The following is a 55,110-nucleotide window of genomic DNA, read 5'->3' on the forward strand; positions in this document are numbered from 1 at the left end:
AGAGCCAGTTGTTGGGAGATTAAAAATCTAAGCAGTAAGCCAAATAACTAAGGGAAGCCATAAGAGCCTGAGTTGGCCAATTTAGCTTTGTGCCCTTTAGAATGAATATATGACTAATCTTAACCAGCTCCCTACGGATCTACCCATTCCGCACGATGATGGTTTGGCGAATCATTTGAAGGGAATGAAGCTGCCCCCTGTTTCCTTAAATGCCACCAATGGAAGGGCTATTCATTTTGGGGATATCAAAGGGAGGCTGGTTATCTATTGTTATCCAATGACAGGGCAACCCAATGTTGCTCTGCCAGAGGGCTGGGATCAAATTCCCGGAGCAAGAGGCTGTACTCCCCAGAGTTGTTCATTTCGAGATCACTATCAAGAGCTTCAAGCATTGGGTGCAGAGGTCATAGGCTTGAGTGTTCAGTCTACCGAATATCAAAAAGAAATGGCTGATCGACTTCATTTGCCATTTCCGGTTGTCAGTGATGTGAACTATCAATTTCAAAAAGCATTGAATATGCCCACTTTTGTTGCTGCTGGCATGACTTTGTTAAAACGAGTCACACTCATTTCGAATAATGGCGTGATCGAGGCGGTTCACTATCCCATCTTCCCAAGTGATAGTGATCCAGCCTGGGTGATTGATTATTTAAAGGCGCACCAGGATTAAGTAAGCTACGTATTAGTTTGGCCCACTATGACCCGTTCATTCGTACTTCGATGAGCGGAAATTGAATAATCGGTATATAACCGATAGATCATGAACTAAAGGGGCTCAAATGAACAAATTACTGCCAATCATTATTTTGCTGCTTTCGATGACTGGGCTATCTCAAGCAGCGGATACGGAACCCGCCAAGTCAGATCCCACTTGGCTAACCGAGGCAAGGGCAAGCATTAAGTCTGAAAATTACGATCAAGCTATCAAGCAATTGCAGGCCGCTAACGAAACAAGCTCAGCCGATTGGAATAATTTACTAGGCTATAGTCTGCGCAAAAAACAGCCACCCGACTTAGTGGGTGCTGAAAAATATTATCAAGCTGCTTTGAAGATAGATCCACGGCATCGTGGTGCCCTCGAGTATTACGGAAAGTTAAAGTTATTAAATAATGACTTGCCAGGAGCTGAGGCTTTATTGGCGAGACTAGATAAGGCCTGTACTTTTGGATGCGAGGAATACTCTGACTTAAAAGAGGCCGTACGTAAATACAAGTCTAGAAAACAGAGCTAGGCAGCATGGACTCTAGCTAACGCCGCGATGCATCATTAAGAAACACCAAAACCACCTTCGGGTGGTTTTTCATTTGCTAGACTATATTGGCTGATTCCTAGGAGGTCCATATGTCTGCCGTTCGAAATATCCGAATGCTCACACGCTATAACAAGTGGGCAAATACGATGCTGCTAGATGCGATTGCGAGCTTGCCGCCGGAAGAAGTAAGCAAAAAGCGCGCCGCTGCATTTGGCGGGATGTCATTTGCTTTAGCGCACGTGGCGATTGTGGATCAAATCTGGCAGGCCCACTTGTTAGGAAAGGACCGCGGATTTAAGTCGCGAATTACGGATTCTCCTGATTCCTTGGGCTTGCTTACAGATAAGTGGAATGAGATGGGCGACTGGTACATTCAATATGCCGACACCATGAGTGAGGCGCAGCTCAATGAAAAGATTCGCTTTTCCTTTGTAGATGGTGGTACTGGAGAAATGAGCAGAGGCGACATTTTGATTCATGTTTGTAATCACAAAGCCTTGCATCGCGGGCAAATTGGAGACATGTTTTATCAATCTGGATTTAGGCCGCCATCCATCGATTTGCCTGTGTATATCAGAGATGCATTTAATGAGGCAGAGCTTAGCTAGACCATCCTCTGCCCTGGGCCCCTTTACCCTCTTGTAAGCGCCTCGACAGCTTCTTTGTGAAGGACTGTTGTGCCAAAAGTGTCCAGTAAGGTTTGCCGTTGCCCCATTTCAAACTCCGTAAACGTAAATGCGGGCCCGACTACGCAACTGACTAAGCAAAAAGCATCTGCTCGCACCGGTTTTGCCGCAAACCAAGTGTTCGCCGGGATCGTGACCTGAAATTGCATGGACTCCTGGCCAAGCTGAACCGTTGCGAGCTTATTCTGCGGATCAAAGAAGTGGATGGCGATATCGCAGCCCAAATGAAAGAACCAGGTTTCATCCGATTGAATGCGATGCCATGCCGAAAAATCATGCCCCGCTAAAAGGTAGTAAATGCTGGAATAGGCATTCTTGCTATTGCCATTGGCCTCGCGTATTAAGGCGCTTGCCCGGTGCATTTCCTTGTAAAAGCCCCCTTCTGGATGCGGTTCTAGTTGAAGCGAGTCAATTACAGCCTTGATATCCTGCATAAAAGGGCGCCTTTTGTAAATACACAATTCGATAAAAGTACGATAAACTAGTTTTAAGCAGGAGAGTGAGGCCATGCCTCCACCGAAGGCGCAAACTCCCATGAACGCTCAGGTATCCACCCGGAAGGTACTGCTTATCCTAAATAGCCGTCTGGAGAGTCGCCATTACGTGGCGCACCGAAGGAGCAAATACTAAGCTGGGCTTAGTGTGAATCTCTCAGGTATCAGGGACAGGGGGAGCGGCAAGCATGCAATCAGCCTGGCTGATGCATGGCGCTATTAGGAGCCCCGCAATGACCACTTATTCCAGTTAATTCAGTGCATGTTTTGAGTCTATTGGCCTTTAATCCGGCCGTCACTGCAACCCACTGAATGAAAGAAATTCCCATGTCGAATCAATATGCGCACGAAGCCCCTTACCACCCCGGTTATGAGGATGCCTCATTTAAAAACGAAGTATCCCCACAAATTGCAGAGCTAATGGAGTATCGCAAGATGAATGCCCGGCACCTGCAGTTCTCCAATACGATTGTGCAATTCTGTAAGTCTGATTTAAATCACCATGCACAGCAAAGGCAGGCAAGAGCCTAAGCAAAACATTAGTAGAGGCTAAATTACAAACCACCTGCGGGTGGTTTTTTCATGGCGATGTACTATAGCAATTCATCATCCCTCAGGGCAAAGCATGCTTATCGTCACAACGCTGATCGCTTGCATTTTGGCAGTACTCTTTATTCGCTTATCGTTTGGCGTTATTCGTCTGCGACGACAATATAGGGTAGGTTTGGGCAGTGGTGGCGTTGACGATTTAGAGCGTGCGATTCGTGCCCAAGCGAACTTTGCCGAATACGTACCGATCGCATTAATACTCATGGCCTGCCTTGAGCTCAATGGCGCGCCGCTGTGGCTCATCGCCATTCTCGGCATAGCCTTCGTAGCTGGCCGCTTGATTCATGCCAAAGGAATTAATCAGCCACCGCCACACTTTAGCAATCGCGTTATTGGCATGAAATTCACGATCACGACCTTAATTGTGTTGGTGGTATTCAATCTCGCTTGGTTGCTATTGCAGCTATGGAAATAGGAAAAAATATGCAAATGAAGCGCCGTTACCTTGCCATTGCCTGCTGTCTCGCCCTTCCACTTCTTTATGGGTGCGCCACCACCAACTATGGCGACAATCAGTTTAAGCTCAGCATGGCGAGCTCAGGTAAAGACGTCATGTGGGTGCCAACCAAAGTCGAGATGGCCGATCAAATGCTCTCGCTCGCACAGGTGCGCAAAGGAGATCTGGTCTACGACCTCGGCTCAGGCGATGGCATCATTCCGATTGAGGCCGCAAAAAAATACCAAGTGCGCGCAGTCGGCATTGAGTACAACCCGGATTTAGTCAAGCTATCTCAGCGGAATGCCGAGCGGGCTAAGGTCGAAAGCCTTGTCACATTTAAGCAGGGCGATATTTTTGTTGAGGATTTTTCAAAAGCCACCGTGCTGACCTTATACCTTGGGGAAAACCTCAACACCAGACTCATGCCCACTATTCTAAAGATGCAAGCAGGCACACGCGTGGTCTCCAATACATTTCGGATGGACGGGTGGATAGCAGATCAGGAGGTACGCATTTCCAATGGAGAAATGGCCTACCTTTGGATTGTCCCAGCCAATATTGACGGTAGCTGGCAATGGAATGGCCCATCCGAGCTGAGCAATCTTCGCCTTGTGCTTCGTCAAAAGAAGCAATTCGTAGATGGAACGCTGTATCAGGGCAATAAACGAATAGCGCACTTTGAAGATGGACGTATCCGCGGATCGGATCTCGAGTTTGCCTTTACTTACCAAAATACAAACTATGTATTTAAGGGCAAGATCAATGGATCAAGCATGACGGGCAATCTGAACAATAATCCCGCATTGGCTGTTAGTGCTAGGCGCTAACGGTGGGATTTAGGGATAAGCATTTTTCTCTACCATCACTAACTAAGCATGTTTAACTTCGCTCAATTAGCACTGCCATTGATTCAGGCCCCAATGGCTGGCGGAATTACTACGCCCCAATTGGTGGCGGCAGTTGCTAATCACGGAGGGGTTGGAAGTTTTGGTTTTGCATACAGTACGCCAGAAAAGATTCATGCGGATTTACTTGCGGCGCAGTCACTGACCAGCGGACCCATTAACGCGAATTTTTTTGTGTTCAGTCCAGTTTGCTTGCCAAGCAATCAGATACAAGTTCAAGCCGTGCAGGCTTTGCGGTCACTGGGCGTCGACGGAGTTCGGTCGCTCACGATCCCGGCAGAGCCCTTCTATCCCAGCCTGATGGATCAGCTAGAGCCCATTTGGCAGGCGCGACCAGCAATTCTGAGCTTTCATTTTGGCCTGCCGCCGGAGGGTGTGATTGAAAAAGCCCATGCGCTGGGAATTGCCGTCGGCATCAGTGCGACCAGCCTTACGGAAGCTTTAGTCATTGAATCTGCTTCTGCCGATTTTATTGTTGCCCAGGGAATTGAAGCTGGCGGACACCGTGGGCAATTTGATTTGCAGGCTGAAGATGAGGCGCTGAGCACCTTAGGGCTTACAGCTCTGCTAGCTAAGCATTGCCGCATTCCGATTGTTGCTGCAGGCGGCATCATGAATGGGGCCGATATACATGCGGCACTTGCTAACGGTGCGCAGGCAGCCCAAATGGGAACGGCATTTTTATGTTGTGATGAGTCAGGGACTCCGCCCAGTTATCGCCACTATTTATTGCACAAACAAGACAGGTCAACGACGCTGACGAAGGCCTTTTCAGGGCGGCTTGCACGCGGCATAGAAAATACCTTCACCCGCACTATGCAAGATCAAGTCACCTTACCCTTTCCAATCCAAAATACCCTGACAGGGCCTCTGCGCCAGTGGGCAGTAGAGCAGCAGGACGCCGAGTACCAGAGTCTTTGGGCGGGCACAGCGTATGCACAGATGCGGAGCATGTCGACAAAAGACTTGATGCAGCAATTGCGCAATGAAATTGGGCAGGCATCGTTGACGCGGCGACATGAAAAGCAAAGTAGTAAGCCCTAAATAATTTAGGCGCTTCAAAGTCATGCCCGTACTGGTAAGATCAATTACGTCCAGATATTGCCTTTACCCATTAGAAAGTATTCAAACTCATGCCGCATGACATCGGCTTAATCGCGATCCTTGCCATTGGCTTTGGCCTTGCCCTTGTGCTGGGTATGGCGGTTTCATACCTAAAAATGCCGCCCTTGGTTGGGTATTTATTGGCGGGCGTCATGATCGGCCCAGCAACACCGGGTTTTGTGGCGGACATCAGTCTATCGACACAGCTCGCTGAAATTGGGGTGATGCTATTGATGTTTGGGGTTGGACTGCATTTTTCGATTAATGACCTCTTATCAGTGAAGAAAATTGCAATCCCTGGTGCCCTCTTTCAGATGGCCGTAGCGACCGCCCTTGGCTTTTTTGTGGGTAGCTGGTGGGGCTGGTCATTTTTGGGCTCAATCGTATTTGGCCTCAGCCTCTCGGTAGCCAGTACGGTAGTTCTCTTGCGCGCACTCGAAGCAAAAGGTTTGCTAGAGACGCCCAACGGCAAAATTGCCGTCGGCTGGCTTGTCGTCGAGGACCTGGTAATGGTTCTGGCCCTGGTTCTCTTGCCCGTGATGGCTGATATCTTTCATACGCAGCCAATGGGCGGTGCCGACAAAAATCAAATGGATGTATTGCAGGCAGTTGGTATTACCTTAGCCAAAGTCACGGCATTTATTGTGTTGATGCTCGTGGTGGGTAAGCGCCTTCTACCTAAAATTCTATGGCTGGTGGCAAAAAATGGATCGCGTGAGCTCTTTACGCTCGCCGTTATTGCGTCAGCGATTGGAATTGCATTCTTAGCGGCCTCGCTTTTTGATGTTTCATTTGCCTTGGGCGCTTTCTTTGCCGGAATGATGCTGGGCGAGTCTGAATTAAGTAAACGCGCTGCAGATGAGTCGCTGCCATTACGCGATGCGTTTGCCGTTCTCTTTTTTGTTTCGGTTGGCATGCTTCTGAATCCCGAAATTGTATGGAACGAGCCGCTCAAATTATTGATTGTGATTTTGATCATTACGGTTGGCAAAACACTGGCTGCCGTGGCCTTCGTTTTACTCTTCAAATACCCGCTCAATACAGCAATGACCGTCGGTATTAGCTTGGCGCAGATCGGTGAATTCTCCTTCATCTTGGCGGGCATGGGCTTGGCCATGGACTTAATACCAAATGAGGCATATAGCCTCATTCTGGCGGGGGCGATTATTTCGATTGCGATGAATTCCTTTTTGTTTGGCGGTATTGCTCCTGCAATCGAGTGGGCGCGTAAGCGCTCAGCTCTTGCCCGCAAACTAGATCAGCGGATTGATCCGCTGGCATTATTGCCCACCACAGTCAATCAATCGCTCCTGACTGGTCAGGTTGTGATTGTGGGCCATGGCCGAGTTGGAAGAAGTCTTTTTCAAAAACTGCGGGCAAAGAATATTGCGTGTGTGGTGGCCGAAATGGATCGCGCCCTTGTGCAAGAATTGCGCACGCAAAACATTCCTGCCGTTGTCGGCGATGCAGCTGACCCCTTTGTGTTGATTCAGGCACATATTGCCCAAGCAGCCATCTTGGTGATTGCAACTAAAGATGCAATGGACATTGGCAAGATGGTCGAGACAGCCAAAGCACTCAATCCGAAGATTGCTATTTTTATTCGCGCAGAAGATAGCGACGCGATTGTGATTTATGAAAAAGAAGGTTGGGGCAAATCATTTACCGCAGAGGAAGAATTAGCCAATCGCTTGAGTAATGAAGTAATACAAGAGCTTCAGCGGGCGCACTAGGCAAACACATTATTTTTGCAGTGGAAAAAAATGAAGAACATAATCAGAATACATAGTAATAATCAGGCGCATTGGGTGGGCGATGGGTTCCCGGTGCGAACCTTGTTTTCATATCAGTCGATGGGCGAAGAGCTAAGCCCATTTTTAATGTTGGATTATGCAAGTCCAGCCGCGTTTCCCCCAAGTGCCCAAGCAAAGGGCGTTGGCCCGCATCCGCACCGCGGCTTTGAGACAGTCACGATTGTCTACAAAGGAGAGCTTGCGCACAAAGACTCAGCAGGCAATAGCGGCACAATTGGGCCGGGCGATGTTCAGTGGATGACGGCTGGCGCAGGTATTTTGCACGAAGAGATGCATTCGGCGCAGTTCACGCAGCAAGGCGGTATGTTGAGTATGGCGCAGCTTTGGGTTAATTTGCCCGCAAACCAAAAGATGAGACCGCCTGGCTATCAGGCAATCGAGGCCGAGAGAATCCCCTGCATTCAATTCGAAAATGATCAGGGTACGGCTCGGCTGATTGCGGGCAAGCATACTGGACTTTCCGGGCCTGCCAAAACCCACACAGCCATGCAAGTATGGGATCTACAGATTAAAAAAGGAGCGGTGATTTCCTTACCTGCGCCTAATCATTGGACTGCTGCACTCGCTATATTGCAGGGCCAAGTGAAGACCGATAAGGGGCTTGCAGGAGATGCCAGTCTGATTACGTATAGTCAAGCAGGCAGTGGCATTGAGCTGGTAGCCAGCCAAGATACGCACGCCCTCTTTTTGAGTGGCGAGCCAATTCGGGAACCTATGGTGGGCTATGGCCCTTTTGTCATGAATACCAAAGCAGAAATTGCTCAGGCAATCGATGATTTTAATAGTGGTCAGTTTGGTAGACTCGATTAATCTAGAAGCTCGCAGCTAAACCAATCGACGTACCGCGTACGTTTTGTCCAAATTGATAGCGAAATACAATTCGCACGCGACTAAAGAGCGGCTCCGACTGACTGCGGTCAAACTCAATGCCACCACCGAGCGATGACAGGGAGTTAAAACCCAGTGCACCACGCAGATCACCTAAAAATTCGGTATGTGCTGCTTCCATCACAGCACGAATTGGCATCGAAAAAAAACGCAGTGGTGTTGGTACCCGATTGCGGGCCCACAAGCTGAGGCTTTGGGAGTTGGCTGAGCCCTGAACTGCCTTAGAGGTATCAAACGTGTTCATTTCAATATTGGTATAACGCAATTCAATATCAATTTCACGTTCAAGCTTGTAATTTTCATAGTCCAGCATTAAAGAACCACCAAGACCGTAGGTATTCATGCGCCCATTCTTTAAAAACTGCAGATCAGCGCCCGTTTGATTTTCAATCACGCGAGATGCAATCGATAGATCGCTTTCTAGGTGGCCCAGCATAATGTTAGCAATCGGCCTGATGCGCAGTTCGTTAGTCAGTGGAAAGTCCCAGCCGACACCGCCGGTACCGGTGATGCTATTCCAATGCACGGGAACATCAACGCTAGTATTGCCGACGGTCCCAATAAAACTGGGATTGTATCGATTAACCGCGAGAGTGCCTTCAAGATAAAGTGGCACGTTTCTACTCAGGCGATCTCCGCCGCCCAAGGAAATCATTTGCAAGTTAGGATTATTGCCGCTGCGATCAGTAATGGATAGAGATCCAGTGGTGACATCTGGCGTTAAAGAGTAACCAGTGATTACCATAAAAGCATCTGCCCGTTTTTTTAAAAAGGAATTCAGGGCATCTGTGCCTTGTGCGTGAGCGCTCGCAATCCATACTCCCCACACCGCGATGAGGCAGATCAGTTGGCTTCGAAAAGTGTGTGGCATCGTTTGATGGTCAGCGGGATGGGCGAAGAGGTTATGCGCTTAAACGGGGCGAATAAAGAGCCCACAAGATCCCTGAAATTATAAGGTGGCTAGGCCACATGGCAAGCCGTTATCATAGAGGTGTGAATAACTTTCTTGATCCTGCCATCCTCTTTTTTGTGTTTGGCGCCTTTGCCGGCCTGATTAAGTCTAATTTAGAGATTCCGCAACCCATTGCGCGTTTTCTGTCGCTCTATTTGTTAATGGCCTTAGGGCTAAAAGGCGGCTTTGCACTGCAGAAATCGGGCTTTACTCAAGAGATTGGTTTGGCGCTGGGCCTCGCGATCTTTTTGGCCATCATTATTCCCATCATTGCCTATACAGTGCTGCGAACCCGATTAAACAATTACGACTCTGCCGCCATCGCAGCAACATACGGCTCGGTCAGCGCGGTTACCTTTATTACAGCAACGCAATTTTTGAGTAATCAAGAAATTCCATACGGCGGACATATGGCGGCAGCGATGGCGCTCATGGAATCGCCCGCCATTATTTTGGCCATTGTATTGGCCAATAAGGCCCGTGTGAGCAGCACTAGCAAGGCTCAGTCTATCGGCTTATCGAAGGTATTGCATGAATCATTCACCGATGGCGCGCAGCTTTTATTGCTCGGGTCAATGGCGGTTGGCATGCTCAGCGGTGAAGATGGTCAGCGCATCATGGCGCCATTCTCAATTGATTTATTTAAGGGAATGCTGGCGTTCTTCCTCTTGGATATGGGGCTGATGGCAGCAAAAAATTTCAGCGGCATCAAAGGCAAGCCGCTGATCGTATTGCTGTATGCGCTAGTTGCGCCTTTAGTGCACGCAGGCATTGCTTTGGTCCTTTGCACATTATTGAGGTTGCCATTGGGGGATACGATCCTATTAATGGTGCTCGCGGCCAGTGCCTCATACATTGCCGTGCCGGCGGTATTGCGCCATGCCTTACCGGAAGTCAATCCGGCCCTCTATATGGGCATGTCCTTGGGTATCACCTTCCCCTTCAATATCATTATCGGAATACCACTCTATTCTTTTGCAGCGCAACTGCTGCGGTAACACGTTTTAATACGAGGCCTTCTTGGCTTGGTATAGTGATTGATCTACTAACAAAAGGACGGATATGACCCACCACGAAAAACTCATCGCTGCGTTTGAGGCTTATAAAGAAGAAAATACCAAGTTTCAGGAAAAAGGCGTGAAAGCATCGGCTGCCCGCGCACGGAAAGCGCTTCAGGAAATTGCTGGGTCATGCAAAGAGCGCCGCAAAGAAATTACGGCAGAAAAAGAAATGCTGGAGGGCAAAAAAGGCGAGGGCATGTCACAGGATGCTGCCCGTCATGCCCATATTCGAAAGTAAGCCACAAGAGCACTAGTTTGAATAATGCGGTTAGGGTCAGCAAGACTAAACCGCATTTCCCATTTGTTGGATGCAGTGCTGTGCTAAATACAGGCGAGCCAATGAAAACATTCATTCAAAGAAAAGCCATCCTCTTTTTGAGCTTGGCACCCCTGCTTCTGAGTGTGGCAGGACTTCAGGCAGAATCTGCTCTTGCTGCAGATGACTACGCACAGGGCCTGGCAAAAGATCGGATTTCAGTTAAAACCTTATTGCCCCAGATGCCCTCAAAAACTATTATTGGGCAAGACTACCCATATCCGAATGGCACACCATTGATCGAGAGCTACCTGATAGAGATTCCTCCCGGACAAAAAACAGGCATTCATCTTCATCAAGTTCCCTTATTGGCATACATTATTTCGGGTCGCCTCGAAACTAATTACGGCACTAAGGGGAGCAAGGTAAGCGCCGCAGGCGATGTATTTATAGAGGCAATCGAATGGTGCCATTTTGGGAAAGCGCTCGGAACGGAACCCGTGCAAATATTGGCTATTTATCTCAATTCAGTTGGCGGAACTCAAAAAAAGTCAGCTGACTGCGCTGCCTTGCAATAACGCCGGGATTGACTGCAAGCGCAGGATTAAGCGATCGTCTCAGCTTGGCCGTGCATCACTAACGCACTGAGCTCCCGATAGAGCTTGATTGCTTTGTTTGTTGGTACAAGGTACTTAAGACGACCATCTTTGGGATTACTCTTTGTGGTGATTAACTTTTTGCTGATGAGATACTTAATTCCCTGATGCAAGGTAACCGGAGAGGCAATGTGCCTTAGGGCAATAACATTAGATACAGTAATTGGTTGCTCGTTCACAAAGGCCTGAACAATAACACGTAACAGTGCGCATGACTTTGAGTCAACTCCATAGCCGTGATTAATTTGATCGCGCGTATTGACAAAGTCAAGATACTCAAATTTCGTTGGCATTAAAGTTAAACCCTATGAACATGATTTGATTTTTCTATTATCAAATAAAACCTGCCACATTCCAAGGCTTTAAATTAAGTTGATAAGGAGTGGCGCTAATCGCTAGTTACTAACAATCAACAAACAAAAGAAATTGACAATATACTTATATAAATTAAATTAAGTTTATATAAGATACGGTCGCATTATGTTTAAGTTTTTTGATAGAAATCAAAGCGACTTTGTTGTTAAAGACATTGATCGCAGGCGGCGAGTTGTCGTTGTTGAAGACCCAGCGCTTGGATTGGAATGCGAAGTGCCGTTTGAGAAGGATGACTTGCTAACGGCTGAAATATCGGGCGCCTACACCATCAAGCTAAGCTATATCGATGGTAAGACGGAGATAGTTCGATTTCTCAAATAAAAGTAATTTGCACCTTATCGGTGCTTATTTGGCGGCAAGCCTAATTTAAGATGGGTAATATGAATCCGTAGTCGATTTATTTATTTTTACCCTCCATAAGATTTCTTTGGCCACCCTTTGGGGTGGCCTTTTCTTTGCGGGGTAGCTTATTTCATTGCTGTTGGCGTTGGATTGGCCGAGACTTCCATGGCCAACTTAACAGCGCGCTTAGCCATTTCCTCAAATGAGGCGATCGAGCCCGAGCCAGTTCGGAAGGTTTCACCTTCCAAGGTGATTACGCCGCCGCCAATAAAGTCCTTGGACTGACTGTCGGTAATTTTGCTCTCAATGACCAGCGCAGGTGTTTTGGAGTTGACGCCAGAAGCATAGGCTGCCGCATTGGCTGCAAGCCCAATGGGGGTAAAGTTCCAAGGCTTAAGGCCATCGGCAGAAACTTCAGCGCCCGTAATGCCAACAGATATACGAGCCACTCCAGGGCCAGGTTGCGTGACGATCTTGATGCCGCGACGTCCCTCAACCGCCTCACGCATCGACATTTCAAGAGCACGCTTTGTTTGTGCAACAACTTGCGGAGTAATCTCGCTCGTGAATTGCGATTGATTCAGGTAGATAGGATCCAAAATAACGGCGGTGTAAGTATTGGGATTAACACCAGCGTTGCGATAGCGCCAAATACGCGTTCCATCGGGAGTATTGGCAACGGGCTGCAATAGGCGATAGTTGGGCAAAAAGCCGGACTCTGGCATGGCAGTCGTCGACATTATTTTGGGGCCACCACTACAGGCCACCAAAGCGCTGACTAAGGGCGCAACGACGAGGAGTGCTACTAATTTTCTGCGATTCATGAATGGTTCCTTTTGATGGTCATGCGGCACATGAGGTAAATTCATTCTAAGGCTAAATGGATAACAGCGCCCGCAGCAGAAGCAATCAAATGAAATAAAAAAGAGGAGAACACCATAATGAAGAGTGAGCGATTTGAGAAAGGCATGGTAGTGCGCCGCAAGGTATTGGGCGATGCCTATGTAGACCAAGCAATGCAGAAGGCGGATGATTTTTCAATGCCGCTGCAGGATTTTGTGACTGAAAATGCCTGGGGTACGGTGTGGGTACGAGATGGCTTAACACTCAAGCAGCGTAGCTTAATTACCGTATCGGCCATCATTGCGATGAACCGACCACACGAACTAAAGTTACATATTCGTGGCGCCATCAACAATGGCGTAACAAAGGTAGAGTTACGCGAACTCTTTTTGCACTGCGGCGCCTACTGCGGCGCGCCCGCCGTAGTCGATGCGTTTCGCATTGCGCGCGAAGTATTTGCGGAAGACGCTAAAGCAGCAGGCTAGAACGTACCGGGATACAAAATATCTTTCGTCACATCTTGAATATCACGGTGACCCGTAAAGGCCATCGTGATATCGAGCTCTTTGTGAATAATCTCAAGGCATTTCGTGACGCCGGCCTCACCCATGGCGCCAAGGCCATATAGGAATGGACGGCCGATTAAAGTGCCGCGCGCACCCAATGCCCAGGCTTTTAAAACATCTTGACCAGAGCGAATGCCGCCATCCATCCAAACCTCGATATCCTTACCAACCGCATTGACGATGCCGGGCAAGGCCTGAATACTTGAAATTGCACCGTCTAGTTGACGGCCACCATGGTTCGAGACGATCAGGGCATCTGCACCAGAATCTGCTGCGAGGCGCGCATCACCCTCATCCAAGATTCCCTTAATGATGAGCTTTCCGCCCCAGCGTTTTTTAATCCACTCGACATCACCCCAATTGAGGCCCGGATCGAACTGCTCGGCAGTCCAAGAAGACAAGGACGACATATTGCCCACGCCAGTAGCGTGACCCACAATGTTGCGAAAGGTTCTACGCTGCGTCATGGCCATCCCAAGACACCAGCGGGGTTTGGTCATCATATTAATAATATTCGGAATGGTGAGTTTGGGAGGGGCACTCAAACCATTTTTTAGATCTTTGTGGCGCTGCCCCAGAATTTGCAAATCCAAGGTAAGCACAAGAGCAGAGCATTTGGCAGCGCGCGCACGCTCGATTAAGCGTTCAATGAAGGCGCGGTCTTTCATGACATACAGCTGAAACCAAAATGGTTTTGTGGTGTGCTCGGCAACATCTTCAATCGAGCAAATACTCATCGTCGATAAGCAGAAGGGCACGCCAAACTTTTCTGCCGCCTTGGCTGCCAGAATTTCGCCATCGGCATATTGCATCCCGGTTAGTCCAGTCGGCGCCAAAGCAACGGGCATGGCGACTTCTTCGCCGATCATGGTTGTTTTGGTAGTGCGATTGACCATGTTGACTGCAACGCGCTGGCGCAATTTAATCTTCTGAAAGTCGGATTCATTCGCGCGGTAGGTGGATTCTGTCCACGAGCCTGAATCTGCATAGTCATAAAACATCTTAGGCGTGCGTTTTTGGTGCAGTACGCGCAAGTCTTCAATATTGGTAATAACGGGCATGAATAATCCTTGTTAATTCGACTCTGTATGACGGTATTGTATGGGCTCTAGTCTAGCTGTGAATATTGCTATGAGCAAACCGTAGTTACCCTTGGGGATCAGGCGCTAGGTAGCATGCTGAATAAGGTTAACTGCATAGCCTGATTGCGAATCGGCACTAAGGCCAGGTACTCCGGGCTGGCTGCCCAGCGCTGGGCATCGGTTGCAGTGGGAAACTCAAGTTGTACGTAGGCAGAGAATGGCTTGCATTGCAGCTCATTCCAAAAAATCTCCCCACGTACCCCGCGCTGCGCAATACGCCCGCCATACTGTTCTACCGTGGCGCCAACCTGCGCCCGGTATTTCTCAAACGCTGCCGGGTCCTGTAATTCGATTAAGCCAAGCACGTGCACTGCCATTGAATCGCTCCAGTTCTAGTATTGCTCTGCATGAAAGTGGAATAGGTATAGTACTGAATACACACAAGGGAATCCAGTGAAGAGTGATACCAAGGGCATGTTGATCGGGTTTGGTGGCATAGCCATCTTTAGCTTGACCTTGCCGGTGAGCAAAATAGCTGTTCAAGTCCTTGATCCGTATTTCATAGTGTTTGGTCGGGCTGCCCTTGCAGGATTGGTTGCTCTGGCATACCTATTCGCAATCCGCGCGCCCTTGCCCAGTCGCGCTACGCTGCCTGGATTTGCCTGGATTGCTCTGGGAGCGGTTTTCGGGTTTCCTTTGTTTATTACGATCGCGATGACGCACGGCCCTTCGTCCAATGGCGCGGTGATTTTAGGCATCTTGCCATTGGTAACGACTGTGCTAGGCGCCATGCGCTTTAAAGAGCGTCCGTCGATTGGGTTTTGGCTGAGCTCACTGGTTGGTACGGGCTTAGTCTTGCTCTACGCGTTGATGCAAGGCGCCGGACAGTTTTCGTTTTTCGATGGCCTACTCATGGCAGCTTGTGTTTGCGCTGCCGTCGGCTATGTTGAGGGCGCCAAGCTATCCGCCATCCTGAAACCGAAAATCGTCATCTCCTGGGCGCTGGTTTTTTCACTGCCCATCAGCTTATTTTTCAGCGCCCTCAGCTATCAAACAGACTACGTGTATGCCGACCTTGATATCTGGCTCAGCTTTGCTTATCTGGGCATATTTTCTATGTTTGTGGGCTTCTTTTTCTGGTATGAGGGCCTGCGGATTGGCGGTATTGCTCGCGTCAGCCAAGTTCAGCTACTTCAGCCCTTTTGCACCCTGCTGGCATCCAGCATCCTATTAGGCGAGCCCCTGACCCTGCTTAATTTGGTGTTTGCTGCGCTGGTTGTTTCCACCGTGATGGTCGGAAAACGCATGCTCATTAAGGCGCCCGAACCAACGCCACCGCTGTAAGCGTCTATTTTTAGGGCCATTAATTCGCGGAAGATTTGCCATTTTTATTGGATAATCATGGGCTAAACCTATAAAAAGTGAGAGACACGCTATGTTGAAATTAGATGCACACGCCTCAGGGCGCCATTTTTTACATATTCCTGGACCAAGCCCAGTCCCCTCGCGCGTCCTGCGCGCCATCAGCTATCAAACCATCGATCATCGCGGCCCCGAGTTTGGTCAGCTTGGATTAAAGCTGCTCGAGGACATTAAGCGTATTTTTAAAACCAAACACCCCGTGATTATTTATTCCTCGTCGGGCACGGGAGCATGGGAAGCGGCTTTAGTAAATACCCTTTCGGCCGGCGATCATGTCTTGATGTATGAAACCGGTCAGTTTGCAACCCTGTGGAAAAACATGGCCGATAAGCTCGGCATCCATGCTGAGTTCTTGGGCAAGCCTGGGCTGGAAGGTTGGCGCAGGGGCGTTGATGCAAAGCTAATTGAAGAGCGTCTCAAAAAAGATACCGAGCACAAAATTAAAGCGGTCTGTGTAGTCCATAACGAAACATCCACTGGCGTTACATCCAATATTGCTGCTGTGCGCAAAGCAATCGATGAAGCTAAGCATCCTGCATTGCTGATGGTCGATACCATTTCCGGATTGGCATCGGCAGACTATTGCCACGACGCCTGGGGTGTCGACGTGACGGTCAGCGGATCGCAAAAAGGCTTAATGTTGCCACCTGGCTTGGGCTTTAATGCCTTGTCACCCAAAGCGCTCGAGGCCAATAAAAAGGCAACGCTACCAAAAGCATTTTGGGCCTGGGATGAGATCCTCGTTTCCAATAAAACCGGATACTGGCCAACCACGCCGTCGACGAACTTACTTTATGGCTTGCATGAAGCCATTGCGATGATTGAGTCAGAGGGCATGGATGCGGTATTTGCCCGTCACCAGCGTTTGGCTAAAGCGTGCCGAGCCGCAGTGACTGCGTGGGGCCTCGAAATTCTGTGCCAAGAGCCAGAGGTGTATTCACCAGTTTTGACGGGTGTCATGCTGCCCGAGGGCTTTGATGCAGACGCATTGCGTAAGCTCATTCAGGAGCGCTACAACTTGTCCTTGGGCACTGGCCTTGGCAAGCTGAAAGGCCGCGCATTCCGGATTGGTCACTTGGGCGACTGCAATGAGCTCAGCCTCCTGGCTGCATTAAGCGGCTGCGAAATGGGCATGACTGCATTTGGCATTCCTCTTAAGGGCAGCGGTGTTTTGGCTGCGCAAGAGTTACTGCGCTAGTAGATTAGTTTCCATGTGAAAAAGCCGCCCAATACCAAGGCGGCTTTTTTGTTTCCGGAAGACTGGTCTACAGTCCTAACTACGCCTAAAAGGCCGGGATTATGCGGGCGCAACAACTGGCGCGCGCTTGCTTAGCTCGCGGCGCACTTTATCTTTGATTTTGGGCTTGGTTGCCGATTCCATTAACTTAGTTAGTTGAGCCACATTGAGTGGTCCCAGGCGTGCTTTGCCTGTTTTGGTAAGCATGGGATCGTTCTTGCGATTGCGCTGATTTTGACCTGCGGCCATAGGTAATCCTTATATAGATTCAATGGCGCAAGGGGGGAAGTCATTTCGCCCAGTTAACCCCCCAATTAGGGCACAAAATAGTGATTCGATTCAGAATAACAGCATTTTTTTGCCGAAAAAAAGTATATTTTATGAAATCTGCTATAAATATTTGTAGTATTAACGAAGTAATAGCAGTGCATCACCCGAATTTAGTCTAGAACAACGTAAAGCAAAGGAAGATCATGTCATCACACGAAACCATCATCGCTGCGTATGAAACTTATCTGGCTGAAAATGAAAAGTTCAAAGTAAAGGGAGTTAAAGCATCTGCTGCTCGAGCACGCAAAGCCTTGCAAGACATTGCTACTGCATGCAAAGAGCGCCGCAAAGAAATCTCTGCAGAAAAAGAAGCGCTGGCATAAAGTGCGCGTGCCGCACCCGATGCGAATCTCGGTGTTTAGTATGAGCGCGGTGCGGCGTTTTCTGAATCTTGGAATGGCGTTGCTGATTGGTCTTCAATTATCAGCATGCGCAACCATCTATACCGATGCGTCGGATTCTAACAAGGTGACGTTTCTAAACTCCACCAATGAGTCGCGTGCAGACTTGCAAAGCAAGGCGCAGGCTTACTGCATGCAGTATGGCAAAAAAGCAATTTACCGAGAAACGGATGGCGGTGTAGTCACCGTCTTTGACTGCAGGCCCTAGTTAGCCAGCAAGCTCCGATTGATAGATCAAACCAGCATGCTCACGCAAGGCATGAAACTCAATGCTCTCCCAGCGCTGCTGCGCAACATCGAGTTCTGATTTATGGGTTGCTAAAAATACGGCGGCGCCAACAACGTCTTCCGCCATGCGGTGAATATTTTCTTGTGTAAATTTTTTAAGAGCAACGGGGTCAGTTGAGCTGACCCAGCGCGCTAAGCTATAACGGGCTGGCAATAGCCGTACTTCAGCACCATATTCGCTCTTGAGGCGATGGGCGACTACTTCAAACTGCAATTGACCAAATGCCCCCAGTAGCATGATGCCACCCGCCATGGGCCTAAATACTTGGATCGCACCTTCTTCGCCGAGCTGCATGAGGCCCGTACGCAATTGCTTCGAGCGCAGCGGATCGGCAGACTCAACTAATTTAAAAATCTCTGGCGCAAAAAAAGGCAGGCCAGTGAATTGAAGTTGCTCGCCTTCGGTCAGTGTATCGCCTAAGCGCAGCAAGCCATGATTGGGCAGGCCAATGATGTCACCAGGAAAAGCCTCATCGAGAATGTCGCGCCGCTGCGATAAAAAAGACAGCGCATTGTTGGTTCGAACTTCTTTGCCGTTACGGCAAATCTTCAGGCGCATGCCGCGCTGAAAGTGCCCCGAACAAATCCGCAAGAAGGCAACACGATCACGGTGCGCGGGATCCATATTCGCCTGAATCTTAAAAACCACGGCAGAAAACTTACCCTCGGACGGCAGTACTTCGCGCTGAATAGCTTTGCGAGAGCCGGGTGGCGGCGCAAGTTCAACTAGGGTGTTGAGAATTTCACGTACACCAAAGTTATTAATCGCGGAACCAAAGAATACCGGAGATTGCTTGCCGGCCAAGAATGCCTCTAGATTAAATTCAGGCATGGCATTGCGAATCAAATCAACTTCGGCCAGCGCTTCTTTTAGATCGGAGCCGAGCCGTTCTTGCAGGGCTGGATCATGAATATCAATCAGGGTGTCAGAGCTATCGGAGACGCGATCCTCTCCAGCTTTAAAGAGCCGCATCTTGGATTTGGCAATATCAATTACGCCAGCAAAGGATTTGCCCATGCCCACAGGCCAAGTAAACGGTACCACTTCCATTCCAAGGGCATTCTCGATTTCATCCATCAGCTCAAGCGGCCGTTTGACTTCGCGATCCATCTTATTGATGAAGGTAATCAGCGGCGTATTACGGGCGCGGCAGACCTCTAAGAGCCGTAAGGTCTGTGATTCCACGCCGTTGGCCGCATCAATCACCATGAGTGCTGAGTCCACTGCAGTTAGTACGCGGTAGGTATCTTCAGAAAAGTCTTGGTGCCCTGGCGTATCCAGCAAGTTAATGATGCAATCGCGGTATTCCATTTGCATCACGGAGCTCGCAACCGAGATACCACGTTGTTTTTCGATTTCCATCCAGTCCGAGGTCGCGTGGCGACTGGCCTTGCGGGCCTTGACGCTACCAGCAATTTGGATTGCCCCCGCGTACAACAATAGCTTTTCGGTCAGCGTGGTTTTACCAGCATCAGGATGAGAGATGATGGCAAAGCTACGGCGACGAAGTACTTCTTGGCTTGGGGATGCGGACTGCTGCGGATCGATGGCTGTTCTACTTAAGGTATAAATTCTGATGCAATTATAAGGGGCGGTGTTTGCGGGCTCCGTTAGAAGCGCTCTTCTGGACGTAAAAATCGCCACTGACCAGCGGGCAGGGGGCCCAAGGAAATTCGGCCCATGCGCACGCGTTTTAAGCCTAAGACCCGAAGGCCAACCAGTTCGCACATTCTGCGGATTTGGCGCTTGCGGCCCTCACGCAATACAAAACGCAATTGATCTTCATTCTGCCAGCTGACCTTGGCAGGCTTGAGGGGCTGATCATCGAGAATGAGTCCATGGCGAAGCAAATCCAGATCATCAAACGAGAGCTTGCCTTCAACCCGCACCAAGTACTCTTTTTCAATCGGGCTGTTTTCGCCAATCAAGAGTTTGGCGATGCGCCCATCCTGCGTTAAGACCAGCATGCCAGTGGAGTCGATATCGAGTCGACCTGCCGGCGCTAAACCCTTGGTATTAAAGCGGCCAGTGTGTTTAGAGTCGCCCGCATAAAAGTTTTCGGGGGTGATCAGCGATGCCGCTGGTTGGTACTCTTGATCATCATCCCGGTGGGAAATAAAGCCAACGGGTTTATTGAGGATGACGGTGACGCGGGCAGCTTGCTGTTTCTGGGCGTCTAAGCGCAATTCAATTTTTTGACTGCGGTATGCGCGTGAGCCGAGTTCAGACACAACCTTGCCATCCACCGTAACCAGGCCTTGCTCAATATAGGAGTCCGCCTCGCGCCGTGAGCACAGACCGAGTTCGGAAAGCAGTTTAGAGACGCGAAATTGTTCCATCACGCTATTATGAATTACACAGCGCCTTGCTAAACTGAATTCCGAATGAATGCACCCCAAAAAGAGCCAAAACCGCAGGTAGATGCAATAAAACCGGTCGACGATCGTAAGCCGAGCTTGGATTGGCAGGCGATTATCCTGATAACGGGGTGTTGTTTGATATGGGGATATCAACAGATTGCCATTCAGGCAATAGCAGACGAAGTTCCGCTACTCATGCAATTGACCATTCGCTCGATTATTGCCAGCGCATGCGTGTGGGTCTGGATGATGTTTAAAGGGATTCGGCCATTTCAGTCGGACCGTACACTCATGCCAGGCATGATTGCTGGCCTCCTATTTTTTGCTGAGTTTGTATTGTTGTATTCGGCCCTCGAGCACACCAATACATCACGCGCTATCACCTTCCTGTATTTAGCCCCATTTATTGTGGCTTTAGTGTTGCCCATCTTTATACCGGCAGAGCGCCTGAATTGGATGCAGTCGAGTGGCCTACTCATTGCCTTTGGCGGTTTAGCGTTTGCTTTTCACGATGGATTTTCAAGTAGCGCCGCCCACTTTCTACTGGGTGATATTGCCGTCATTGGCGCTGCTACGGCATGGGCATTTACAACCATTGTGGTGCGCACTACTGCGCTTGGACAAATTCAGCCAGAGCGCACTCTATTCTTCCAGCTGTTTTTCTCCTCCATTGCCTTAATTGCGCTTTGCTTTGTATATAGCGTTCCGCTACCCGAAACGCTTTCGATCAAAGCAATGGCCTCCCTATTTCTGCAATCTGTGATTATTGCGGCTGCTAGTTATTTATTCTGGTTTTGGCTTTTGCGCCACTACCTTGCAACTAAAGTGTCTGCGTTTAGTTTCCTCACGCCGATGTTTGGACTGCTCTTTGGATTTTTTCTCGCAGGTGATCCAATCAACGGCAGCTTGATCGCTGCTTTTATTTCAATTGCACTGGGTATTTATTTAGTCAATCGCCGGCAAGGAAGTTAAATCCATCTTGCGCAAGGCTGGCCTAGTAAGGATTGGCTTGGCCGGCTGGACGATTTTTAAACCGTTTATGCACCCAGTAGTACTCCGCAATATGCTGGCGGATCTCGGCTTCGTAGATTGCATTTAGGCGTGCGGCATCAGCAATAACATCATCGCTTGGAAAGCCATCAATCGGTTTGCTAATGACGCAGCAATAGCGCGAACGGTCTGGCAGCAAAGTGGTAACCATCATGCACACTTCTGCTTGCGCAATAAGCGCTAGGCGAGATACGGCTGTAATGGTGTTGGTTGGAATGTCAAAAAAAGGGACAAACACGGAATCCTTGAGGCCAAGATCTAAATCAGGTGCAATGATGATTAGATTACCTTTGCGAATTTCACGAATCAACGGGAGTAAGTTGCCTTGGCGATCGATGGCGTTTCCGCCAAAGCGATTTCGCCATCGAATGATGCGCTCATTGAAAAAAGAATTCTTCATGCGCTGAAAGAGGCCAGACGTTCGCGGCCAGCCTCGCTTCTCTGCAAGGGCGCTAATCACAATGCTGCCCTCGATGCCCGTGAAATGCATATTGACTAGAATGCGGGGCTTTTTGTCGCGTAAGTCGACTGCAGAGCGAACCTCAATCATGTTGGATACGGCTTGCGCACTACCCAGCCAAATAATCCCCCGCTCTGCAATGCTGCGACCCAATAGCTTCCAATGCTCGTTTGCGATTGCATTGATTTCGGAATCACTTAGTTGTGGAAAGCACAGTTGTAAATTGGTTTTAACAACCCGATTGCGCTTTCCAGGGATGCGCGCCGCTAGCGTACCCAGCCCATACCCAAACAACACCACAAGGCGGTAAGGTAAGACCGATAGGAGCAGCAAAAAGCCTACGCCGACATAATTAAGCGCCGCTTTAATCAAGACTGGCTTTGTTGTACCGAAGCAGGCTTTGGTCAGTGAGTGATTTAATGTCATCGCTTGGCCCAACGGTCATGCCAAGATCATGGAGTCCGCCATCTTCTAGGCGATATACCCAGCCATGAATGGTGAGGTCTTGCCCCCGTGACCAAGCATCTTGGACGATGGTTGTTTCACATACATTCGTAACTTGTTCAATGACATTGAGTTCGCACAGGCGATCTTGGCGTACGTGTTTTGGCAAGGCCTCACCGAGATAGCGCTCATGCTTTTGATGTACATCTTTCACATGCCTGAGCCAATTGTCGGCAAGGCCTACGCGCCTATCGCCGAGAGCGGCATGCACGCCAGAGCAGCCATAGTGACCACAGACAATCACGTGCTTTACCTTGAGAAGATCGATGGCAAATTGCAAAACAGAAAGGCAATTCAGGTCGGTGTGGACAACGACATTGGCGATATTGCGATGAACAAAGAGTTCGCCAGGCAAAAGGCCAACGATGGCATTTGCAGGTACGCGGCTATCGGCACAGCCAATCCACAAAAAATCCGGGGCCTGTTGCGACACTAAGCGTGTAAAAAAATCCGGATCCGCCTCGACCATGGAGCTGGCCCATTCCCGATTCTTTGCAAAAAGGTGTTCCAGCACATTGGCAGAATTGGGTATAGTCATGGTTTGATTTTAAAGTACATTGATGACGCCACACTGGTTAAAACAAACGGATGTCGGAATCGAGCTGAGCATATATTGCCAGCCTGGGGCCAAAGTAAGCAAAATTGTGGGCACGCATGATGGTCATTTAAAGATATCCTTGCAGCAGCCTGCCATGGATAACCGGGCAAATGAAGCCTTGCTGCAGTGGTTATCAAAGCAGCTGCGCATCCCGCAGCGGCAGATTCACCTTATTTCTGGTCAAGCCAGCAAAGTAAAGCGCATTGAGTTGTGGGCACCGATCTCTAAAGAGCACGTATTAGAAAGCCTTAAGCCCTAGGCATTTACCAAAAGAGCAGCCAAAGAATACCCAGAATTAACACCCATTTACCGACGTAATACACACTGCGTTGCTTGGCTTTGAGTTGCTTTGCTTTACTGCGTAAATGGTAAACATACGCAAATAGAACATTCACAAAGCCGACTTGCTCCGAGTCAACGTTTTTCGATGCAGCAGCACTCATCACGTGCTTGCCAAACCAGCGATTAAATGCCTGCACTACCTTGGTGTATACCGGACGTTCGATGTCGCAGAATAGAACGATGCGCTGGTGATCAGTTTTATTGGCAGCGTAATGAATGTAGGTTTCATCAAACATCACCGCTTCACCGTCTTTCCAGTAGTAGCGCTCGCCATCCACATCAATAAAACAGTCTGGACTATTGGGCGTTACTAATCCCAAGTGGTACCGCAGTGAGCCGGCATAGGGATCGCGATGCCGTACTAGGGTTGCTTCAGGCGGCAGTGAGGCAAACATCGCCGCTTTGACCGACGGGATGGACTTGAGTAGGGCCACTGTTTTAGGGCAAGCTGCCTCAGCAGAAGCTAAATCTTTACCGTACCAGTACAGATGAAAGCGTTTCCAGCCAGTGCGAAAAAAAGAGTTAAAGCCAATATCGTTGTAACCGGTGGCGGCCGCGATCGAGCCGCCCTCATTTAAGGCCAAGGCCTCGGCACGAATTACTTCCCAGTTGTCTTGCAGTTTTTTTAATTCAGGGAACTCCGTTACAGGAATGTACGCACCTGCTTTCACTTTGGAAAAGAGATAGAGCAGGGAATTGACTGGGGCTAACAGAACCACATAGTCTGTGAGTGAGCGCATGACGCTAAAGCGAACGCGGCCCCTAAAATACACATAGATGGCAGAACTCACAAAGATCAACAGAATGGCGTGGCGAATTTCCATAACAGCAACAGTTACTTTCAGTAAAAATGGAGTGCCGCTTAAAACAAGGCAAAATCAACTATTCCCCATTTTAAGTGAGCGAACAGCTTTCGTGCAGCATAAATAGCGATCTCAATCGGAGTTTTTATGTCTTTGTATAAAAAATTACAACAAAGGGCCCATGATTCAAAGCCAATTCGGATTGCATTGATCGGCGCGGGCAAATTTGGATCGATGTATTTATCGCAAATACCCCGTACACCAGGCATTCATTTGGTCGGAATTGCTGATTTATCGCCGGAACGTGCTCAGGCTGCTTTGCGGAGGGTAGGATGGCAGGACGATCAGTTTGGGGCAACTTCGGTTGCTGAGGCGGTGCGCAAAGGCAGCACATACATTACTAGCGATGCCGGTGCATTGATTAATGACAATGCCATCGAGCTGGTGATTGAGGCAACGGGCGTGCCTGCCGCCGGAATTGAGCATGCTCTACGCTGCATTGAGCATGGCAAGCACATCATCATGGTGAATGTCGAAGCCGATGTATTGGCAGGCCCCTATTTAGCAAAGCGAGCTGCCGAGGCCGGCGTGATTTATTCAATGGCCTCAGGCGATCAGCCTGCTTTAATTGCAGAAATGGTTGATTGGGCTCGCACCATTGGTTTGGAAGTGGTGTGTGCTGGCAAAGGTACAAAATACCTTCCGGCATACCATGCATCGACCCCTAAAACCGTGTGGGGGCATTATGGGTTTAGTGAAGAACAAGTTGCGGGCGGTGACTTTAATGCGCAAATGTTCAATTCATTTTTAGATGGCACCAAGTCAGCGCTAGAAATGGCTGCGGTTGCGAATGCCTGCGATCTGCAGGTGCCTGATGATGGCTTAGGCTTTCCGGCATGCGGCGTTGATGATTTGCCTGCGTTACTAAAGCCCGCCCAAGATGGCGGCCTACTGCCCTGCAAGGGTATGGTTGAAGTAGTGTCGTCGGTCGAGCGCGATGGCCGTCCAGTCTTCCGTGATTTACGCTGGGGAGTCTATGCGGTCTTTCATGCGCCAAGTCACTATGTCAGAGATTGTTTTCTACAGTACGGCTTAAAAACAGATGCTTCTGGATGGTATGCCGCCATGTATAAGCCTTACCACTTAATTGGCCTTGAATTGGGAATCTCGGTAGCAAGTGTGGCCTTGCGTCAGGAGGCAACAGGTGCGACGGGCGCCTTTGTGGGCGACGTGCTTGCTTGCGCTAAGCGCGATTAAATGCAGGTGAGGTATTGGATGGCGAGGGCGGCTTCACCGTTTATGGAAAGTTAATGCCGGCTGCGAGGTCCTTGCGCATGAGTGCATTACCGATTGGCTTAGCACATCACCTAACTTTAAAAAACAGTATTCGAGCTGGACAGATCGTGACCTGGAATGATGTCGATTACGATGCTACTCACTCCGCCATACGCATTCGCAGGCTTATGGAGGCTGAGTTTAAATAAGGAAGTACTGCTATCAAGCGCAGACCACCCTTATTTTTTCTTAGTGCTTTCCCGCTTGATGATTTCCGCATTGATGCGTTCGAGCATTTTCGCATCTGGATTTTGCCAGCTGCCACCAGACTGGTTCACCATGAATACAAGTGATGCAGCAAAATCAGCAACGCTGAGATCCGCTTTGCCCCCTTTTGCGGGCATGCCCCGGACGCCAACATAACCATGGGTAGTTAATTGGGCTTGGCCTTCTTTAATTAAAGGCGCCCATTTGGCTTTATCGCCTACCTTTGGTGCACCTGCGACCCCACTTTGATGGCAAACAGCACACACTTGCTTATAAGTATTTTCCCCAGTAGCGGTAGCGGTTTGCGTATAAAAAATTAGACTAATGGAAGCGAGTAGAAAACGGAACATTGCAGGCCCCTTACAAAATAGGTTGTGCATGCGCCCAATTTTGCCACCCAATACAAATAGCCTGTTTGCATGCTTACAGCGTTATGATAGATCGAGATGGGCACAAGATGACCATTAATTTTGAGCATGCGGCAATGCATGGCAACACTAATAGCGCTGCCATGGGGCGCTAATTTAACGCAAAATGCGATCGAGAAAAAAGCAATGAATGGATTTGTTAAAAGCCTAATAGCCCTTATATTACTTGGACTTACGCTCATTTCAGCCTATACCTGGGTGATGCTGAGCTGGAGTTATGCCGACGGAGAGCGTGCCGGTTATGTTCAGAAATTCTCGAGCAGGGGGTACTTTTGTAAGACCTGGGAGGGTGAGCTAGCAATGGTTTCGATGCCGGGAACCATGTCAGAGAAATTCTTCTTTTCGGTGCGCGACGATGCTGTGGCGCAAAAAATAAACGCCAACTTAGGAAAAAAAGTAGCGCTAAAATACGAACAGCACATCGGCCTGCCAACCAGTTGTTTCGGGGAAACAGAGTACTTTGTGATTGATTTACTTGTTTTGGATCAATCCTAATTCGAGTGCGTAGTAGAAATAGTTCAAACAACTTTATTTTTATTATTTTTTGTGTTTAAAATCATGTCAGCGCGTTGTGCGCCAACACATATACCAACAAGGAGCTTCACTTGAACAAAGCAGAACTTATCGCAGCGATTGCTGACGATGCTGAGATTTCAAAAGCCAAAGCAGAATTCGCACTGAATTCAGCAATTGAGCACATTATTAAAGCCGTTACCAAGGGTGACTCCGTTCAATTGATCGGTTTTGGTACATTCAGTTCAGGCAAGCGTGCTGCACGTATGGGCCGCAATCCTAAGACTGGCGAGCCACTCAAGATTGCTGCAGCGAAGACTGTGAAGTTTTCTGCTGGTAAGGCATTCAAAGATTCAGTTAATAAGCGTAAGAAGTAATTCGCGCAAGCTGAAACAAAAGCCCGGTTCTGCCGGGCTTTTTTATTGGCGCTATTTAGCTTTGAACCAGTCGCCGGTGGCGGTGAATGCTCATCAAAATGCCGGCACCAAATCCCAAGGTAACCAGCGCAGTTCCTCCGTAGGTCATTAGTGGCAATGGCACGCCCACGACTGGCAATATGCCGCTCACCATGCCAATGTTGACAAAAGCATAGGTGAAAAAAATCATGGTGATTGCGCCGCCCAATAGTCGAGTAAACATGGTGGGTGCTCCCGCTGCAATCGCAAGCCCACGCCTGACTAAAGCAAAGAACAGGCCGAGCAATAAGAGATTGCCTAAAAATCCAAACTCCTCGGAATAAACCGCAAAAACAAAATCCGTGTGTTTTTCAGGAATAAATTCCAAATGGGATTGGGTGCCTTGACCCCAGCCTTTTCCAAAGAACCCACCTGAACCAATTGCAATCACCGATTGAATCGTGTGAAACCCTTTTCCCAGCGGATCAGAAGAGGGATCCAATAATGTACAGACGCGATTTTTTTGATAGCCATGCAAGAGTGGCCAGGTGACATCGCTCGCGCAAATGCTGCCGCGGAAAATGATGAGCAGCAATATGCCGACAGCAAGCACACCAATCACCGGAAGAATCCACCGCCAAGGCAGGCCTGCAAAAATAATTACGTAGAGACCGGCTGCAAACACCAGCAAAGCTGTACCTAAGTCGGGTTGGCGGGCAATCAGCATTACAGGGATGGCCAGAATCACAGCAGCAACCAAATAGTCCCAGCCATTCTGAATGCCCTCGCGCCGCTGAAAGTACCAGGCCAACATCAGCGGCATGGCAATCTTCATTAGCTCCGATGGTTGAATCACAACACCTATATTGACCCAGCGCCGCGCCCCCTTTTTAACTAGGCCAAAAATAGCGACTGCAATCAGCAGGATTACGCCGATGACATAAATCCAAACAGCTGCAGTCTCAAGCCACTTAGGCGGAATATATGAGACGGCCCACATGACCAAAAAAGCCAACACTAAATTACGAATTTGATCTGCCAGTAATACCGGCGTATTTTGGCTCGCCGATAAGAACGTGATCGAACTCAAAATAGCAATGCCTAAAAAAATGAAGCCGAGCTGCGGATCAAGCCCAGAAAAAAATTGGTAGATGCGTTTCTTTATGGCGCCCTTTTCCATTCCGGAATCTCCTTAGGCCATTTGCCATTGATATAAAAGTCGAGCGCTTTGCGCGCAATCGGCGCAGCGTATTGCGCGCCGAAGCCGGCGTTCTCCACAATTAAAGCAATCACAATTGTGGGCTTCTCTGCGGGCGCAAAGGCAACAAAAAGAGCGTGGTCGCGTAAAAATTCGGGGGTAGTGGCATGGTTATATTCTTTCGAATTCAAGCTAAAGACTTGGGATGTGCCCGTTTTCCCTGCGTTGGTATAGGGGGCATCTTTAAACGACTTTGCAGATGTACCAACTTGATTCACAGCCACCATTGATTTCTTGATGACGTCAATATTCTCCGGCTTAAAGTTCAGGCGATAACTTTCTTTCGGGGTAGTTAGTTTTTGTTGGCGCGTAAAGGGATCCTCAACCGCTTTCACTAAATGCGGTTTCATCACTACACCTTCGTTGACCACATTTGCTAGGGCATGCGCGACTTGCAAAATGGTGAAGGAGTTATAGCCTTGCCCAATACCAAGGGAAATTGTTTCGCCCTCAAACCATTTCTGCTGCTCTGGTTTCTTAAAGTATTTTTTCTTCCACTCGGTGGACGGCAAGATACCGACGGCTTCGCCATCCAGGTCGATGCCTGTTTTCTGACCAAAGCCCAGGGGCCGCATAAAATCATGCATCGTGTTGACTCCCATTTCCCGTGCCAACAGGTAGTAATAGGTGTCGCATGATTCAACAATAGACTTTTCCATGTCCACCATGCCATGCCCACCTTTCTTGTCATCGCGGAAGGTATGCGTGCCTAAAGTAAAGAAACCAGGGTCTGCAATCGCCTGAGAAGGCGTTCTAATGCCGAGCTCAAGCGCGGCGAGCGCCATAAACGGTTTGTAGGTCGATGCAGGAGGATAAAGGCCTTTCAGCGGTCGGTTGTAGAGCGGCCTGCTTTTGGATTCATTGAGCTCTTTCCAGGTCGCCGAATCAATCCCCTCAACAAAATCATTTGGATTGAAATTGGGCTTCGATACAAATGCCAGTACATCGCCGGTGGCAGGCTCGATTGCAACGAATGCACCGCGGAAATTACCGTAGAGCTGCTCAACGAGGTATTGCAACTTGATATCAACCGAGAGGATGACGTTTTTACCGGGCTTTGAAGGAAAACTGGAGAGCGTTCGAATTGGCCTACCTCCAGCAGTGATTTCGACTTGATCGTAGCCTGGCACGCCCCGTAGAACATGCTCGTAACTCTGTTCAATGCCAATCTTGCCAACGTACTGAATTCCCGGCAAGAACGCATTTTTTAATTCACTCGCATCATCGGATTCCGTGGCATTGCTAATCTCGGATTGCATCCGCTCTTTGTCTTTTTGGGATACGCGTCCAATGTACCCAATCATGTGCGAGCCGAGTTCGTTGTAAGGGTACTCCCGAAAGTTGCGCGAACGGATCTCTACGCCGGGAAAGCGATAGCGGTTTGCCATAAAGCGTGCCGTCTCAACCTCATTCAGCATCGATCGCAACGGGAATGTCCCCATATTGCGAGCATCTTCTAGCGAGCGCTTAAAGTTACGGCGATCGCGTGGACTGATGGCGATAATCTCGGAAAGATCATCGATTAACTTATCGACACTGCTCTCAATTTCGCTCACGTTGACGTCTAAGGTCAGCGCAGAATAATTTCTACCGATCACAATCCCATTGCGATCAATCAATAGCCCCCGCATGGCTGGCGCAGGAACAATGGCAATGCGATTATTTTCGGCTAAGGTGGAGTACTTGCCATGATTGATGATTTGCAGCCAAACTAGGCGACTTAATAAAAGAACAAAACAAACAGTGACAAAAAGAATGGCAATCCGAGTGCGGTCCTGAAATGAGGAAAGGTCTGATTTTTTGAATGATGCCATTGCAGTTAGCTCAGAGACTAGAGCGGACGATTGTGATCAATGTCGATTGGACGTCGTTGTGGTGCAAGCAATAGCTTCGTTGCAACAGGCCACAATGCAGCCTCAATCACGCCTTGCAGGACGCCTCCCAGGCCCCACCAGTAGATCGATCCTGTTAAAAGCCAATGGACCAGCACTGGGAAAATCGACACCAACATAAATATAGGTAATACATGCAGGGCCTGTGCATAAACCTGCAATGAGCTGATGCGGCGATGCCACGCCACAGCAAGATAGGCAACCAAGGCATAACTGAAGGCGTGCAAACCAAGTAAGTCGGAGTTATGCACGTCCATCGCCAGCCCAAGGAGCGATGCCCACACTACGCCAACATAGCGGTGTTGGTGGATGTTCCAAAACACAATGCAGATGATCAGCCAATCCGGAACCCAGGCGTGATTGCCCAGCGGTAATAAATTAAGGAGCAATGCGCAAAACAGGCTGACGAAGATAAATATTGGGTTAACCGGGCGCAGAATGTAGCCACTTTGAAAATCAATCATGGCATGCCTCGCGTACGGGTTTTGCGTCGACCGGGTGCATTTTCTGGGGTCCCTGCGCTGGGCTTAGCATCCCATTGGGGGTCATACAAAAGGGCGAGCGCCTGACGGTTTCGATTAATGCCTGCTACCGGTGTACAAAAGACGTTCGCTGTATTTTTATCCACATTGCGTTCGATGCGCGTAATCATGGCGACCGCAAAACCGGGCGGGTAGGTGCCATCGATTCCCGAAGTAAGTAGGACGTCGCCCACCTCTAAATCACTCGCCACCGGCAGGTAGCGCAGCTCCAGTAAATTTCCGCGCCCAGTACCAAAGACGGCTGCACGCAGGCCGTTGCGTGCGACTTGCACGGGAACGGCAAAGTCTCGATCCTCCAGTAGTGAAACTTCGGCAGAGCCCGCATACAGGCGGACCACTTGACCCAAAATACCTGCGTCGCTGGCAATGGGGTTGCCCAGCTTTAAGCCATCTTCTGCGCCGCGATCAATGACCACGCGCTGTGAAATGGGATTGCTTGGGTTGTAGAGAATTTCAACCGGGATCGTTTTGTAAGCAACTTCTTTCTGTAGACTTAAAAGTTCACGCAAGTTTTGGTTTTCTGCGCGGAGTAATTCGGACTGATTCGCAAGCAGTGTTAGCTCGCTTTGCCGTTGTTTTAGCTCGGCGTTCTCAATGGCCAAGGTAGAGCGCGTCGTGAAGTAAGAGTCACTCGCAGTAAACAAATTGCGCGGCAACTGCATGATGTATTCCAATGGGCGCAAGCCCAGATTGATGGAGTCACGCACGAGATCAATGGTCTTAAAGCGGAAGTCAATCAACATCAAGGCAGCGCTGATGGACAGGCACACAATGAGTTTGACCAGAGCGGGTATGCCCTGTTTAAAGAGGGGTGGGGCGCTGTGTTGCAAGACCTTATCTGACTAAGGTCGACTTACTCTTGCGAGAAGACTCCACTTAGCTTGTCCATGCGTTCTAAGGCGATGCCACAACCGCGAGCAACGCACGTTAATGGATCCTCAGCCACATGAATAGGCAGGCCCGTCTCTTCCATTAACAGGCGATCGAGGTCGCGCAAGAGGGCGCCGCCGCCGGTGAGCATAACGCCGCGCTCCGCAATATCAGATGCCAGCTCAGGCGGTGTTTGCTCTAGAGCGGCCTTGACTGCCGTGACAATTTGGTTGAGGGGATCGGTGAGGGCTTCGAGGATTTCGTTGCTCGTGACTGTGAAGCTGCGCGGAATACCTTCAGCTAAGTTGCGGCCCTTAACTTCCATCTCGCGCACTTCAGCGCCTGGGAATGCAGAGCCGATGGTTTTCTTGATGAGCTCAGCAGTTTGTTCGCCAATCAGCATGCCATAGTTGCGGCGAATGTAATTGGTAATGGCTTCGTCAAACTTATCACCACCGACGCGGACAGAGCCTTTATAAACCGTGCCACCGAGAGACATCACGCCTACTTCGGTTGTGCCACCACCAATATCTACCACCATGGAGCCAGCCGCTTCGGATACGGGCAGTCCCGCACCAATCGCTGCAGCCATTGGCTCTTCAATCAAAAACACTTGTGACGCGCCTGCGCCCAGAGCAGATTCGCGAATCGCGCGACGCTCGACTTGGGTTGAGCCACAAGGCACGCAAATAATGATGCGTGGACTGGGGCGCAGTAATTTACTCTCATGCACCATCTTGATGAACTGCTTGAGCATTTGCTCGGTAATCGTAAAGTCGGCAATAACGCCGTCTTTCATGGGGCGAATGGCTTCAATATTCCCTGGAACACGCCCAAGCATGGCTTTGGCTTCAGTGCCCACAGCCAAGATGGTTTTTTTGCCATTGGGGCCGCCTTCTTGGCGAATTGCAACGACCGACGGCTCATCAAGCACAATACCCCGATCACGCATGTAAATTAGGGTGTTGGCGGTACCTAAATCGATCGCCAGGTCATTTGAAAAATAGTTGCGAAAAAAACCAAACATAATGGAAGTGGGAAAATAGTAGAGTTAATGAAAATACAGATCAATGATACCCTAGCGCCCCATGAAACTTGATGATGTTCAGCGCATAGCGCACCTCTCCCGCCTGGAGTTAAGCCAAGCAGAAGCAGAGCTTGTTTTGCCCCAATTGCAGGCCATTTTTTCCTTAGTGGAGGAGATGCAGGCGGTCGATACCAGTAATTTCGCTCCTCTGGCGCACCCGATTCTATTTTTGCGCGATTTAGCGCAGCCACTACGCCCAGACCAGGTTACCGAGGTGAATAACCGCGAGCAGAATATGCAGTCAGCTCCGGCCCAGCAAAATGGCTATTTTTTGGTCCCAAGGGTGATTGAATGAGCTGGCATCTGTCTTCAGTAGCAATGCTGGCAAAGGCGCTGGAAGCCAAAACAGTCTCCAGCGTTGAGCTGGCAAGCCATTTCCTCTCGCGCATTCAGGCCGGCGCGTGCTGGAATGCCTTCTTGGACGTCAATCCAGACTTAACCCTGGAGCAGGCTGCCAGCGCCGACCGCATTCGGGCAGCTGGCAAGGCCGGTCAGTTAACCGGTATCCCCTTGGCCCATAAGGATGTTTTTGTCACGCGCGGCTGGAAATCCACCGCCGCTTCAAAGATGCTGCTTGGTTATCAAAGCCCGTTTGATGCAGCAGTAGTCGAGCGCTTAGGCATGCCCAGTGAGCAAAACCCAAATGGCGCTGGCATGGTTTGTTTGGGCAAGGCCAATATGGATGAGTTTGCGATGGGCTCCTCCAACGAAAATTCAGCTTTTGGTCCCGTTCTTAACCCGTGGAATCCAGCCTATGTGGCGGGCGGATCATCCGGCGGCTCTGCCGCTGCAGTCGCTGCTGGCTTAGCGCCGATAGCAACGGGTACTGATACCGGCGGCTCGATTCGTCAGCCGGCCGCTCTGTGTGGTCTCACCGGGATTAAGCCCAGTTATGGGCGGGTATCCCGGTACGGCATGATTGCCTACGCATCTTCCTTAGATCAGGCGGGCCCGATTGGGAAAACCGCCGAAGACTGCGCTCTATTGCTAAGCGCAATGTCCCACCATGATCCACGGGATTCAACATCCTTGGCCGATTCGGGCGAGGACTATGGTCGTTATCTAAATACAGCATGGGACGCTAGCGCCGCAGCAGCAAAACCTTTAAGCGGATTGCGTGTGGGCCTACCGGTTGAATTCTTCGCCGAAGGCTTGGCAGATGGCGTCGCAAAGTCGGTGCGTGAGGGCGCAAATCAATTGCAGGCCCTCGGCGCAACTTTGGTTGAGGTTAGTCTGCCGAAAACAAAACTCTCGATCCCGGTTTATTACGTACTGGCCCCAGCCGAGGCATCGAGTAATTTAAGTCGCTTTGACGGTGTTCGCTATGGTCATCGCACGAATGAATACCGTGATTTATCCGAGATGTATAAAAAATCACGGACCGAAGGTTTTGGCTCGGAGGTGAAACGCCGTATCTTAATTGGTAGTTATGTCTTATCGCATGGCTACTACGATGCCTATTACTTGCAAGCCCAGCGTATTCGGCGCATCATCGCTGCCGATTTCCAAACTGCTTTTGCGCAGTGTGACCTCATTCTGGGCCCCGTCACGCCAGACGTTGCTTGGAAGTTTGGTGAAAAATCAAACGATCCCTTGCAAATGTATCTTGCCGATATTTATACCTTGTCTACCAATCTCGCCGGCTTGCCGGCGATGAGCGTTCCCTGTGGATTTAGTCAAGACTTACCGATCGGTATGCAACTGATCGGTAACTATTTTTCAGAAGCGCGACTCTTGCAGGTGGCGCATCAGTTCCAGCAGGCCACCGATTGGCACCTGCGCCAACCTAGCGAGGTGCTGTAATGCAGTGGGAGGTTGTGATTGGTCTGGAGACGCATACTCAACTGCGTACTGAATCCAAAATTTTCAGTGGCGCGAGCACGCAGTTTGGTGCCGACGTGAATACACAAGCTTGCCCGGTTGATTTAGCGTTACCGGGCGTGCTGCCAGTTTTAAATCGCCAAGCAGTCGAGCATGCCATTCGCTTTGGTTTGGCAATCGATGCAGCAATTGCACCCGTGAGTATCTTTGCGCGGAAAAATTATTTTTATCCTGATCTTCCCAAAGGCTATCAGATTAGCCAGTATGAGATTCCAGTTGTCTTGGGCGGCCACTTAGAAATTGTTGTTGGTGACACCACGAAAGTAATTGAGTTAACCCGCGCACATTTAGAAGAAGATGCCGGCAAATCAGTCCACGAGGATTTTATTGGTCCGCATGGCGAGCCCTCCAGCGGCATTGATTTAAATCGCGCTGGCACCCCGCTGTTAGAAATTGTGACGGAGCCAGTCATGCGTAGCGCTGCCGAGGCAGTGGCGTATGCAAAAACCTTACATAGTCTGGTAGTGTGGCTTGGGGTATGCGATGGCAATATGCAAGAGGGTTCGTTTCGATGTGATGCCAACGTATCGGTACGCCCTGTGGGGCAGGAGGCGTTTGGCACCCGCTGCGAAATTAAGAATTTAAACTCATTCCGTTTTTTAGAAGAGGCGATTCAATACGAAGTCCGTCGGCAGATTGAGCTAATCGAAGACGGCGGCACAGTGGTGCAAGAAACGCGTTTGTATGATCCGGACAAGCAAGAGACACGCAGCATGCGCAGTAAAGAAGATGCGCAAGATTACCGCTATTTCCCAGACCCCGATTTATTACCACTAGTGATTGATGAGGCTTGGATTGATTCGATTCGCTCGACTATGCCAGCCCTACCAGCGCATCTAAAACAGCAGTGGCAAGATGCATTTGGTTTGAGTCTCTACGATGCCGAGTTGTTAACGCAAGATCGTGCCACGGCAACACTCTTTGAAGAGTTGTTAGCCATACTGGGTAAGCCCTTGGCAAAGGCAGTAGCCAACTGGATGACGGGTGACTTTGCCTCGACCTTAAATCGGGCCGGCATGTCGGCAGCCGATTCGCCCTTAAATGCAGCGCAGCTGGCCCCACTACTCAGCCGTGTGGCCGATGGAACCATCTCTAACAAGATTGCGAAAGATATTTTTGCCGACTTATGGAAAGAGGCGTTAGAGGGTCAGCTCAAGAGCACGGTAGATTCGATTATTGAGTCAAAGGGCTTAAAGCAAATTAGCGATAGTGGCGAACTCGAGACTCTGATCGACCAAGTCATGCAGGCCAATAGCGCATTTGTTGACGAGTTTCGTGCGGGCAAAGAAAAAGCATTTAATGCCCTCGTCGGGCAGGTGATGAAGGCATCGCAAGGCAAGGCAAATCCCCAGCAAGTGAATGCGTTGCTGCGTAAAAAATTGAGCTAGGAATAAGCATGAGTGAAATCGATTCAACCCAAGCAGAACAAGAAGCCCTCGTAGCAGAATGGCTGCGCGCAACCCCGGGATTTTTTGAGCGCTATGCTGACTTGTTAAATGACATCCGTTTAAAGCACCCTCACGAAGACCGCGCTATCTCCTTGCAAGAGCGTCAGATGTCCTTGTTGCGCAATCAAAATACCGAACTCAATCGTCGCCTAAGCGAGATGCTACATTTTGGTAGTCGCAATGACAAAACCCAACAAGGCCTAGTCGCCTGGTTGCTGATGCTCATGAAAGCAAGCAGTCAAGCCGATGTCGAGCTTGCGGTTACGGCAGGCCTTGCACAGGTATTTGAAGTGGATGCAGTGCGCATTCTGAGTCCCAATGCGGCCTATGCCCCTTGGGTTGCAAAGCCCTTGTGTGGTCCGCTTGCTGACTTGCCCCAAGCGGATATTGATCTACTCTCGCAGTCACTTCCATTGGATGCCGCATGGCAAAGCATGGTGGCGATTGGCTTACCCTTGCAGGATCACTCACCTGCTGTGCTGCTCTTAGCGAGCCACGATGCCACTCGTTTTACTGTGGACATGGGCGCGTTTTATCTGCAGCAGATTGCGCAACTCACTGCAGCCGCCCTAGACCGAGTTGGAGCGTATGAAGCCCCCATCGGCTGAGCTGCACCCCCAGGTGCAGGCCTATTTGCACGAGCTGCATGTATTGCGGCAACTTTCTCCCCACACTATCAAAGCCTATCAAGCCGATTTATCGGAGCTGCACCAGTCGGCTCAGGAGGATGGTTTAGATTTAACTGCAGTTACGAATGGCCATATTCGTCGCTGGGCAGCTCGCTTGCACTCCAAGGGCAAATCACCCAGAACCATTGCACGCACCTTGTCAGCGTGGCGAGGTTGGTACGACTGGCTATCCCAGAAGCAGGATCAGCCAACGTTAAAAGCAAATCCAGTAGACGATGTAAAGGCGCCCAAGCGGGCGCGAGCATTGCCCAAAGCCTTGTCGGTCGAGCAAGCGCTGGCATTAATTAATCAAGCGATCCTCGAGGCCAAAGCCAGTCCTGGCTTAGAAACCGTCCGCGATGCCGCCATCATTGAGTTGCTGTATTCCTCTGGTCTGCGCTTATCCGAGCTTTTGGGGATTGATGTGGCCCCCAGCCAGGACCGCGCATATGAATCTGCGGGTTGGTTGGATTGGGATTCAGCGGAAGTGACGGTTTTAGGTAAAGGCGGCAAGCGCAGAAGTGTGCCAGTTGGAACGGCGGCGATGAGCTCGCTTAGAGCATGGCTCGAGATACGGCAGCAGCTGCAGCCTGCGCAGGCTACACCCGCATTGTTTTTGGGTAGCAGAGAAGCGCGCCTATCGCCTAGAACCGTTCAGGCACGCTTGCGCAGCTTAGCGATCCGCGCCGGCCTGCCAACCCATGTTCACCCGCACATGATGCGCCATAGCTTTGCTAGCCACGTCCTGCAGTCATCCCATGACCTGCGGGCAGTCCAGGAAATGCTGGGGCACGCCAGTATTGCCAGTACCCAAATTTATACCGCCTTGGATTTTCAGCACCTCGCGCAAGCCTATGATTTAGCGCATCCTCGTGCGAAGGCAGGGCAGGCAAAGTAAATCCCAGCAACGATGTCCTCGGAACTCGGTAAGATGATGGGTTAGTCACCATTAACTTACGCAAAACCACTTTTTACAACGGCATCTGACATAGCGAAAGCAATACGATCATGGCATTAATTCCCGTCACCATTCTGACTGGCTTCTTAGGAAGCGGCAAAACCACCCTTTTAAAGCACATCTTGACCGAGCAGCACGGCAAAAAAATTGCGGTGATTGAAAACGAGTTTGGCGAAGAGAACATCGATAACGATATTCTGGTCCAAGAGAGTCAAGAACAAATTGTGCAAATGAGCAATGGTTGTATTTGTTGCACGATTCGGGGCGATTTGGTGGAGGCCTTGAATCAGCTGTGGGAGCAGCGCCGCGATAAGAAAATTCAGTTCGAGCGAGTAGTGATCGAAACCACCGGGGTTGCCAATCCTGGGCCAGTAGCCCAAACCTTTTTTATGGACGATGACGTCGCCGATCACTACGTGCTTGATGCAATTGTGACCCTAGTGGACGCCAAGCACGGTCAGCAGCAGCTGAGCGAGCATGAGGAGGCGCAGCGCCAAGTCGGCTTTGCAGACCAAATTTTTATTACCAAGACTGATCTCGTAACGGATGCCGAGGTCGCGGCACTGCGCGCCCGGCTCATGCACATGAACCCCCGTGCACCAATTAAGGCGATTTCCAAGGGGGTGGTGCCACTCAATGAAGTGCTGGATTTAAAGGGATTCAATCTCAATGCGAAATTAGACATTGACCCCCACTTTTTGGAACAGGAAGACCACAACCACGATGATTGCGGGCATGACCATAGTCACGACCATGATCACGCCACCTGTGGGCACGATCACAGCCACGACACACACCAACACCATGGACACCATGGACATACTGACCGCATTCAGTCATTTGTATTTAGGAGCGATCGTCCCTTTGACCACAAAAAATTAGAAGACTTCTTGGGCGGTATTTTGGAGGTCTTTGGTGAGAAGATGCTGCGCTATAAAGGGGTGCTGTATGTGAAGGGCAGTAATCGCAAAGTGGTGTTTCAGGGGGTGCACCAAATGATGGGCAGCGATATGGCCGGCCTTTGGGGTGCAGAGCCCAAGCAAACCCGGATGGTCTTTATTGGCATTGATTTACCCAAAGATACCCTAATGGCTGGACTAGAAGGGTGTTTGGCGTAGTACAATCCGCCGCCACAGGCCTGATTCGCTTGAGGTAACAAATTGGCAGTAAAACAGTAGTGAGTAGTAGCAAAACTTTGGCAGAATGGGGCAATAGTGCTCCAAATCCATGGAAAGAATGACATGACGGTAAAAACACCCAGCTCGAAGAGCCCCAAGGCAGCGGCGGGCGCTAGCGCGAAAACTGCTGGCAAATCGACGGCATCCTCAAAAGCGGTTCCGCTGACCGATGCAGAGTTACTCAAAATGTCTGAAAAAGACTATATGAACAAGGCTCAGCTCGCATTCTTTCGCTTAAAGCTGGCAACCCTGAAAGAGGATCTGCTGAAGAATGCTTCAGAAACAACCGAGCACTTGCGTGAGAATATTTTGGTTCCCGATCCAGCCGATCGCGCCACCATCGAAGAAGAGCACGCACTCGAACTGCGTACTCGCGACCGTGAGCGCAAGCTGCTCAAAAAAGTCGAGCAAGCATTGGCTCGTATTGAGTCCGGTGAATATGGTTGGTGCGAAGAGACCGGTGAGCCGATTGGCTTGTCCCGCTTAATCGCGCGCCCTACTGCCAACTTATCGCTCGAAGCGCAAGAGCGCCGCGAGCTGCGTCAAAAATTATTCGGCGATTAACTTTTACTAACTCTACTAGTACCCTCATTTCGGAATGACTAAACCAATGCCAACCATTGCGGATATTTCCCCCTTATTGAAAGCGGAAATATTGGCAGAAGCGCTGCCGTATATCCGTCAGTACCATGGCAAGACCATCGTGATTAAGTACGGCGGGAACGCTATGGTGGAAGAGCGCCTAAAAGAAAGTTTTGCACGCGACGTTATCTTGCTCAAGCTCGTTGGCATGAACCCAGTCGTGGTGCATGGTGGCGGTCCGCAGATTGATGAAGCCCTAAAAAAGATTGGTAAGACAGGCACCTTTATTCAAGGCATGCGCGTAACCGATGAAGAAACCATGGAAGTGGTGGAGTGGGTTCTGGGCGGCGAAGTGCAGCAAGACATTGTGATGTTGATTAATCACTTTGGTGGTCAGGCAGTAGGCCTCACCGGCAAAGATGGTGGTTTGATTCATGCGCGCAAGATGTTGGTCGCGGACGAAAAAAAGGCGGGCGCGACCATTGATCTGGGTTTCGTAGGCGAAATCGAGGCCATTAATCCGGCAGTTGTAAAGGCCCTGCAAGACGATGCCTTCATTCCAGTGATATCGCCAATTGGTTTTAGTGCACAGGGTCAGGCATTCAATATCAATGCCGATCTCGTGGCTGGCAAAATGGCTGAAATACTGGGTGCTGAAAAATTGGTCATGATGACCAATATTCCTGGCGTCATGGATAAAAGCGGTAATTTATTAACCGATTTGACTGCCCGTGAAATCGATGGTTTATTTGCCGATGGAACCATTTCGGGCGGAATGCTGCCCAAGATTTCATCGGCGTTGGATGCCGCAAAGAGTGGCGTGAACTCCGTGCACATTATTGATGGCCGCATCGAGCATTCCCTCTTGTTGGAAATTCTGACTGAGCAAGCATTTGGCACGATGATTCGTTCTCGGTAAGTGGTACATTAATCAGTCATGAGCACAAAACCACCCAACGACGATGTGAGCGCAGAAGCGCCAGCAGAAGAAAAGACGCGCAAGCGGCCGCGTCCGGGTGAACGTCGCTTGCAAATCTTGCAAGTGCTGGCGGAGATGCTGCAAAACCCACGGGGTGAGCGCGTAACCACTGCTGCATTGGCAGCGAAAATTGATGTCTCTGAGGCTGCGCTGTATCGCCATTTTGCAAGTAAGGCGCAGATGTTTGAGGGCCTCATCGCTTTTATCGAGCAGACCGTCTTTGGTTTAATTAACCAGATCAATCAAAAAGAAGAGTCGGGTTTGGCGCAGACCCGTGGCATTTTGCAAATGCTCTTGGTGTTTGCGGAAAAAAATCCGGGCATGACGCGCGTGCTGTTGGGCGATGCCTTACTCCAGGAAGATGATCGCCTGCAGGATCGCATTTCTCAAGTGCTCGACCGAGTAGAGGCATCCCTCAAACAATCCCTGCGTATTGGCCAGTCACAAGGTAGTGCGCCAGGAAATGCAGGCCAAGATGACGTTGCGGTTCGTGCTGCTTTATTAATGAGCTTTGTGCTGGGCCGCTGGCATCGCTTTGCGCGCAGCGGTTTTAAAAAGTTGCCAACTGAGGCATCCGAGATTAGCCTTCGTATCTTGCTTGCAGAATGAGTGATCTCCATCTCTCACGAAATACCATCCATTTTGCAGAATCCCTACCCTTACAAAGTGGAGCGATTCTCAGTAATTACAACCTAGTTATTGAAACCTACGGTAAGCTCAATAGCGATAAGAGTAATGCCATTTTGATTTGCCATGCACTCAATGCATCGCATCACGTAGCTGGACCTGATCCAGAAAATCCATCGGATATCGGCTGGTGGGACAACATGATTGGGCCAGGAAAGCCAATCGACACCAATCGTTTTTTTGTGATCGGCGTTAACAATTTAGGTTCGTGCTTCGGCTCCACAGGACCCATGAGCGTGAATCCCGAAACCAATAAGCCCTATGGGGCAGATTTCCCGGTAGTGACGGTAGAGGATTGGGTCAATACGCAAGCCAGACTAGCCGATAAATTAGGTATTCGTCGCTTTGCTGCTGTCATGGGCGGCAGCTTAGGCGGCATGCAGGCAATGGCGTGGGCGATTCAGTTTCCCAAGCGCCTAGGGCACTGCATCGTGATTGCATCGACCCCCAAATTGAGCGCTCAGAATATTGCGTTTAATGAAGTGGCGCGCAATGCCATTTTGTCGGATCCCGATTTTCATGGCGGCAACTACTACGCCCATGGCGTGGTACCCAAAAGTGGTTTGCGCCTGGCCCGTATGGTTGGCCACATTACTTATCTGTCAGACGATGACATGGCTGAAAAGTTTGGACGGGAGTTGCAACGCCCGGCTGGCGCGCCCGATGAGTATCGCTTTAGTTTTGATGTGGAGTTTGAGGTTGAGAGTTACTTGCGCTATCAAGGCGACAAGTTTTCGAGCTACTTTGATGCCAATACTTATCTTCTCATCACCCGCGCCTTAGATTATTTTGATCCTGCGCGCCGCTATGGAGGTAGTTTGAGTCGTGCCCTAGCTGAAGTACAAGCCCAGTTTCTGATCATTAGTTTTTCAACCGATTGGCGCTTTCCGCCCAATCGCAGCAGGGAAATTGTTGAGGCCCTGCTTAGCAATAAGCGCGAGGTATCGTATGCCGAGATTGATGCGCCGCATGGGCATGATGCATTTTTGTTAGATGATGCCCGGTACCATAATTTAGTGCGTGCTTATTTCAAAAAAATTGCTGAGGTGCTGCCATGATGCGCGCTGATTTTGCCGCGATTGCCAACTGGGTTGCGCCGCAAAGCCAAGTGCTCGACTTGGGTTGTGGAGATGGCAGCTTTTTGGCTTTTTTGCAAACCCAAAAACCGGTGCATGCCTATGGTGTTGAGATCGATGACCAAAGAGTATTGGCCTGCGTGCAAAAAGGCCTCAATGTGATTCAGCAGGATTTGGAAGGGGGTTTAGCTCTCTTTGAAGATAAAAGTTTTGATACGGTTGTGTTATCGCAAACCGTACAAACGATTCACCAGACTGAAAAAATTCTTTCTGAAATCGTTCGCGTCGGAAAAGAGTGCGTCATCTCCTTCCCGAATTTCGGCCATTGGTCGCATCGCCTCGCCGTTGCAATGGGACACATGCCCGTATCTAAGTCGCTGCCCTACGCTTGGTTTGATACGCCCAATGTGCGTGTTTTAACCATTGCTGATTTTGAGGGGCTGGCACACCGACTGGGATTAGACATTTTGGATCGCGTTGTTTTGCACGAAGGCCGCCCAATCACCTGGGCCGCTAATCTACTGGGCAGCTTAGCCATTTACCGTATTCGTGGCACTTAATTCAATCCGTTCTTGGGCAAGTGATTTTCGGGTTTACCTGGAATGGCCTTGCCTGCGGATGCTGTTCTTGGGTTTTTCTGCGGGGCTCCCACTTCTACTCGTCCTAGGCACGCTGAGTTTTTGGTTGCGAGAAGCGGGCATTGATCGCAGCACCATTGGTTACCTCACCTGGATTGGCCTGATCTATGCAGGCAAGTGGTTATGGGCCCCTTTAGTGGATCGCCTACCGATTCCGTTTTTAGGTCGATTGCTGGGACGCCGTCGCAGTTGGTTGATCTTTGCCCAAACTATCATTGTTCTTGGCTTATTGGGCATGGCGAGCTTAGACCCCAAGCTTGCGATTACCCCAGTGGTGTGGTGCGCCTTACTGGTGGCATTTGGCTCTGCGACACAAGACATTGCGCTAGATGCATTCCGGATTGAGTCTGCCGACAGTGATCGACAAGCCGCATTAGCTGCAACGTATCAAACGGGATATCGCCTTGCCTTGATTTGGTCAGGCGCAGGCGTGCTGTGGTTAGCGGCTCGCGTTGAGACAGGCGCGGGCTACGATGCCAGTGCATGGCAATTTGCTTATGTGGTCATGGCCTTTTCGATTAGCGTTGGCCTTATTACAACCCTCTTGAGCAAGGAGCCGGCACGCATTGAGTTGGCTAAGGCTCGCAATGCAAAAGCATGGTTGCATCAAACGCTCATTGAACCTTTTTCAGAATTCATTACCCGCTACGGTTGGCATGCCATTGTCATCTTAGGACTAATCGCAATCTATCGGATTAGTGACATTGTGATGGGGATTATGGCAAATCCATTTTATGTAGACATGGGCTACACCAAAGATGAAGTGGCCGCAGTGAGCAAAGTGTTTGGCGTGATCATGACCTTGCTTGGCGCCTTTATTGGCGGCGTATTGGCACTCCGGTTTGGGGTGATGCGCATTTTGTTTTTGGGAGCCGTTTTATCTGCCGTTAGTAATCTACTCTTTGCTTGGCTGGCAACCCAAGGCCATGATTTGACTGGATTGGTTTGGGTTATTTCTGCAGACAACCTCAGCTCTGGAATTGCGACTGCAGCCTTTATTGCATTTTTATCCTCATTAACGAACATCCAGTATTCAGCAACCCAATACGCCTTATTCAGCTCGATGATGCTCTTGGCACCAAAATGGTTGGCCGGATTTTCTGGGGTGTTTGTGGATGCCTTTGGATACCCTATCTTTTTTATTAGCACCGCCATTATTGGTGTGCCAGTGCTTTTACTAATCTGGCTGGTGATTCATTTCAATTTAGTGCAATTCAAAAAACAGGAATCAGCGACGATCCCTATCGATTAAATCGACCAGTCATAGTCGACGACTAAGGGCGCATGATCCGAGAAGCGCTCTTGCTTGAAGATGGAAGTCGTTTTAGCTGATGCCGCAATTTTCGCAGTCGCGATCTGGTAATCAATCCGCCACCCGACGTTCTTGGCGTAGGCTTGACCTCGCTGGCTCCACCAGGTGTAGCAGGCATCGGTCGTATCGGGTTCGAGTTTGCGATAAACGTCGACGTATCCAATTTCGCCAAAGAGACGCGTTAACCAAGCACGCTCTTCCGGTAAAAATCCGGAATTCTTTAGATTGCCTTTCCAGTTCTTTAAATCCGCCTCGTGGTGCGCAATGTTGACATCCCCGCATAGGACGATTTCACGGCCACTGCGCTTGAGTGCAATCAGATGGGGCATGAATGCCTCAAGGTAACGAAACTTGGCTTCCTGGCGCTCTGGCGAGCTGGAGCCGGAAGGCATGTACACCGAGATAACCGAAAGGGTTTTATAGCGGGCCTCAACGTAACGTCCCTCGGCATCAAACTCGGGATTACCAAAACCGTAAATGATGTCATCCGGTTGGTGCGGGGTATAGATCCCGCAGCCGCTGTAGCCTTTTTTCTCGGCACAGTGAAAGAAGCCCAGCAGATCGCCGGGGCGCATGAGGTCTTCATCCAGATCGGGCTCTTGGGCCTTGAGTTCTTGCATACAAATGAAGTCCGCCTTTTGCTGGAGCGCCCAAGGAATAAAGCCTTTTTTGGCTGCAGAACGGATACCGTTGAGGTTCGCTGAAATGATGCGTAACATGGAGGCCTATGAACTCTAAAAATGTAAATCAATTCGACTTTATCCGTTTTGCCCTAGAGGCTCAGGTTTTATCGTTTGGTGAGTTTAAAACCAAAGCCGGTCGTCAATCCCCTTATTTTTTTAATGCCGGCGGCTTTAGTGATGGCGCCTTGCTCGGGGCCTTGGGTAAGTACTACGCCAATGCCTTGCTCGAATCCGGCGTTGCATTCGACATGCTGTATGGCCCTGCTTATAAAGGCATCACCTTGGCTGCCGCAACCGCAATTGCCTTGGCCAGTCAAAATAAAAATGTTCCGTTTGCTTACAACCGCAAAGAGGCAAAAGACCATGGCGAGGGCGGCACTTTGGTGGGCGCACCGGTTAAGGGCCGGGTGGTGATTATTGATGATGTGATTTCAGCAGGCACGTCCGTGCGAGAGTCCGTGGAATTGATTCGAGCTGCCGGTGCAGAGCCTGCAGCGGTTTTGATTGCTCTCGATCGAATGGAGCGCTCAGGCAATGCAATCGATATTGGTGAGCACTCTGCGGTTCAGAGTGTTGAGCACGAGTTTGGCATCCCGGTGATTGCGATTGCTAATTTGAGTAATCTGATGGACTACCTCGATGCGTCTAAGGACACTGCTTTACAGAAATACCTTCCGGCCGTGACAGCCTACCGCAAGCAATACGGGATCAAGGCAGGGTAAATTCGCCCTCAAAGACGGTGCTAGCTGGCCCGGTCATGATGACCGATTGCGCAGCGCCATCGCGAACTCCGGCCCATGCAATAGTCAGCTCCCCTCCGTGCGTTTGCACGCGCACTGGGGAGTCAAGCAAGCCTCTGCGAATCCCCGAGACCACTGCAGCGCAAGCGCCGGTACCGCATGCCAGGGTTTCTCCTGCGCCACGTTCATAGACGCGTAACTTGATGGCATTGCGATTCAGTACTTGCATGTAGCCAGCATTCACGCGCTGTGGAAAGGCGGAGTGGCTTTCAATGCGCGGGCCCTCTTGGGTGACAGGCGCGCTATCAACATCCATCACAACCTGCACGGCGTGCGGGTTACCCATTGACAGCACGCCAATCCAATCATCATGCCCGCCTGGATTTGAACCAATGGGCAGGGCGTAGAGGGTTTCATGAAACTCGATTTTGCTCGCTAAATTTTCAGCGTGAAATGGAATGCGATCGTGTTCAAAGATGGGCGCTCCCATATCGACTTGGACTTGTCCATCGGGAAGCGCCTCGAGTGTCAAGACCGTATGCGCAACTTCTACCCGCAGTGGGTTTTTGCTCGATAGCTTTTTATCCAATACATAGCGCACGAAGCAGCGCGAACCATTGCCGCATTGCTCAACTTCGCCACCATCGGAATTAAAAATACGATACCGAAAGTCAGCATCAGAGCGAGTTGCTTTTTCAATCAACAGAATTTGATCGGCCCCAATGCCAAATTGGCGATGGGCTAGCTGACGCCATTCCTCTTTAGTAATGGTGCTGAGATCCTGATCGATGCCATTGAGCACAATAAAGTCATTGCCTGCCCCATGCATTTTGGTAAAGCGCAGTGTGCGTTTTAAGTCAGTACTCAAGCGGTGTTCCGTTCCGGATGGTCAATTAATACAAGCTTGCTTCGCCAGGTGGGCGATGCTTAAAGCGTTTATGTACCCAATAGTACTCTGCAGGCCTTTCGCGAACAAGCGCTTCGATGCATTGGTTGAGGCGGGCGGCATCGTTGCTGGGATCGTCGCTTGGGAAGTTTTCCAGGGGCGCACTGATGCGGCAAACATAGCCGCTGCGATTCGCATTTAAGGTAGTCGTCATCAAGCAGACCTCGGCGCCGCTCAATTGGGCCAAGCGCGATACTGAGGTAATGGTGCTGGTTTGAATGCCAAAAAAAGGAACAAACACGGAATCGCGTGGTCCCAGATCAATATCTGGCGCAATGAAGATGAAATTCCCGGTTTGGATTTCTCGAATCAGGTCGCGCAAACGGCTTTGCCGCTCAATCGACTTACCACCAAAACGATTACGCCACTCAATCATCTTTTGATTGAAAAATGGGTTCTTCATTTTTTGGTACAGTCCTGCGCCGCCCATCCAGCCCCGTTCTTTTGCCATCACGGAAAGGGCCATGAAGCCCCCTTCTAAACCAACGAAATGCGGATTGATTAATAGCCTTGGTTTGCGATCACCGAGCGGGATTGCGGATTCAATTTCGACCATTGCCTGAATTTGCGCCCCAGTGCCGAGCCAGATCCGGCTACGCTCAATCACGCTGCGACCAAATAGCTTCCAGTGCTCCAGCGCAAGGGCGTTGATTTCATCGTCAGATAGAGACGGAAAGCAAAGTCGCAGATTCGTTTTGACGACGTGTGCACGCTCGTTCGGAATATGCGCTGCCAACCAGCCCAAACCATAACCAATCGGAACAATGATGGCGTAGGGCAAAAAGGCAAACAAGCGCAAGAGGCTGAGCGCTAAAAAATTAAAGATGGTTTGGGACCAGGTCATCTCAAATTCAATCTAGTGTGGTGGTGGCTCAGCCCCAAGGGGGTGTTTAAAGCGGTTGTAAGCCCAAATAAACTGCTCGGGTGCGATTAAGATTGCTGCCTCGATTGCTGCGTTGAGTTCGTTGCAAGATATCCCTGGATCTTCCGAGAAGGCATCAAGGCGACTTGCTTGCATGAGCCAGCCTTCGCCAAGCCCTTTGCGTTTGGCAGTAAACATCACTACAGGCGTATGGTGCCGATTTGCAAGGCGTGCTGGCAGGGTGGTTGTGTAAGCTGGACGCCCAAAAAAAGAAGCCCAAATGCCATCACCGCCGCTGGGCACTTGATCCGGAAGAATGCCAATGGCCTCTCCTCGTGTCAGTGCGCGGGTCATTTGACGCACCCCTTGCAGGTTTGTTGGTACAAAATGCATATTTGGATAGGCCCTGCCGCCCTCGATAACGTCGTTTAGCCAGTCTTGTCGTGCTGGCCGATACAAAATCGTGGCCGGAAAGTGCTGTGCGAGCACGCGCGGAATAATTTCAAAGCCACCGAAGTGGGGTGTGAGCATGACTAAACCATGCCCCTCATTGATCGCTTTATCCACCACCTCCCAGTTGCTAATTTCAGTCGAAGAAAGGGCTTTGCTGGGATTACGCCATATCCATAAGCTGTCAGAGAACAGCATTCCGGAGGCACAGGCCGCCGACCAAATACGTACTGGGAAGTGATTTTGCGTCGCAGCAGAAAGGTAATGTTGCTTAAAGAGGCTGCGATAGTGCTTTGATCCAACAAATGCCAGTAAACCCAGCGCACCCCCAATGACCTGCGCAAAACCTAGCGGCATCGCTGCAATGGTGTGGAGCATGAGCTTAAAAAGTAGGGTACGCACCCCATCATCATATTCAATCCCTTAAAGGATCAGGCTAATTCTGAATTTTGCCCAAATCACGAAGTTCGGATAGAATCCTCCCATCGCCGAGTTAAGACAACTTGCGGGGCGATTAAAAATTCTGCTAAAGCGTCGCCGTTGTGGTTCCTGGCACGTCGAGTTGTCCTACTGATCGTGTTAATTTTTAAAGGAAAAACGCAATGGCAAATGATTATTTCTTCACCTCAGAATCAGTTTCTGAAGGCCACCCCGATAAAGTTGCAGACCAAATCTCCGATGCGATTTTGGACGCCATTTTGGCCCAAGATCCCAAGGCTCGAGTTGCAGCAGAAACGCTTTGCAATACGGGCCTAGTTGTCCTTGCAGGCGAGATTACAACCCACGCGAACGTGGATTACATCCAAGTCGCACGCAATACCTTGCGTGAAATCGGCTATGACAACACCGCTTACGGTATTGACTACAAAGGCTGCGCCGTCTTGGTCGCGTACGACAAGCAGAGCCCAGACATTGCGCAGGGTGTGGATAAGGCCCATGACGACGGTTTAGATCAGGGCGCAGGCGATCAAGGCTTGATGTTTGGTTATGCCTGTGATGAAACTGCAGAGCTCATGCCTTTGCCGATTCACCTATCGCACCGCTTGGTTGAGCGCCAGTCCCAACTTCGCCGCGACGGCCGCTTAACGTGGTTACGCCCAGATGCAAAGTCACAAGTGACGCTGCGTTACGTAAACGGTAAGCCCGACTCAATCGACACCGTAGTCTTATCAACGCAGCACGATGAAGATATTTCCCTCGAGAAATTACGTGAAGCAGTGATTGAAGAAATCATTAAGCCTGTCTTGCCAGCCCATCTGATTAAAGGCGACATTAAGTATTTGGTCAATCCAACCGGTCGCTTTGTGATTGGTGGGCCGCAGGGCGACTGCGGATTAACCGGACGCAAAATTATTGTGGATACCTACGGCGGTGCAGCACCCCACGGCGGCGGCGCATTCTCGGGCAAGGATCCATCGAAGGTTGACCGCTCTGCAGCGTATGCGGGTCGCTACGTGGCGAAAAACGTCGTTGCGGCTGGTTTAGCAACGCGTTGCTTGATTCAGATTTCGTATGCGATTGGCGTAGCAAAGCCAACATCCGTGATGGTGAGTACCTTTGGTACCGGTAAGATTGCCGATGAAAAGATTGCTGCTTTAGTTGCAGAACACTTTGATCTGCGTCCGAAGGGTATTGTCAAAATGCTCGACTTATTGCGCCCGATTTATCGTAAAACCGCAGCGTATGGTCACTTTGGTCGTGAAGAGCCAGAATTTACCTGGGAGCAGTGCGATAAGGCACCAGCCTTACGCGCGGCAGCAGGCCTGTAAAGGCTTTATACCCTTAGGTAGTCGTTGTTAAGCTGTACCTGGCGAAATTGATTACAATTTCGCCATACTCTCAAGGAGCGTTGCAAGGAACATTGCGAACCAATGATTCCCCAGGCTTGAGGGGGCAAGATCCGAACAGGAATTTGCTTTTTGCAACTGCGCTCGCTAACCCATGGCTCAATGGTTGGCGAGTTTTCTTGCCCCAGCATTGATCCGTCCTTAGCTGGAGCATGAATGAATACCGCATCTGATTTCAATTTAAATGATTTTGTAGCAAAACATTGCGCAATCGCCGACATCACCTTGGCTGATTTTGGCCGCAAAGAAATTGCCATTGCCGAAACCGAAATGCCAGGACTGGTTGCGATTCGCGATGAGTTCGCAGCAACTCAGCCACTGCGCGGCGCTCGCATTACGGGTTCACTGCACATGACGATTCAAACGGCAGTGCTGATTGAGACGCTCGAAGCATTGGGCGCCAAAGTACAGTGGGCGTCCTGCAATATTTTCTCAACGCAAGATCATGCTGCCGCAGCGATTGCCGCCAACGGCACTCCCGTATTTGCAATTAAGGGCGAGACCTTAGAGCAGTATTGGGATTACACCCACCGCATTTTTGAGTGGGCAGATGGCGGCTTTACCAATATGATTTTGGATGACGGCGGCGATGCAACATTACTGCTGCATTTGGGTGCAAAGGCAGAAAAAGATCAAGCAGTCTTAAGCAATCCCAGCAGCGAAGAAGAAACTATTTTGTTCTCGACCATTAAGAGCAAGCTAGCGATTGATCCAACCTGGTACTCGACTCGCTTAGCTAAGGTTGAGGGCGTTACGGAAGAGACAACAACCGGCGTGCATCGTTTGTATCAAATGTTTGCTAAAGGCGAGTTACGTTTCCCTGCAATTAATGTGAACGATTCAGTGACCAAGAGCAAGTTTGATAACTTGTATGGCTGCCGTGAGTCTTTAGTTGATGCGATTAAGCGCGCCACCGATGTGATGATTGCCGGTAAAGTCGCCGTGGTCTGCGGTTATGGTGACGTTGGTAAGGGTTCAGCACAAGCCTTGCGCGCCCTGTCCGCTCAGGTTTGGGTTACAGAAGTCGATCCGATCTGCGCATTGCAGGCAGCAATGGAAGGCTATCGCGTTGTCACGATGGATTACGCAGCAGACAAAGCCGATATCTTTGTATCGGCAACCGGCAACTACCATGTGATCACGCATGATCATATGGCGCGCATGAAAGATCAAGCCATTGTTTGTAATATCGGCCACTTTGATAATGAGATTGATATTGCGGGTATTGAAAAATACCGCTGGGAAGAAATTAAACCCCAGGTCGATCACGTGATTTTCCCTGCCATGAATGGCATGCCTGAAAAGCGCCTGATTATTTTGGCAAAAGGCCGCTTAGTTAATTTGGGTTGCGGCACTGGTCACCCATCTTATGTGATGAGCTCTTCGTTTGCGAACCAAGTGATTGCGCAAATTGAATTGTGGGGCGCAGTTGGTACGAAGAAATACCCCGTCGGCGTTTATACCTTGCCAAAACACTTAGATGAAAAAGTAGCGCGCTTGCAGCTGAAGAAGCTCAATGCACAACTGACCGAGTTGAGCGATCAACAGGCCAGCTACATTGGAGTGACAAAGCAAGGCCCATATAAGCCAGAGCATTACCGTTATTAATCGCAGGTGTACTAGATAGGTCAAATGCAATGGAATTGAGCGTCGAATTTTTTCCACCAAAAACACCAGAAGGAGAAAACAAACTCCGTCTGGTGCGTGAGCGCTTTAGTGAATCACTAAGGCCGGCGTTTTACTCCGTTACATTTGGCGCTGGCGGATCAACCCAGTCTGGTACCTTGCAGGTCGTTAGTGAGATTCATGCGGCGGGTGAGTCTGTGGCGCCGCATTTATCGTGCGTTGGTAGTTCGCGTGACAGTGTGCGCGCGATGCTGCATCAGTATCGTGAACTGGGGGTTCGCCGCATCGTTGCCTTGCGTGGCGATTTGCCTTCGGGTATGGGGCAGTATGGTGAGTTCTCGCATGCCAATCAGTTAGTCGAGTTCATTCGTGCGGAGACGGGTGATTGGTTTCATATTGATGTTGCGGCCTACCCGGAGACCCATCCACAGGCAAAATCGCCCGCTTCGGATCTACAGTTTTTTGTAGAGAAAATGAAGGCCGGCGCCAATTCAGCTGTGACGCAATACTTCTTTAATTCGGATGCGTACTTTCGGTTTGTGGAGGACGCGTATGACCTAGGTGTCACTCAACCGATTATTGCGGGGATTATGCCGATCACCAATTGCAGTCAGTTATTACGCTTTTCAGATGCGTGCGGCGCTGAAGTGCCGCGCTGGATTCGCTTGCGCTTGCAATCCTTTGGCGACGATACGGCATCCATCAAATCGTTTGGTGAAGATGTTGTAACCGACTTGTGCGACCAGCTGCTGGTTACCGGTGCGCCTGGTTTGCATTTTTACTCGCTGAACCAGGCCGATGCGGTATTGGCAATTGCTGAGAACCTTAACCTTGGCTCAAATTAAGCGCTTTTAAAGCGTAATCCAGATTCAGTCAGCATGGCATCGAGTGGCTCATCATGGGCCTCTGCTTGCCACTGATTCGGGTTTAATTGCTGCCAGTCATACCCAACCCCAATACAGACGATGCTTGGCTTTGCAGTGCGTAAGTGGGCCAAGGTTCGGTCAAAATAGCCGCCGCCATAGCCCAGCCGCCAATAGTGCATTTGCAGAGGATCTCTGTGGGTATTGCTAGCCCAAGACCAACCGACGCAGGGGATCAAAATGCAGTCGGGCTCAATGGACTTCATTTGGGGATCATTTGGATTGGGCTCTGCAATGCCGTGTTGCTGGCTTACTAATGCATCTCCATCCTGCCAGGAATAAAAATCAAGCCGCTTGTCAGCGCGCATGATGGGCAGGGCTAACTGCCTGCCATGCTTTGCTTTGGCCCAGTCACTGAGGCATTGGCGTAAATCAATTTCCTGCTGAATCGGCCAATACAGTGCAATTGACTCAATCGATTGCAGCTCTGTTGTGAGTGCGAGGCCCAATGCTGCTACGACTGCTTGGTTAGCGGAAGAGGTATTAGGGTCTTGCGCGTACGCAGTGCGTTCACGTAGCAGTCGATTTCGAAGGGCTTTTAAATCAGGGTTTGGCATACGAAATAGTACCAAGCGAGAGTGCAATGAATGAAAAAACAAATAAAAGTTAGACTATAGGGATGACGCCATTTATTCGCATTAATCGCTTTTTTACAGCACTCCCGCTTCTAGGCTCTTTCAGATGGATGCTAACAGCCATTCTGATCTGCTGTGGGCTTTTCATTGCCCAAGAGAGCGTACTGGCAAAAAAACCTGCCAAACCAGCCAATACCCCGCTGGAATTGACCGAGGCAGACAGAACATTCATTGAGTTGCGGGAGGCTGCCCGTAAAAATGATGCTCCGCGTGCCCAGCAGCTTGCGGCCAGTTTGCCCAACTACATCATGAGCGATTACGTCGAGTACTTCAAGATTAAGCCGCAGCTATTTGATGCCGGCGGTATGGCGCGCGCCGAGACAACGGCCGATAGCCAGGTGATGGCGTTTTTAAGTAAGTATGAGGGGACCGCCCTCGCAGATCGTATGCGCAATGATTGGTTGCTGGTATTAGGAAAGCGCAAAGACTGGCGTGCGTTTGATGCGGAATACCCCAAATTTGTATTGGACGACGATACCTCAGTGAAATGCTATGCCCTGCAATCCCGTTTGGCCCAAGGTGAAATTGCAGCAAAGACCGCGCACGATGCGCGACTTGTCATGTTGGATCCTAAGTTTTATGGTCAAGGCTGTCAGGAATTAGTGCCCTTGTTATTGAATGCCGGAGCCATTACGCCAGCCGAAGCAAAGGCCTATGGCCGTAGTGCTGCCGAAATGGGACTCGAGACGATGGGCCGAAAAATGGCGGGAGAAGATCCCATTGGCGAGGTGGTGAAGGCAGCACGAGCTGACCCCGTAAAAGCCTATCGCGACTTTTCGCAAAATGCAGCACGTTACAGCAAAGAAAACCAGGCGGCAGGGTGGGGTGTCATTGGTCAATTTTTAGCCAAGCGCCAAGATCTGAGGGCAGATGATGTTTTCCGGATGCAGCACGACCTAGGCTTTAGTGAATTACTCTCGACCGAGAGCCAAGAGTGGAAAGTGCGAGCAGCCTTGCGCGCCCAGGATTGGCCCTTGGTGCGGGATGCGATTGAAACCATGAATCCTGCGGTTCGCTCAAAAGATCCTGCGTGGACCTATTGGTATGGGCGAGCACTGGAGGCAACTGGTCAAGCTGCCAAAGGCAAAGAGCAATATGAGCTCATTCATGAACAATTTAATTTTTATGGGCAATTGGCGCGCGAAGAACTTGGTAAGAAAACCCAGATTCCAACGCGAGTTCGGGTAACGGATCAAGAGATCAAGTCCATGACGGAACGCAAAGGCTTTATTCGTGGCGAGCGTTTCTACGCCATGAATTTACGCTTTGAGGGCAATCGCGAATGGAATTGGGAATTGCGCGGTATGAGCGACAAAGAACTTTTGGCTGCCGCCGAATACGCCAAACGTATCCAACTCTATGATCGGACCGTCAACACGGCGGATCGAACCAAGGCGGAGCATGACTTCACCTTGCGCTTTCCAACACCCTACCGGGATGAACTTACACCCATCGCCCGCCAAATTGATCTCAATTTAGCGTGGGCTTATGGATTAATTCGGCAGGAGTCGCGTTTCATCATGAATGCCACCTCTTCCGTGGGCGCATCAGGCCTGATGCAAGTCATGCCGAATACAGCTAAGTACGTTGCCAAGAAAATTGGCATGACCTCGTATACGCAGGAAAAGTTAAAAGACACAAACACCAATTTAACTTTGGGAAGTAATTACCTGAATATGGTGCTGGTGGATTTAGATGGGTCGTGGGTACTGGCATCAGCCGCCTACAATGCTGGTCCATCCCGCTCTAAGTTATGGCGCGAGCGCTTAAATGCTCCCGTTGAGGGCGCAATTTTTGCAGAGACAATCCCCTTTCATGAAACCAGATCCTACGTTAAAAACGTGTTGTCAAATGCCAGCTATTACTCGGGAGTGATGACGGGACAAACCATTTCTTTAAAACAGCGCCTTGGAACGATTGCTCCAAAGGCTGCAATGCAAAGTGAGTTGCCATGAAATACGATGTACTTGTCATAGGTGGTAATGGGTTTGTCGGCAGTGTGCTGGTGCGCAGACTGCAACGCGAAGGCTATTCGGTATTGTTGCCAACACGCCATTTGGCAGCAGCACGGGATTTTCGTTTGCTGCCAAGCGTTCATCTAATTCAAGCCGATGTGAATGATCAGGCCACCTTAAATGACTTATGTAGTCAGGTTAAGCCAGGCGGTACCGTCATTAATTTAGTCGGCGTTTTGCATGATCGCCCGGCCAAGCCCTATGGCAAAGTATTTGAGCGTGCCCACGTATTGCTACCAACCCACTGCATCGCTGCAATGAAAGCCAATGGTATCAAGCGCTATTTGCACATGAGCGCATTGGGTGCAGACTCGCACGGACCATCGAT

63 protein-coding genes, 1 pseudogene and 2 riboswitches (1 of these 66 cut by a window edge) are annotated in these 55,110 nt (G+C 50.0%); of the genes and pseudogenes, 41 read left to right on the forward strand and 23 right to left on the reverse strand.

What is annotated here, in order from left to right; all coding sequences use genetic code 11:
* Positions 1–109: 109 nt before the first annotated feature.
* The 3 genes from Q8M75_RS03015 (at position 110) to Q8M75_RS03025 (ending at position 1,861) form a co-directional block, all read left to right on the forward strand.
* Positions 110–670 (forward strand): peroxiredoxin, encoded by a 561-nt coding sequence (locus Q8M75_RS03015; protein WP_305486053.1) that lies wholly within the window; start codon positions 110–112, stop codon positions 668–670.
* A 109-nt stretch (positions 671–779) separates the two neighbouring features.
* On the forward strand, positions 780–1,232 hold the full coding sequence (locus Q8M75_RS03020) for a tetratricopeptide repeat protein (protein WP_305486056.1): 453 nt from the start codon (positions 780–782) through the stop codon (positions 1,230–1,232).
* Positions 1,233–1,342: 110 nt separating this feature from the next.
* Positions 1,343–1,861, forward strand: coding sequence for a DinB family protein (locus Q8M75_RS03025; RefSeq protein WP_305486057.1), 519 nt, complete (start codon positions 1,343–1,345; stop codon positions 1,859–1,861).
* A gap of 23 nt (positions 1,862–1,884) precedes the next feature.
* Here Q8M75_RS03025 and Q8M75_RS03030 read toward each other — a convergent pair whose 3' ends face one another.
* The gene (locus Q8M75_RS03030) at positions 1,885–2,373 is read right to left on the reverse strand and encodes a cupin domain-containing protein (protein ID WP_305486059.1); all 489 of its coding nucleotides are present in this window, start codon (positions 2,371–2,373) and stop codon (positions 1,885–1,887) included.
* A gap of 141 nt (positions 2,374–2,514) precedes the next feature.
* Positions 2,515–2,617, forward strand: a riboswitch (glycine riboswitch).
* A 143-nt stretch (positions 2,618–2,760) separates the two neighbouring features.
* Here Q8M75_RS03030 and Q8M75_RS03035 point away from each other — a divergent pair.
* The 6 genes from Q8M75_RS03035 (at position 2,761) to Q8M75_RS03060 (ending at position 8,114) form a co-directional block, all read left to right on the forward strand.
* Positions 2,761–2,964: a hypothetical protein gene (locus Q8M75_RS03035; protein WP_305486060.1), complete on the forward strand. Its 204-nt coding sequence runs from the start codon at positions 2,761–2,763 to the stop codon at positions 2,962–2,964.
* 94 nt (positions 2,965–3,058) lie between these two features.
* Positions 3,059–3,457 (forward strand): MAPEG family protein, encoded by a 399-nt coding sequence (locus Q8M75_RS03040; RefSeq protein ID WP_305486062.1) that lies wholly within the window; start codon positions 3,059–3,061, stop codon positions 3,455–3,457.
* Between the two features lie 8 nt (positions 3,458–3,465).
* A complete protein-coding gene (locus Q8M75_RS03045) occupies positions 3,466–4,308 on the forward strand; it encodes a methyltransferase domain-containing protein (protein WP_305486063.1) in 843 nt (280 codons plus the stop codon).
* A 48-nt stretch (positions 4,309–4,356) separates the two neighbouring features.
* Entirely contained in the window at positions 4,357–5,430 is a 1,074-nt protein-coding gene (locus tag Q8M75_RS03050) for a nitronate monooxygenase family protein (RefSeq protein WP_305486065.1), read from the forward strand.
* An 89-nt stretch (positions 5,431–5,519) separates the two neighbouring features.
* Positions 5,520–7,223, forward strand: a complete 1,704-nt coding sequence (locus tag Q8M75_RS03055) for a cation:proton antiporter (protein ID WP_305486066.1) — start codon at positions 5,520–5,522, stop codon at positions 7,221–7,223.
* Positions 7,224–7,298: 75 nt separating this feature from the next.
* Positions 7,299–8,114: a pirin family protein gene (locus Q8M75_RS03060; protein WP_371131736.1), complete on the forward strand. Its 816-nt coding sequence runs from the start codon at positions 7,299–7,301 to the stop codon at positions 8,112–8,114.
* A gap of 1 nt (position 8,115) precedes the next feature.
* On the opposite strand, the gene Q8M75_RS03065 is transcribed toward Q8M75_RS03060, so the two are convergent.
* Positions 8,116–9,063 (reverse strand): hypothetical protein, encoded by a 948-nt coding sequence (locus tag Q8M75_RS03065; RefSeq protein ID WP_305486069.1) that lies wholly within the window; start codon positions 9,061–9,063, stop codon positions 8,116–8,118.
* Positions 9,064–9,185: 122 nt separating this feature from the next.
* Here Q8M75_RS03065 and Q8M75_RS03070 point away from each other — a divergent pair, with 122 nt between their 5' ends.
* The 3 genes from Q8M75_RS03070 (at position 9,186) to Q8M75_RS03080 (ending at position 11,039) form a co-directional block, all read left to right on the forward strand.
* A complete protein-coding gene (locus tag Q8M75_RS03070; protein ID WP_305486071.1) occupies positions 9,186–10,142 on the forward strand; it encodes a sodium-dependent bicarbonate transport family permease in 957 nt (318 codons plus the stop codon).
* A gap of 64 nt (positions 10,143–10,206) precedes the next feature.
* Positions 10,207–10,443 (forward strand): hypothetical protein, encoded by a 237-nt coding sequence (locus Q8M75_RS03075; protein ID WP_305486072.1) that lies wholly within the window; start codon positions 10,207–10,209, stop codon positions 10,441–10,443.
* 101 nt (positions 10,444–10,544) lie between these two features.
* Positions 10,545–11,039: a cupin domain-containing protein gene (locus Q8M75_RS03080; RefSeq protein WP_305486073.1), complete on the forward strand. Its 495-nt coding sequence runs from the start codon at positions 10,545–10,547 to the stop codon at positions 11,037–11,039.
* Between the two features lie 26 nt (positions 11,040–11,065).
* Here the strand turns inward: Q8M75_RS03080 and Q8M75_RS03085 are convergent, their stop codons facing one another.
* The gene (locus tag Q8M75_RS03085) at positions 11,066–11,410 is read right to left on the reverse strand and encodes a helix-turn-helix domain-containing protein (RefSeq protein ID WP_305486074.1); all 345 of its coding nucleotides are present in this window, start codon (positions 11,408–11,410) and stop codon (positions 11,066–11,068) included.
* 187 nt (positions 11,411–11,597) lie between these two features.
* Here Q8M75_RS03085 and Q8M75_RS03090 point away from each other — a divergent pair, with 187 nt between their 5' ends.
* Positions 11,598–11,813, forward strand: coding sequence for a hypothetical protein (locus Q8M75_RS03090; RefSeq protein ID WP_305486075.1), 216 nt, complete (start codon positions 11,598–11,600; stop codon positions 11,811–11,813).
* Positions 11,814–11,959: 146 nt separating this feature from the next.
* Here the strand turns inward: Q8M75_RS03090 and Q8M75_RS03095 are convergent, their stop codons facing one another.
* Entirely contained in the window at positions 11,960–12,658 is a 699-nt protein-coding gene (locus Q8M75_RS03095; RefSeq protein ID WP_305486076.1) for a DUF3313 domain-containing protein, read from the reverse strand.
* Positions 12,659–12,775: 117 nt separating this feature from the next.
* Here Q8M75_RS03095 and Q8M75_RS03100 point away from each other — a divergent pair, with 117 nt between their 5' ends.
* A complete protein-coding gene (locus tag Q8M75_RS03100; RefSeq protein WP_305486078.1) occupies positions 12,776–13,162 on the forward strand; it encodes a carboxymuconolactone decarboxylase family protein in 387 nt (128 codons plus the stop codon).
* Here the strand turns inward: Q8M75_RS03100 and Q8M75_RS03105 are convergent.
* Both Q8M75_RS03105 and Q8M75_RS03110 read right to left on the reverse strand, forming a co-directional pair.
* Positions 13,159–14,304, reverse strand: coding sequence for an alpha-hydroxy acid oxidase (locus tag Q8M75_RS03105; protein WP_305486080.1), 1,146 nt, complete (start codon positions 14,302–14,304; stop codon positions 13,159–13,161). The genes Q8M75_RS03100 and Q8M75_RS03105 overlap by 4 nt on opposite strands.
* Positions 14,305–14,402: 98 nt before the next feature.
* Positions 14,403–14,702 (reverse strand): DUF1330 domain-containing protein, encoded by a 300-nt coding sequence (locus tag Q8M75_RS03110; protein WP_305486081.1) that lies wholly within the window; start codon positions 14,700–14,702, stop codon positions 14,403–14,405.
* A gap of 76 nt (positions 14,703–14,778) precedes the next feature.
* Here Q8M75_RS03110 and Q8M75_RS03115 point away from each other — a divergent pair, with 76 nt between their 5' ends.
* Together Q8M75_RS03115 and Q8M75_RS03120 are read left to right on the forward strand one after the other, a co-directional pair.
* The gene (locus tag Q8M75_RS03115; protein ID WP_305486083.1) at positions 14,779–15,669 is read left to right on the forward strand and encodes a DMT family transporter; all 891 of its coding nucleotides are present in this window, start codon (positions 14,779–14,781) and stop codon (positions 15,667–15,669) included.
* A gap of 91 nt (positions 15,670–15,760) precedes the next feature.
* On the forward strand, positions 15,761–16,945 hold the full coding sequence (locus Q8M75_RS03120; protein ID WP_305486084.1) for an alanine--glyoxylate aminotransferase family protein: 1,185 nt from the start codon (positions 15,761–15,763) through the stop codon (positions 16,943–16,945).
* A 99-nt stretch (positions 16,946–17,044) separates the two neighbouring features.
* Here Q8M75_RS03120 and Q8M75_RS03125 read toward each other — a convergent pair whose 3' ends face one another.
* On the reverse strand, positions 17,045–17,233 hold the full coding sequence (locus Q8M75_RS03125; RefSeq protein WP_305486086.1) for a hypothetical protein: 189 nt from the start codon (positions 17,231–17,233) through the stop codon (positions 17,045–17,047).
* Between the two features lie 224 nt (positions 17,234–17,457).
* On the opposite strand from Q8M75_RS03125, the gene Q8M75_RS03130 reads away from it, so the two are divergent.
* Together Q8M75_RS03130 and Q8M75_RS03135 are read left to right on the forward strand one after the other, a co-directional pair.
* The gene (locus Q8M75_RS03130) at positions 17,458–17,637 is read left to right on the forward strand and encodes a hypothetical protein (RefSeq protein ID WP_108469910.1); all 180 of its coding nucleotides are present in this window, start codon (positions 17,458–17,460) and stop codon (positions 17,635–17,637) included.
* Positions 17,638–17,644: 7 nt separating this feature from the next.
* Complete coding sequence (locus Q8M75_RS03135; RefSeq protein WP_305486087.1) at positions 17,645–17,923, forward strand: hypothetical protein; 279 nt, start codon at positions 17,645–17,647, stop codon at positions 17,921–17,923.
* Here Q8M75_RS03135 and Q8M75_RS03140 read toward each other — a convergent pair whose 3' ends face one another.
* Complete coding sequence (locus tag Q8M75_RS03140) at positions 17,924–19,552, reverse strand: peptide chain release factor 3 (protein WP_305488141.1); 1,629 nt, start codon at positions 19,550–19,552, stop codon at positions 17,924–17,926. It abuts the gene before it with no gap.
* A gap of 62 nt (positions 19,553–19,614) precedes the next feature.
* Positions 19,615–20,343 (reverse strand): pseudouridine synthase, encoded by a 729-nt coding sequence (locus Q8M75_RS03145; protein ID WP_305486088.1) that lies wholly within the window; start codon positions 20,341–20,343, stop codon positions 19,615–19,617.
* A 45-nt stretch (positions 20,344–20,388) separates the two neighbouring features.
* Here Q8M75_RS03145 and Q8M75_RS03150 point away from each other — a divergent pair, with 45 nt between their 5' ends.
* A complete protein-coding gene (locus Q8M75_RS03150; protein WP_305486089.1) occupies positions 20,389–21,336 on the forward strand; it encodes a DMT family transporter in 948 nt (315 codons plus the stop codon).
* A 22-nt stretch (positions 21,337–21,358) separates the two neighbouring features.
* Here Q8M75_RS03150 and Q8M75_RS03155 read toward each other — a convergent pair whose 3' ends face one another.
* Positions 21,359–22,300: a lipid A biosynthesis acyltransferase gene (locus tag Q8M75_RS03155; protein WP_305486091.1), complete on the reverse strand. Its 942-nt coding sequence runs from the start codon at positions 22,298–22,300 to the stop codon at positions 21,359–21,361.
* The gene (can, locus tag Q8M75_RS03160; protein WP_305486093.1) at positions 22,239–22,916 is read right to left on the reverse strand and encodes a carbonate dehydratase; all 678 of its coding nucleotides are present in this window, start codon (positions 22,914–22,916) and stop codon (positions 22,239–22,241) included. The genes Q8M75_RS03155 and can overlap by 62 nt, the downstream gene beginning before the upstream one ends.
* A 22-nt stretch (positions 22,917–22,938) precedes the next feature.
* Here can and Q8M75_RS03165 point away from each other — a divergent pair, with 22 nt between their 5' ends.
* Positions 22,939–23,235 carry a DUF167 domain-containing protein gene (locus tag Q8M75_RS03165; protein WP_305486096.1) on the forward strand — a complete coding sequence of 99 codons (297 nt, stop codon included), beginning with the start codon at positions 22,939–22,941 and terminating at the stop codon, positions 23,233–23,235.
* A gap of 4 nt (positions 23,236–23,239) precedes the next feature.
* On the opposite strand, the gene Q8M75_RS03170 is transcribed toward Q8M75_RS03165, so the two are convergent.
* Complete coding sequence (locus Q8M75_RS03170) at positions 23,240–24,136, reverse strand: aspartyl/asparaginyl beta-hydroxylase domain-containing protein (RefSeq protein ID WP_305488143.1); 897 nt, start codon at positions 24,134–24,136, stop codon at positions 23,240–23,242.
* Between the two features lie 132 nt (positions 24,137–24,268).
* Between Q8M75_RS03170 and Q8M75_RS03175 the strand changes: the two are divergent.
* Positions 24,269–25,605 (forward strand): annotated as a pseudogene (locus Q8M75_RS03175) (NAD(P)H-dependent oxidoreductase).
* Between the two features lie 30 nt (positions 25,606–25,635).
* On the opposite strand, the gene Q8M75_RS03180 reads toward Q8M75_RS03175, so the two are convergent.
* On the reverse strand, positions 25,636–26,013 hold the full coding sequence (locus Q8M75_RS03180; protein ID WP_305486099.1) for a cytochrome c5 family protein: 378 nt from the start codon (positions 26,011–26,013) through the stop codon (positions 25,636–25,638).
* Between the two features lie 138 nt (positions 26,014–26,151).
* Here Q8M75_RS03180 and Q8M75_RS03185 point away from each other — a divergent pair, with 138 nt between their 5' ends.
* Together Q8M75_RS03185 and Q8M75_RS03190 are read left to right on the forward strand one after the other, a co-directional pair.
* Positions 26,152–26,586 (forward strand): hypothetical protein, encoded by a 435-nt coding sequence (locus Q8M75_RS03185; RefSeq protein WP_371131737.1) that lies wholly within the window; start codon positions 26,152–26,154, stop codon positions 26,584–26,586.
* Between the two features lie 110 nt (positions 26,587–26,696).
* Positions 26,697–26,981: an HU family DNA-binding protein gene (locus tag Q8M75_RS03190; RefSeq protein WP_108470166.1), complete on the forward strand. Its 285-nt coding sequence runs from the start codon at positions 26,697–26,699 to the stop codon at positions 26,979–26,981.
* A gap of 55 nt (positions 26,982–27,036) precedes the next feature.
* Here the strand turns inward: Q8M75_RS03190 and rodA are convergent, their stop codons facing one another.
* The 5 genes from rodA to Q8M75_RS03215 are packed head-to-tail and all read right to left on the reverse strand — an operon-like array spanning position 27,037 to position 32,588.
* Entirely contained in the window at positions 27,037–28,179 is a 1,143-nt protein-coding gene (gene rodA, locus Q8M75_RS03195; protein WP_305486103.1) for a rod shape-determining protein RodA, read from the reverse strand.
* Positions 28,161–30,071, reverse strand: coding sequence for a penicillin-binding protein 2 (gene mrdA, locus Q8M75_RS03200; protein ID WP_371131738.1), 1,911 nt, complete (start codon positions 30,069–30,071; stop codon positions 28,161–28,163). The genes rodA and mrdA overlap by 19 nt, the downstream gene beginning before the upstream one ends.
* A gap of 17 nt (positions 30,072–30,088) precedes the next feature.
* Positions 30,089–30,613, reverse strand: coding sequence for a rod shape-determining protein MreD (mreD, locus tag Q8M75_RS03205; RefSeq protein WP_305486106.1), 525 nt, complete (start codon positions 30,611–30,613; stop codon positions 30,089–30,091).
* The gene (mreC, locus tag Q8M75_RS03210; protein WP_305486109.1) at positions 30,610–31,521 is read right to left on the reverse strand and encodes a rod shape-determining protein MreC; all 912 of its coding nucleotides are present in this window, start codon (positions 31,519–31,521) and stop codon (positions 30,610–30,612) included. The genes mreD and mreC overlap by 4 nt, the downstream gene beginning before the upstream one ends.
* Positions 31,522–31,544: 23 nt before the next feature.
* Positions 31,545–32,588: a rod shape-determining protein gene (locus Q8M75_RS03215; protein ID WP_305486112.1), complete on the reverse strand. Its 1,044-nt coding sequence runs from the start codon at positions 32,586–32,588 to the stop codon at positions 31,545–31,547.
* 61 nt (positions 32,589–32,649) lie between these two features.
* Here Q8M75_RS03215 and gatC point away from each other — a divergent pair, with 61 nt between their 5' ends.
* The 12 genes from gatC to Q8M75_RS03275 all read left to right on the forward strand — a co-directional run bounded on the left by gatC (position 32,650) and on the right by Q8M75_RS03275 (position 43,995).
* On the forward strand, positions 32,650–32,943 hold the full coding sequence (gene gatC, locus Q8M75_RS03220; protein ID WP_305486115.1) for an Asp-tRNA(Asn)/Glu-tRNA(Gln) amidotransferase subunit GatC: 294 nt from the start codon (positions 32,650–32,652) through the stop codon (positions 32,941–32,943).
* A complete protein-coding gene (gene gatA, locus Q8M75_RS03225; protein ID WP_305486117.1) occupies positions 32,940–34,451 on the forward strand; it encodes an Asp-tRNA(Asn)/Glu-tRNA(Gln) amidotransferase subunit GatA in 1,512 nt (503 codons plus the stop codon). Before gatC ends, gatA begins: the two co-directional genes overlap by 4 nt.
* A complete protein-coding gene (gene gatB, locus Q8M75_RS03230; protein ID WP_305486120.1) occupies positions 34,451–35,917 on the forward strand; it encodes an Asp-tRNA(Asn)/Glu-tRNA(Gln) amidotransferase subunit GatB in 1,467 nt (488 codons plus the stop codon). The genes gatA and gatB overlap by 1 nt, the downstream gene beginning before the upstream one ends.
* A gap of 8 nt (positions 35,918–35,925) precedes the next feature.
* Positions 35,926–36,585: a DUF484 family protein gene (locus Q8M75_RS03235; RefSeq protein WP_305486123.1), complete on the forward strand. Its 660-nt coding sequence runs from the start codon at positions 35,926–35,928 to the stop codon at positions 36,583–36,585.
* On the forward strand, positions 36,566–37,543 hold the full coding sequence (locus tag Q8M75_RS03240) for a tyrosine recombinase XerC (protein WP_305486126.1): 978 nt from the start codon (positions 36,566–36,568) through the stop codon (positions 37,541–37,543). The genes Q8M75_RS03235 and Q8M75_RS03240 overlap by 20 nt, the downstream gene beginning before the upstream one ends.
* A gap of 107 nt (positions 37,544–37,650) precedes the next feature.
* Positions 37,651–38,721 carry a GTP-binding protein gene (locus Q8M75_RS03245; RefSeq protein ID WP_305488147.1) on the forward strand — a complete coding sequence of 357 codons (1,071 nt, stop codon included), beginning with the start codon at positions 37,651–37,653 and terminating at the stop codon, positions 38,719–38,721.
* Positions 38,722–38,844: 123 nt separating this feature from the next.
* A complete protein-coding gene (dksA, locus tag Q8M75_RS03250) occupies positions 38,845–39,345 on the forward strand; it encodes an RNA polymerase-binding protein DksA (protein ID WP_305488148.1) in 501 nt (166 codons plus the stop codon).
* Positions 39,346–39,391: 46 nt separating this feature from the next.
* The gene (gene argB / locus Q8M75_RS03255) at positions 39,392–40,282 is read left to right on the forward strand and encodes an acetylglutamate kinase (RefSeq protein ID WP_371131739.1); all 891 of its coding nucleotides are present in this window, start codon (positions 39,392–39,394) and stop codon (positions 40,280–40,282) included.
* 18 nt (positions 40,283–40,300) lie between these two features.
* A complete protein-coding gene (gene slmA, locus Q8M75_RS03260) occupies positions 40,301–40,951 on the forward strand; it encodes a nucleoid occlusion factor SlmA (RefSeq protein WP_305486129.1) in 651 nt (216 codons plus the stop codon).
* Positions 40,948–42,087: a homoserine O-acetyltransferase gene (locus tag Q8M75_RS03265; RefSeq protein WP_305486131.1), complete on the forward strand. Its 1,140-nt coding sequence runs from the start codon at positions 40,948–40,950 to the stop codon at positions 42,085–42,087. The genes slmA and Q8M75_RS03265 overlap by 4 nt, the downstream gene beginning before the upstream one ends.
* Positions 42,084–42,665: a methionine biosynthesis protein MetW gene (gene metW / locus Q8M75_RS03270; RefSeq protein ID WP_108469886.1), complete on the forward strand. Its 582-nt coding sequence runs from the start codon at positions 42,084–42,086 to the stop codon at positions 42,663–42,665. Before Q8M75_RS03265 ends, metW begins: the two co-directional genes overlap by 4 nt.
* Complete coding sequence (locus Q8M75_RS03275; RefSeq protein ID WP_371131741.1) at positions 42,655–43,995, forward strand: AmpG family muropeptide MFS transporter; 1,341 nt, start codon at positions 42,655–42,657, stop codon at positions 43,993–43,995. Before metW ends, Q8M75_RS03275 begins: the two co-directional genes overlap by 11 nt.
* On the opposite strand, the gene Q8M75_RS03280 is transcribed toward Q8M75_RS03275, so the two are convergent.
* Positions 43,992–44,774, reverse strand: a complete 783-nt coding sequence (locus Q8M75_RS03280; RefSeq protein WP_305486134.1) for an exodeoxyribonuclease III — start codon at positions 44,772–44,774, stop codon at positions 43,992–43,994. The two genes, Q8M75_RS03275 and Q8M75_RS03280, sit on opposite strands and share 4 nt — an antisense overlap.
* Before the next feature lie 8 nt (positions 44,775–44,782).
* On the opposite strand from Q8M75_RS03280, the gene pyrE reads away from it, so the two are divergent.
* Positions 44,783–45,460 (forward strand): orotate phosphoribosyltransferase, encoded by a 678-nt coding sequence (gene pyrE / locus Q8M75_RS03285; RefSeq protein ID WP_305486136.1) that lies wholly within the window; start codon positions 44,783–44,785, stop codon positions 45,458–45,460.
* On the opposite strand, the gene dapF is transcribed toward pyrE, so the two are convergent.
* From dapF to Q8M75_RS03300, 3 genes are all read right to left on the reverse strand, one after another.
* Positions 45,447–46,307 carry a diaminopimelate epimerase gene (gene dapF / locus Q8M75_RS03290; protein ID WP_305488151.1) on the reverse strand — a complete coding sequence of 287 codons (861 nt, stop codon included), beginning with the start codon at positions 46,305–46,307 and terminating at the stop codon, positions 45,447–45,449. The genes pyrE and dapF overlap by 14 nt on opposite strands.
* A gap of 64 nt (positions 46,308–46,371) precedes the next feature.
* The gene (locus Q8M75_RS03295) at positions 46,372–47,268 is read right to left on the reverse strand and encodes a lipid A biosynthesis acyltransferase (protein ID WP_305486138.1); all 897 of its coding nucleotides are present in this window, start codon (positions 47,266–47,268) and stop codon (positions 46,372–46,374) included.
* Between the two features lie 12 nt (positions 47,269–47,280).
* Positions 47,281–48,138, reverse strand: coding sequence for a lysophospholipid acyltransferase family protein (locus tag Q8M75_RS03300; RefSeq protein WP_305486140.1), 858 nt, complete (start codon positions 48,136–48,138; stop codon positions 47,281–47,283).
* Between the two features lie 200 nt (positions 48,139–48,338).
* Between Q8M75_RS03300 and metK the strand changes: the two genes are divergently transcribed.
* The 3 genes from metK (at position 48,339) to metF (ending at position 52,054) form a co-directional block, all read left to right on the forward strand.
* A complete protein-coding gene (gene metK, locus Q8M75_RS03305) occupies positions 48,339–49,505 on the forward strand; it encodes a methionine adenosyltransferase (protein ID WP_108469880.1) in 1,167 nt (388 codons plus the stop codon).
* A 66-nt stretch (positions 49,506–49,571) separates the two neighbouring features.
* Positions 49,572–49,676: riboswitch (S-adenosyl-L-homocysteine riboswitch) on the forward strand.
* Positions 49,677–49,739: 63 nt separating this feature from the next.
* The gene (ahcY, locus tag Q8M75_RS03310; protein WP_305486144.1) at positions 49,740–51,191 is read left to right on the forward strand and encodes an adenosylhomocysteinase; all 1,452 of its coding nucleotides are present in this window, start codon (positions 49,740–49,742) and stop codon (positions 51,189–51,191) included.
* Between the two features lie 29 nt (positions 51,192–51,220).
* Positions 51,221–52,054 carry a methylenetetrahydrofolate reductase [NAD(P)H] gene (metF, locus tag Q8M75_RS03315; protein WP_305486147.1) on the forward strand — a complete coding sequence of 278 codons (834 nt, stop codon included), beginning with the start codon at positions 51,221–51,223 and terminating at the stop codon, positions 52,052–52,054.
* Here metF and Q8M75_RS03320 read toward each other — a convergent pair.
* Complete coding sequence (locus Q8M75_RS03320) at positions 52,051–52,689, reverse strand: 5-formyltetrahydrofolate cyclo-ligase (RefSeq protein ID WP_305486149.1); 639 nt, start codon at positions 52,687–52,689, stop codon at positions 52,051–52,053. The genes metF and Q8M75_RS03320 overlap by 4 nt on opposite strands.
* A 128-nt stretch (positions 52,690–52,817) precedes the next feature.
* On the opposite strand from Q8M75_RS03320, the gene Q8M75_RS03325 reads away from it, so the two are divergent.
* On the forward strand, positions 52,818–54,722 hold the full coding sequence (locus tag Q8M75_RS03325; RefSeq protein ID WP_305486152.1) for a lytic transglycosylase domain-containing protein: 1,905 nt from the start codon (positions 52,818–52,820) through the stop codon (positions 54,720–54,722).
* Positions 54,719–55,110, forward strand: the 5' portion of a protein-coding gene (locus Q8M75_RS03330) for a complex I NDUFA9 subunit family protein (RefSeq protein ID WP_305486155.1). It continues 520 nt past the right edge of the window; 392 of the gene's 912 nt are visible here — the first part of the coding sequence; the start codon lies at positions 54,719–54,721; the stop codon falls past the right edge of the window. Before Q8M75_RS03325 ends, Q8M75_RS03330 begins: the two co-directional genes overlap by 4 nt.

It is taken from the genome of Polynucleobacter sp. (genome assembly GCF_030693775.1).
Taxonomy (GTDB): Bacteria; Pseudomonadota; Gammaproteobacteria; order Burkholderiales; family Burkholderiaceae; genus Polynucleobacter.

Coding starts and splice junctions, on each gene's coding strand:
- rodA (WP_305486103.1), bottom strand. CDS start 28,179: ATGGAAAAGGGCGCCATAAAGAAACGCATCTACCAATTTTTTTCTGGG.
- Q8M75_RS03030 (WP_305486059.1), bottom strand. CDS start 2,373: ATGCAGGATATCAAGGCTGTAATTGACTCGCTTCAACTAGAACCGCAT.
- Q8M75_RS03025 (WP_305486057.1), top strand. CDS start 1,343: ATGTCTGCCGTTCGAAATATCCGAATGCTCACACGCTATAACAAGTGG.
- Q8M75_RS03090 (WP_305486075.1), top strand. CDS start 11,598: ATGTTTAAGTTTTTTGATAGAAATCAAAGCGACTTTGTTGTTAAAGAC.
- Q8M75_RS03105 (WP_305486080.1), bottom strand. CDS start 14,304: ATGCCCGTTATTACCAATATTGAAGACTTGCGCGTACTGCACCAAAAA.
- mrdA (WP_371131738.1), bottom strand. CDS start 30,071: ATGGCATCATTCAAAAAATCAGACCTTTCCTCATTTCAGGACCGCACT.
- Q8M75_RS03100 (WP_305486078.1), top strand. CDS start 12,776: ATGAAGAGTGAGCGATTTGAGAAAGGCATGGTAGTGCGCCGCAAGGTA.
- Q8M75_RS03125 (WP_305486086.1), bottom strand. CDS start 17,233: ATGGCCGCAGGTCAAAATCAGCGCAATCGCAAGAACGATCCCATGCTT.
- can (WP_305486093.1), bottom strand. CDS start 22,916: ATGACTATACCCAATTCTGCCAATGTGCTGGAACACCTTTTTGCAAAG.
- gatA (WP_305486117.1), top strand. CDS start 32,940: ATGAGCTGGCATCTGTCTTCAGTAGCAATGCTGGCAAAGGCGCTGGAA.
- metK (WP_108469880.1), top strand. CDS start 48,339: ATGGCAAATGATTATTTCTTCACCTCAGAATCAGTTTCTGAAGGCCAC.
- metF (WP_305486147.1), top strand. CDS start 51,221: ATGGAATTGAGCGTCGAATTTTTTCCACCAAAAACACCAGAAGGAGAA.
- Q8M75_RS03095 (WP_305486076.1), bottom strand. CDS start 12,658: ATGAATCGCAGAAAATTAGTAGCACTCCTCGTCGTTGCGCCCTTAGTC.
- Q8M75_RS03145 (WP_305486088.1), bottom strand. CDS start 20,343: ATGGAACAATTTCGCGTCTCTAAACTGCTTTCCGAACTCGGTCTGTGC.
- Q8M75_RS03075 (WP_305486072.1), top strand. CDS start 10,207: ATGACCCACCACGAAAAACTCATCGCTGCGTTTGAGGCTTATAAAGAA.
- dksA (WP_305488148.1), top strand. CDS start 38,845: ATGACGGTAAAAACACCCAGCTCGAAGAGCCCCAAGGCAGCGGCGGGC.
- ahcY (WP_305486144.1), top strand. CDS start 49,740: ATGAATACCGCATCTGATTTCAATTTAAATGATTTTGTAGCAAAACAT.
- Q8M75_RS03165 (WP_305486096.1), top strand. CDS start 22,939: ATGACGCCACACTGGTTAAAACAAACGGATGTCGGAATCGAGCTGAGC.
- Q8M75_RS03130 (WP_108469910.1), top strand. CDS start 17,458: ATGTCATCACACGAAACCATCATCGCTGCGTATGAAACTTATCTGGCT.
- slmA (WP_305486129.1), top strand. CDS start 40,301: ATGAGCACAAAACCACCCAACGACGATGTGAGCGCAGAAGCGCCAGCA.
- Q8M75_RS03055 (WP_305486066.1), top strand. CDS start 5,520: ATGCCGCATGACATCGGCTTAATCGCGATCCTTGCCATTGGCTTTGGC.
- Q8M75_RS03065 (WP_305486069.1), bottom strand. CDS start 9,063: ATGCCACACACTTTTCGAAGCCAACTGATCTGCCTCATCGCGGTGTGG.
- Q8M75_RS03150 (WP_305486089.1), top strand. CDS start 20,389: ATGAATGCACCCCAAAAAGAGCCAAAACCGCAGGTAGATGCAATAAAA.
- Q8M75_RS03080 (WP_305486073.1), top strand. CDS start 10,545: ATGAAAACATTCATTCAAAGAAAAGCCATCCTCTTTTTGAGCTTGGCA.
- Q8M75_RS03110 (WP_305486081.1), bottom strand. CDS start 14,702: ATGGCAGTGCACGTGCTTGGCTTAATCGAATTACAGGACCCGGCAGCG.
- Q8M75_RS03120 (WP_305486084.1), top strand. CDS start 15,761: ATGTTGAAATTAGATGCACACGCCTCAGGGCGCCATTTTTTACATATT.
- Q8M75_RS03085 (WP_305486074.1), bottom strand. CDS start 11,410: ATGCCAACGAAATTTGAGTATCTTGACTTTGTCAATACGCGCGATCAA.
- pyrE (WP_305486136.1), top strand. CDS start 44,783: ATGAACTCTAAAAATGTAAATCAATTCGACTTTATCCGTTTTGCCCTA.
- Q8M75_RS03155 (WP_305486091.1), bottom strand. CDS start 22,300: ATGACATTAAATCACTCACTGACCAAAGCCTGCTTCGGTACAACAAAG.
- metW (WP_108469886.1), top strand. CDS start 42,084: ATGATGCGCGCTGATTTTGCCGCGATTGCCAACTGGGTTGCGCCGCAA.
- Q8M75_RS03040 (WP_305486062.1), top strand. CDS start 3,059: ATGCTTATCGTCACAACGCTGATCGCTTGCATTTTGGCAGTACTCTTT.
- Q8M75_RS03320 (WP_305486149.1), bottom strand. CDS start 52,689: ATGCCAAACCCTGATTTAAAAGCCCTTCGAAATCGACTGCTACGTGAA.
- dapF (WP_305488151.1), bottom strand. CDS start 46,307: ATGCATGGGGCAGGCAATGACTTTATTGTGCTCAATGGCATCGATCAG.
- Q8M75_RS03035 (WP_305486060.1), top strand. CDS start 2,761: ATGTCGAATCAATATGCGCACGAAGCCCCTTACCACCCCGGTTATGAG.
- Q8M75_RS03050 (WP_305486065.1), top strand. CDS start 4,357: ATGTTTAACTTCGCTCAATTAGCACTGCCATTGATTCAGGCCCCAATG.
- Q8M75_RS03185 (WP_371131737.1), top strand. CDS start 26,152: ATGGCAACACTAATAGCGCTGCCATGGGGCGCTAATTTAACGCAAAAT.
- argB (WP_371131739.1), top strand. CDS start 39,392: ATGCCAACCATTGCGGATATTTCCCCCTTATTGAAAGCGGAAATATTG.
- gatC (WP_305486115.1), top strand. CDS start 32,650: ATGAAACTTGATGATGTTCAGCGCATAGCGCACCTCTCCCGCCTGGAG.
- Q8M75_RS03280 (WP_305486134.1), bottom strand. CDS start 44,774: ATGTTACGCATCATTTCAGCGAACCTCAACGGTATCCGTTCTGCAGCC.
- Q8M75_RS03235 (WP_305486123.1), top strand. CDS start 35,926: ATGAGTGAAATCGATTCAACCCAAGCAGAACAAGAAGCCCTCGTAGCA.
- Q8M75_RS03265 (WP_305486131.1), top strand. CDS start 40,948: ATGAGTGATCTCCATCTCTCACGAAATACCATCCATTTTGCAGAATCC.
- mreD (WP_305486106.1), bottom strand. CDS start 30,613: ATGATTGATTTTCAAAGTGGCTACATTCTGCGCCCGGTTAACCCAATA.
- Q8M75_RS03015 (WP_305486053.1), top strand. CDS start 110: ATGACTAATCTTAACCAGCTCCCTACGGATCTACCCATTCCGCACGAT.
- Q8M75_RS03295 (WP_305486138.1), bottom strand. CDS start 47,268: ATGACCTGGTCCCAAACCATCTTTAATTTTTTAGCGCTCAGCCTCTTG.
- Q8M75_RS03240 (WP_305486126.1), top strand. CDS start 36,566: ATGAAGCCCCCATCGGCTGAGCTGCACCCCCAGGTGCAGGCCTATTTG.
- Q8M75_RS03215 (WP_305486112.1), bottom strand. CDS start 32,588: ATGTTTGGTTTTTTTCGCAACTATTTTTCAAATGACCTGGCGATCGAT.
- Q8M75_RS03180 (WP_305486099.1), bottom strand. CDS start 26,013: ATGTTCCGTTTTCTACTCGCTTCCATTAGTCTAATTTTTTATACGCAA.
- gatB (WP_305486120.1), top strand. CDS start 34,451: ATGCAGTGGGAGGTTGTGATTGGTCTGGAGACGCATACTCAACTGCGT.
- Q8M75_RS03325 (WP_305486152.1), top strand. CDS start 52,818: ATGCTAACAGCCATTCTGATCTGCTGTGGGCTTTTCATTGCCCAAGAG.
- Q8M75_RS03020 (WP_305486056.1), top strand. CDS start 780: ATGAACAAATTACTGCCAATCATTATTTTGCTGCTTTCGATGACTGGG.
- Q8M75_RS03045 (WP_305486063.1), top strand. CDS start 3,466: ATGCAAATGAAGCGCCGTTACCTTGCCATTGCCTGCTGTCTCGCCCTT.